The sequence below is a fragment of the Bacillus sp. FSL K6-2861 genome, from assembly GCF_038630725.1.
GTDB lineage: Bacteria > Bacillota > Bacilli > Bacillales > Bacillaceae > Bacillus > Bacillus velezensis.
Window position 1 is genome coordinate 172,501 of sequence record NZ_CP152037.1, and the last position, 57,671, is coordinate 230,171.

Here is a 57,671-nt window from a genome sequence, read left to right on the forward strand (position 1 = left end):
GAACGCAGTTTGTGCGGGATATTCATCTAAGCTCCAGCCGACGGCGATCGGAAGGAGTGAACCTCCTAATCCGTTTGAAGCGAGCAGAATACTGGTAGTTGTTTCTGTCTTTCCAGGATAAAAATGATTCGTGATGATTAGGGCTATTGCAAACATGCCTGCCATGAACAGCCCTAAAAAGAAGCAAAGGACAAAACCGAGCCATATGTTTTTGCTTAATGCTAATACGGTAAGTGCAGCCAGACCGCCAATGCTTATGAGACGGAGATAACGGTGATATGTCAGCTTTTCTGATACCGGGCCTGTTAATAACCTACCGATAATCATCCCCGTCCAATACACTGTAACTGTTATCGTTGCCAAAGAGTTGGGGATATCCCATTTCTCAGCGAAGATGGAGGGGATAAAATGTACAATGGAAACTTCACTGCCGCCGTAAAAGAAGAAGTAAGCACCCGCCAAGGCAATAAACAGCAATCCGTGTGACCGATAACCGGTGCTTTCTTTTTTAGTGTCATCGGAAGAGACCTCTTTGCGGATGAGAAGCTGATCAATACTGCCGAAACTCATCTGCTTCCATGCGATTAAGAGTGCAAAACTGGATAACCCTAATACTAAAAAAGCAATTGTCCACATGTGGTTGTTGATAAGAAAGCCTGAGAGCAGAGGCATGAACAGCGCACCTAATCCGTAGGCCACTTCCATCTTGCTCATGGCCACAGCCTGTCTTTCTTTAATAGCGGTGAGGATAATCGTGCCTACACAGGATTCCACCAATCCGGCGCCAAGCCCTGCGATGCTGACGAGAAGAAAGAGCAGCGGCCAGGGCGGCAGGAAGGTGATGAACATTTCACAGCTGATGAGTGCCAGGCCAAAGATAACGACGTTTTTGCGCCCAAGCTTTTTCACCATGTAAGGCATTCCGATGACACCGATGAGAAAGCCCATGAACTGAGAGAATACCAATACTCCGCCATTACTGTAGCTTTGTGAATAATGTGTGAGTAACTCAGGCAGTACGGCTCCCAGAATAACAAGTGTAAAAGCAATCGATCCATAAGAAAAACAGCTTATCCACAGCAGACGAGTTTTCATCATTTTATCTCCTTATTGGTAAAATCATATTTCTCTCTACTCGTATGACATGATGTTTTTACAAAAAATCCAAGTATTGTTACTATATCACATAACTTTTTCTCGTACATCCATTATGGTAACGTTAACAAATTGTTAACATTTTTTACAAGAAAGAACGTTGACATTATTTTCAATAATTTATACGATAAAAAGCGAAATTCTAATAATTTCATAGGGGTGGTATTTGTGGGAACGAAGGAAATCACGAATCCAGACAGCTTGTATTACAGTGTTGACGATGTAGTAATGGAGCGCGGAGAAGGGATTTACCTGTACGATCAAGAGGGAAATGAGTACATTGATTGCGCCTCTGCCACGTTTAACTTGAATTTAGGATACGGTAACAAAGAGGTCATTGATACGGTTAAAGAACAAGCCGATAAGCTCATCCATGTAACATCATCTTTTCAAACAGACGCCGTAAATAAACTGGCAGAAAAACTAGTAGAAATCGCCCCCGATAATCTCACAAAAGTACACCCTAAAGTCAGCAGCGGTTCCGGTGCAAATGAAGGAGCTATTAAAATGGCTCAGTATTACTCCGGAAAAACCGATGTCATCTCCTTATTTCGAAGCCACCTCGGACAAACGTATATGACTTCCGCTTTGTCCGGCAACTCATTCAGAAAAGAACCTTTTCCGCCGCAAATTTCTTTTGGCCTGCAAGTCCCCGATCCCTATTGCAGCCGCTGTTTTTATAATCAGAAACCTGATTCATGCGGTATGCTGTGCGTAGAAAGAATTAATGATTTTATTGAGTATGCGAGCAATGGGAAAATTGCCGCCATGATTATTGAACCGATATCCGGAAACGGTGGAAACGTCGTTCCGCCTAAAGAGTATTTTAAACAGCTGAGAAAGCTTTGTGATGAACATGATATCGCTCTGATTTTTGATGAAATTCAGACCGGGTTCGGACGGACGGGTAAAATGTTTGCCGCGGACCACTTCGATGTGAAACCTAATATGATGACGGTAGCAAAAGGGCTCGGGGGCACAGGCTTTCAAGTCGCCGCCACTCTGACGGAGGACAAGTATACCGGGCTTCCGGGGTATACGCACTCCTTCACATACGGCTCAAATGTGATGGCCGCCGCTGCCGCTTGTAAAACCATAGATATCATGCAGCGTCCGGGATTTTTGGAAAATGTAACGACGGTCGGTCATTATATTAAGGATCGCTTAGAAACGATGAAAGAGGATTTCGCTTTTATTTCTGAGGTAAGAGGCGTCGGTCTTATGATCGGTGTGGAGATTGTTAAAGAGAACAATGAACCGGATGTGGAGCTGACCAATTATATTGCAAAACGGGCAATGGATTACGGGCTGATTCTCCGGACATCCCGTTACGGATTCGGAAATGTATTTAAAATCCGTCCGCCTTTAACCATAACACTTAGTGAAGCCGAAGTGCTCTGCTACAGACTTCGCAAGCTATTGGAGGAAATCAAGTGAGAGACTATATCATTGAGCTTGGACAATTTGTTTATCAAAAGGTGAAAAATCAAAAAGGCACGCTGAAAAACCGGCTCGTAAACGGCTATTCTCCGGGAGGCGACGCCCAATTTAACATAGACGCCGCTGCTGAGGAGGCGGTGCTGGATTATATTCAAGAAAAGGGCCATCCGGTTGCTTTTTACACGGAGGATGGCGGCCTGAAGCTGATTGGAGAAGATCCGCAATATATTTTAATTGTAGATCCGATAGACGGAACGCGCCCGGCCGCCGCGGGGCTTGAAATGTCGTGTATTTCGATTGCGCTTGCTTCATATAGGCCAAACGCAAAGATTAAGGATATCGAATTTGCTTTTTTACTTGAATTGAAATCAGGCGCTTATATGTACGGTGATATATACAGCGATGCCATTCATTTTGAAGGGTATCATGGAGAATTGCCGAATTTGAGCGGAGTGCGGGATATTAAAAATATGTTTTGGAGCCTTGAATTTAACGGGCATCCGGCGCAGCTGATGACGGACGCATACGGCCATCTGATTGATCAGTCGGCCAATAACGGCGGGGTTTTTGTTTTCAACAGCGCTTCTTATTCGATTTCACGAATTATTACGGGGCAGATGGATGCTTATGTGGATATCGGCAATCGTCTGCTGAAAGATGATCCGAAGCTGCTTTCAGATTTTCAGCAGGTCGGGAACGGAGAGGTGCTGCATTTATTTCCTTATGATATTGCCGCAAGCGTCTTTTTGGCGAAGAAAGCGGGAGTGATTATTACGGATGCATACGGCCGGTCCTTGGACGAAACACTTCTGACAGATTTAAGTTATCAGAATCAGCAATCGTGTATTGCGGCATCAACGAAGGAGCTTCATCAAACATTGTTAGACCAAATCCGCTGGGGCAGAAAGGAAGAGAAATATGAAGGCGTTGGTCTGGACTCCTAATGACAAGCTTGAATATCAAGAAGTGGACGAGCCTCAAATTCGGAAATCCAATGATGTGAAAGTGAAAATTTTCGGCACCGGTATCTGCGGAACGGACTTAAATGTGCTGAAAGGAAAAATGAATGCAACCCATCATATGATTATGGGGCATGAATCGGTGGGAGCGGTCGTGGAAATCGGACCGGACGTGACAAATGTAAAAGTCGGAGACCGGGTCGTGATAGATCCTACGCAGTTTTGCGGGAAATGTCATTATTGCCGGAGAGGGCTGACGTGTTATTGCGAAACCTTCGAGGATTGGCAGCTCGGAATCGGGGCGCACGGAACGTTTGCGGAATATTACGTGGGGGAAGACAGGTTCATGTACAGAATTCCGGATTCAATGGAATGGGAGCGGGCCACATTGGTTGAGCCTCTCTCCTGTGTGCTGAATGTTGTGGACAAGGCTTCGATTCAGCCGGAGGACTCGGTCTTGGTTTTGGGGTCGGGACCGATCGGACTGCTTGTGCAAATGATGGTGAAAAAACTGGCGCGATTGACGGTTGCGACTGAAATAGGCAGTTTCCGAAGCGAGGCGGCGAGCCGGATATCGGATTATGTCTACCACCCTGAAGCATTAACCGTGGATGAAGTGAAACGGATTAATCAAGGAAGAAAATTTGATGTGATTTTTGACGCAATCGGCAATCAGCTTGATTGGGCTTATCCTTTTATTGAAAAGGGAGGCAGAATCGTGCCGATGGGCTTTGATGATACGTATGAGATGACGGTCAGGCCGTACCAGCTGCTGTCAAACGGCGTGACGATTGTAGGCACAGGTGAAGCCCGCCAGATCATGGAAGCCGCGTTAGCATGCGCGTCCGACCTTCCGCAGCTCTATGATCTTATTACGGAAAAGACGGAACTGAAGAATTATGAAGAAGCCATTGATCATCTCATGGGCATCGACCCGGTGACAAAAGAAAGAAAGGATATCAGCGCAATAAAAACGATTCTTGTGTCTGATCCGGAACTTTTATAAAAGCGGAAACGGCTCCAGTGAGGGCCGTTTTCTTTTCTTATTTATACGGCTTGCACATTTCTTTAAAGTTTAATATGATACTCTTTGTTAACAATTCCTTTCCTCAACGACATTATACTCTGAGCGTGTCCTCTTTTTCCCCGTAAGATTGCCTCATATTCCCCAGATGAAAATCAATGTTTCCAACTGATAGGGTGCGGATTTTTATAGTGAAAAGGAGTCGTTATCATTTGAAAGATTATACGTTACAGCAGCAATGGTTCGGGAATGTCCGTAAAGACATTCTGGCCGGTATTCTGGTTGCCCTCGCTCTGATCCCCGAGGCGATCGGATTTTCAATTATTGCAGGTGTCGATCCGATGGTCGGCCTTTATGCATCATTTTGTATCGCGATTATTATTTCTATCTTCGGCGGCAGACCGGGAATGATATCAGCCGCTACGGGTTCAATGGCGGTTGTCATGGTGACATTGGTGGCTGATTACGGGCTGCAGTATTTGTTTGCGGCAACCATTTTGACAGGTATTATTCAATTTATTCTTGGTGTCAGTAAGATAGCGAAATTGATGAAATTTATTCCGCGTTCGGTCATGATCGGATTTGTGAATGCTTTGGCGATCTTGATTTTTTCTGCGCAGCTGCCCCAGTTCAAAGGAGCCTCATGGGTCATGTACGCCATGCTTGCCGGATCACTGGCTATCATATATCTATTGCCGAAGGTTACGACGGCTGTGCCGTCTCCGCTGGTGGCGATTATTGTCATGACGATCATTGCGGTGGTCTTCCATGCGGATGTCCGCACGGTCGGTGATATGGGCGGGATTACAAGTTCACTTCCGCATTTCTTGATACCGGATGTTCCGTGGACGTTTGAGACATTGCGGATTATTTTCCCGTATTCTCTGGCGCTTGCTTTCGTCGGATTGCTCGAGTCATTGCTGACAGCCCAGATCATTGATGAAATGACGGATACGGATAGTGATAAGAACAAAGAAAGCCGCGGACAAGGCATCGCCAATATTGTGAACGGATTTTTCGGAGGCATGGCCGGATGCGCCATGATCGGCCAGTCTGTCATTAATACGAAAGCCGGCGGACGCGGCCGGTTATCGGCTTTTACGGCCGGAGCGTTTTTAATGTTTTTAATTGCCGTATTAAGCGGTATCGTCGTGAAAATTCCGATGGCTGCGCTGGTGGCCGTGATGGTTATGGTGTCCATCGGCACGTTCGACTGGTCATCGATTAAAGGTTTACGGAAAGCGCCCCTTACTGATTCGATCGTTATGGTTATTACCGTCGTGACGGTCGTCCTGACAAATGATTTATCAAAGGGTGTCTTCGCGGGTGTGCTGCTAAGCGCGATCTTTTTTACGGCGAAAATTTCTAAGCTGAAGATTGTGTCACATTCCGAACAGAAAGATGTCAGAACTTATAAGGTAACGGGACAGATCTTTTTTGCTTCCGTGTCTGAACTGATGAATGCCATCGTTTATGATGAAGGCGTGAAGCGGATTGTCATTGATTTGACCGATGCCCACGTGTGGGATGATTCGGGAGCGGCGGCTCTTGAGAAAATTGTCGCCAAATGTAAAGAATACGGAATTGAGGCTGAATTAAAGGGATTAAATCAGAAAAGCCGAGATTTAATGAAACAAATGGCATAGAATTTGTGAAGTCCGGATGAATATATCCGGGCTTTTTTTCGGTTAAATTTGTGGGTTTGCATTGTTATAATGAATGAGATTTGAAAACCGTATATAGGAGACTTGCATATGATGTGGCTACAGAAGTTGAACCAAGTGTTGGGGAGAATCATGCCGCTTTTGACTCCGTCAAGTGTGGCGGCGGGTGTGCTGTTATCTCAGCATATCAGCTGGATGGCCGGCGCTGTGCCGTGGATATTTGCATTTATTACATTTACGGGCAGTCTGAGTGCCAATTTTCATTCGCTGAAGCGCAGTATCGAGAAGCCGCTCCCGATGATCATGGCATTGTTTGTTCTGCATATTTTCATGCCTGTTTTTGCATGGGGAAGCGGCCATCTGATTTTCAGCGGTGACCCTTTAACTGTGACGGGGCTGATTATGGGTGTGGTGATTCCGACCGGAATTACGAGTTTGATTTGGGCTGCGATGTATAAGGGGAATGTCGGATTGACGCTGTCTATTATCCTGGTTGATACCGTGCTTTCTCCTTTTATCGTACCGTTAAGCCTGTCTGTCCTGGCCGGGGCGAATGTTCAGATGGATGTGTGGGGAATGATGAAAGGGCTGGCGGAGATGGTGGTGATTCCATCCATCGCAGGGATGATAGTCAACCAGTTTTCCCCGCCGGTAAGGACTCAGGCAATAAGCCGGTCGCTGTCTCCTTTTTCAAAAATCTGTCTGATGATTGTCATTGCCATTAACAGTTCGGAAATCGCGCCGTATGTCACGCACGTGGATATCAAATTTGCGGGCATCGCAGGCATGGTATTTTTTATTGCCATGACGGGTTATGCCGTGGCATGGCTGATCGGAAGGCTGATGAAGCGGAGCCAGGATGAAATTGTGTCTCTGATTTATACGGGGGGCATGCGCAATATCAGCGCCGGAGCCGTTCTCGCCGTTTCTTTTTTTCCGTCTCAAGTGGCGGTTCCGGTTGTCATCGGGATGCTTTTTCAGCAAATCCTTGCTGCTTTGTTCGGCTATTTGCTGAGACGCTTTGAACTTAAGCCGGTCGTGATGAAGTATGAAAAAAACCGCTCAGCTACGTGAGCGGTTTTTTCCGTACAGCCAGCTTAGTGCTGCATTGAATTGTCGTTTGAATGCTTCTTGATGGTGCACGGCGCCTTCTTCAACAGTGAAAGAGAGCTGAGATTGAGAAAAGCCTTTTTGCCTCAGGCTTTCATGCACGTCTTTATTTTGTCGGATCATGTTGTTTTGGATGTTGTTTTTATGCTCAGCTTCGCGGCTGCCGACAGACATATAGATACGCCGCCGTGCCGGACGCAAAGATGCGGAGCGGACATAATCTGCTGATTTTTCATACCAGAAGGAACCGGAAATACAACCGATTCTGCCGAATGTTTCAGGCTTTTGGAGCATCGCGTATATCGAAAACAGTCCGCCTAATGACGCGCCGATCAGTCCTCTCGTTTCCGGATGTGCAGAAATGTGATGCATATCTTCAACAGTAGGAATGATGACATTTGTCAGCTCCTCGAGAAAGAGCCTCCCTTTGCCGCCGAAATCATGAAACGCAGGGGTCAGGGAAGGCGCGGGCCACGGCGTGTACTCATCGAGCCTGTCAGCCGGTTTGATGCCGATGAAAATCAATTCGGGAAGTGTTCCGTTCGCAAATTGGGATTCAAGTTTATCCCTCTGTTCTAAAAACAAAGAACCCCCATCCAGTACGTACACACAGGGTAAAGCCCCTGTTTGAACCGAATAGGGGGGAGGAAGATACACAGTGCATTCCTTTCCGTTTATCCGGTGTTCTGTAAGGGTGCCTCTCATGCATCCAGCCCCTTCTTTTGCTTAAACAGAAGAAAAAAGAAATAAGGAACGCCGAGAATCGCAAGAATAATTCCCGCCGGCACTTCTGAAGGCTGAAAGAACAATTTGCCCGCAAAGTCGGCGGATATGACGAGGAGCATACCGACCAATCCGCTGACCGGTAATGAGTATCTGTGCTCAATCCCGGCGAGCCTGCGGGAAATATGGGGCGCGATCAGTCCGACAAATGCCATGCTGCCCGCTGCGGTTACACATGCGCTGATCAAAGCGATGCAGGCAATGAGTAAAATCGTTTTTTCTTTATTGGTTGAAACACCGAGGCTTTTCACCGTGTCCTCATCGAAACGAATGGTATCCAGCAATGACGTTTTCGCCATAAGCAGAGGAATGAACACGATCAGCCACGGAAGGATCGCCGTAATGGTCATCCAGTTTGCCGACCAGATGCTGCCGTTTTTCCAAACCATCGCCATCTCATAATCCTGCGGGTCCATTTTTAATGAAAGAAATAAAGACAGCGCGCTGAATCCGGAATTCATGGCGATCCCAACGAGAATAATTCTGCCCGATTCCAGATGCCCCCGGTGCCAGGCGAAAATATAGATCAGCACGGCCGCCATCAATCCTCCGATGAGGCCGAAGACAGGCATACCCATCGCAGAGGCAAGTGCCGTCGCTTCAGATTGTCCCTGAAACAGAAGCATAAACGTGACGATTCCGGCTCCGGCTCCTGCATTAATGCCCAAAATACCGGGATCGGCAAGACCGTTTTTGGTAATGGCCTGAATAACGGCTCCGGCTATCCCCAATCCGAGCCCGATGGCAGCAGCCATGACAATGCGCGGCAGCCTCAGCTGAAACAGCAAAATGTCATATTGCGGATTCGGATGGATGCGGAAAAGGGTACTGAGCAGTTCACCCGGCTTTGCGGAAAAAGAACCGCTTGTCATGCTGAAATAGCTTACGAGCAATATGAGAGCAATCAGAATGATATAAATTCCGGCCATTTTACGCACCACGCTGATCCCCTCCTTTTCTTTTAATCAAATAAAGAAAGAAAGGAACACCGATGATAGAAGTGACAACTTCAATAGGCGTCTCAAACGGATAATTGATGAATCGGCTGGCAAGGTCGCAAAGGGTCAGGAAGACGCCGCCGATGATGCACGCGCATGGGATCAGCCTGCTGTAGTCCGATCCGACGAGAAAACGTGTGATGTGCGGAACGACCAAACCGACAAAGGCAATTTTTCCGGCGAGTGCCACCGAGCTTCCGGTCAATATGACAACGGCCGCCATCGCCATGAGTTTGATGGTTCTTTTCTGCTGTCCCAGACTTTTTGAAATGTCGTCTCCTAATGATACGGCAGTGACCTTTTTGCTGAGAATCATGGCCGTGATGATTCCGATCGCAAAAAACGGGACGGCCAGTTTCAAAAAATCAGGGTTCATTTGATGCAGTCTCGCACTGTACCAAAAACTGAGATCCTGCGAAATTTGAAAATAAATCGAAAGCGCAGCCGACAGACTGCTGAGAAGCATACTGGTCACCGTTCCGATGATGGCAAGCTGCACCGGGGTAAAACCGCCGGGAAGAATGGAGGCCAGCCCGAAAACAAGAGCGGCGCCGAATGCGGAACCGATAAACGAATATATGATCATTTCAATGGATGTCGATTGAGGGAGCAATACCATGCAAAGGGTGATGATAAAAGCGGAGCCGTCCGACACACCCATGATCGAAGGCGAGGCCAGATAGTTCCGTGTGATTCCCTGCATGAGCGCTCCGGAAACAGCAAGGGCGGCGCCGATAAACATAGCGCCGGCAGCCCTCGGGATTCTTGAATGCCATATGATCTGATGGTCGGTATTCTCCGGATTAAAGTGCAGCAATGCGGAGAACACGGTATGGATGTCAAGCTGCTTTGCGCCGTATAAAACGGAAAGCAGCAGTGACAGAACAATGGCAATCGGTGAAGCAATGATAATCATGTGTGTCCGCCGTTTTGCATACATGTGAAAAACCTACTCTTTATTAGTCTTGAGTCAATTTGTCAGCCGCAACCTGTAAGAAGCTGATTTTACTCCATGCGGTTCCGCCTTGGGCTAACGGATCAATCGTATTGACGTATACATGGTCTTTTTTGACTGCCTTCAGGCTCTTCCAGATCGGATTTTTCTCTAAGTCTTTCAAAGCGTCCGGCTTATCTGCGTTTTCGTCATCAGAGAATTGTACGAAGATATGGTCAGGGTTCATTTCGCTTAATTTTTCAAGAGAAATCAGTTCCTGCGCTTTCGCCGCTTTGACTTCGTCCGGCGCCTTCAGGCCTAAATCACCGTAAAGCGTGGAGTTGAAATATACTTGTTCAGGATAAATATAAATATTGCCTTGTCTGATTCTGATGACCAGCGCGTTTGACTGTTTCGCTTTGCTGTTGATCTTTGTTTTTGTCTTTTTCAGGTCCTGTTCGTAATCTGCGATGATTTTTTTCGCTTTTTTCTCTTTATCTGTAAGCTGGGCGAGCAGCATCATGTTTTCTTTCCAGTTTGATGAGATATGAGAGACAGGGATCGTTTCAGCGGTGCCGCTCAATTTTTTCAACGTTTTTTCCGGGAATTTGGTTGATGCCAGAATGACGTCCGGCTGCAGCTCAAGAATTTTTTCCATATTCGGCTGCATTTTTTCTCCCGTAGATACGGATTTATCTGTAATATCTTTAAACAGTTCCGGGAATTTGCCGGAGAAAGAAATTGCCCCTGCCGGATGAACGTCAAGCAATTTGGCGTCTTCCATTGATTCTACGCTGCCTGTAATGGCGATTTTGTCAGTCGGCGCTTTGACTTCATATGTTTTTCCGAGATATTCGATTTTCTTTTTATCTGAAGAAGCGTCCTTTCCTTTACTTGCTGTATCAGATGTTTCTGAGCTTCCGCAAGCCGCGGCCGTGAAAGCCAAAAGCAAAATCATGAAAGCGAATGCCAATTTCTTCATCTATTGTTCCTCCTGTTCAATTGATAACTATTATCAATTGGAATTATAGAGAATGAACAGGGATAAGACCATGGATAATTTCCGGCATTACCATGGACGATCTTCGGAAAAAATGGAAATGCTTTGCTCGATCATCCGCTGATGTCCGCTTGGAGAATATTCAATCCACGGGTCAGATGAAATGGGAAACACGCGTTTATTGCTGACGGCTCTAAGGTTCTGCCATATCCCGGTCTGCTGAATCCGCTGAAAATAACGAAGCGTTTCCGGTTCTTTACAAGTGAAAAGCATGATGCAGTCAGCCTGGCAATCCGCCAGCATGTCCAAGGAAATCTTTTCGTCAGGAGCAAAAGATTCCGGTTTTGCGGAGGCAAAGCCTAAATCACCGAAGAAGACATCCTCAATGCTGTTGTTATGGGCGATGTACATATTTTCTTTATATACACGGACAAATAAGAACCGCTGATGCCGCACGTGTTTAAGAGCATCTTTCGCTGAATGGGCGAGACTTTGATAAGCTTTAAGCCAGTGCCGCGCTTCCTGCTCTTCATTCAAATATGCGGCTGTGCGAAGAAACTGGTCTCTCCAATTCTCTTGAGCCGGAAGGTAAAAAACGTCAGTGATGTCATTCAGGCGCTGTTTTTCTTCTTCACTGACAGAATCAAGACTGAAAATGATGTCCGGGGCAGCTTGGGAAAGCGTGTGCAGGTTCTCTTCCCAATTTGCATTATAGCGGTAAGCACTCAGGTGAACCGGAATATCGGAAGAGAATTGTTTGTAATAATAGGCCGTCCATTTCGGGTGCAGCGCCGCAGCATAAGGCACGTGATGCAGAGGAATCAGATGCCCCATCGTTTCTTTTCCGTACGCGGCCATTTTTGTGCGCCTTTTTTTCATATAGCTTGTGGGTGAGCTGCCGGTATGTTTTTTAAAGATGCGGCTGAAATAAAATTCATCTTGGTAGCCGATTTGATGAGCGATTTCCCGCAGTTTGCAGTTTGCCTTGGCCATCAGTTTTTTCGCATTGGTTATGCGGATGTCTGTGATATATTCAGTTACGCTCTGCCCGTATAGTTTTTTAAAGGTTTCACTGTAATGCTTGGGACTGATTCCCGCCATATGAGCGAGCTGGGTGAGCGTGATTTTTGTGTCGGACTGAGCATGTATGAATTGTTTTGTCTGTTCGATCGCCGCTTTCGTATTATTTTGATGGCATACTTTTGCGGCATAAAGGTCGTACATCAGCTGCTGAAAGTCGGCTGTATATTTCATTTTCTGCAATCCATCCGCCGATCGCGCATTTTCAGAAAGTGACTGAAGCCGGCTTGTCAAATGATCAACCGTTTGTAAATTCATTTGCTGAAGTCCGTGGAAGATGTCTTCCCCGTTATCCGGAAGCATCGCTTCATCATCTGATGAATAGGAGAAAACACGGAGTCTGACGATATACAAATGGATGCCGCCTGACGGTATAGGGGCAATATTGAATGTCTCATCACAAGGACAGATGTAGAGCGTTTCCTTCTGCAGCGGAAAGCTGTCTGTTCCGATATCAATTTGTCCCTCGCCTTTCACATGAAAGATCAATACGGGGGAATCAGTGAGCTGATGCTCTGACAGAAGGTCGGCTGTTTTTTTTACGGAGATGATATCAATGGGCTGAAAGAATAATGTGTTTTTCATGAGAAACCACCTTTTAGGAAACATTCATTTAAATGATAACTGTTATCATTTAAATTGTACCAAATAAATGAATGTTTTCCTATAAAAAGCGGAAATGTGAAATGCGTCAAAATGTTACACGTGTAACACGAATGTTGTCAGTATATGAGGTATTGTTTTCTTAGAGTTTTGAATTGGTCCAGCCGGCGTTGATATGTGCCGGTGATGTCTTCAATGGAAGTGCCTTTTTCTATTTTTTTGCGTACCCAGCCGTTACCGATCAACTTGTCAAAAGAGCCTGTCGGCAAGAATGAAAAGTCATTCGGATATAAGTCATGCATGGTTTTCAGAATGGAAAGCCCTGTTTTTGCCGCTTCAAATGTGTTTCTGTTTGTTACGTAGACTTGTACGCCGTGGCACAGCTTGCCCTGGTGCTTGGAGAAGCTGGGGATAAATGATGCGGCTCTGAAGGTGACGCCCGGAAGCTTGAGACTGTTCAGGCGTTCTTCGAGCTCGGTGCTTTTCATATAAGGCGCGCCGATCAGTTCAAACGGCTTTGTCGTGCCCCTTCCTTCGGATACGTTTGTACCTTCGATTAGTCCTGTCGCCGAATATGCGAATATGCTATCCGGGGTCGGGATATTAGGCGAAGGGAGGACGAACGGCAGACCGGTATCTTCAATCGTCATCGTCCGCTTCCAGCGCTTCATTTTTACGACGGTGAGGTCGGCGCCAATATGAAACTCTTTATTGAATAAAAGAGCAAGCTCACCGATCGTCATGCCGTGCTTCAGCGGGATCGGATACAGTCCGACAAATGAAGCGTAATCCGGTTCAAGAACCGGGCCGTCCGGATTTCGTCCGCCTTGCGGATTCGGCCGGTCCAATACATAAAAAGGTATGCCTTTTTCTTTTGCCGCTTCCATGGCATAGGCCATTGTATAAATGTAGGTGTAGTATCGCGTTCCGACATCCTGAATATCGAAAATCAGTACATCTGTATCTTTCAGCATGTCAGGCGTCGGTTTCCTCGTTTCCCCGTATAGGCTGTAGACGGGAAGCCCTGTTTTTTCGTCTATATAGGATGTGACTTTGTCTCCGGCCTGAGCATCGCCGCGGACACCGTGCTCCGGTCCGAATAATGCCGTCAAGTGGATGTCTGGCGCCTCATGCAGCACGTCAACGCTGCTTTTCAATGACGCGTTCACACCGGTCGGGTTGGTGATCAGCCCGACCCTTTTTCCCTTCAGTTCCTGTTTATAATCTTTCAGCAGGCGGTCGATGCCTGTTTGGATGCTTGGTTTCTTGGCGGTATGAAGGTTTCTGTCAGAAGCCGCCGAGACTGCCGTCATAGCACTGATGACGACTAATCCGGCAAGAAGCGCAGCCGTATGTGTTTTCATAATCAGCCCTCCTGTTTAAAGCGGTTTTCCGGTCTTCAGATTGATACCGAAACCATAAGGATACAGTGTCGTTCCCGGATGCGTGACGGAAGGAATGTCAGCGGGCAGCCTGCCTTGCGGTGTTGTCTGTCCGAATATCGCTTCAACGCCTGCCGGAATGTTTGGCTGGAGAAATTGTCCGTCTGTATATCCTTTAAAGCCGTAGACTGCGATAAGGGCTTCAGCTTCTTCAAAGTTCGCAGCGTCATATGGATTACGCAGGCTCATCAGCACAAAGGGTTTTTGGTTCGATTGTGCGGCTTTCATGACGGCCCGCGGAAATGCAGTCGTCCACTTGCCGGGATCTGTGACGGAATCGTCAATCACGCCGTCGTTTACGACAGGATCATTTTTCACAACATATGAGCCTGTAATCACGTAATCAGCGTCAGATATCTGCTTTTTGTGTTCATCATGAAATGTACGCTCGGCGAAGTTCATTTTACTGATGGTTACCGGCCGGATTTTTTTCTTTTTGATGAGCTGCCGAATGGTTTGTTCCATTGACGCTGTTTGATCTTCATATGGAGCGGCAATGAGAACGCGGCTGTTCTTTTTCGGTTTGAATGGGAGGGTGCGGTTTTTGTTTTGTAAGACGGTGACGGACCTTTCCGCGATTTGTTTTTCAGCTTTCAGGTGATTTTTGCTGCCGACGGTTTTCTTTGCTTTTGCAATCTTCTTTTTCAGATTTGTCTCTTTCGGTGCGGGATATATCCCTCGTTTTATTTTCAGGGAAATGATGCGTTCCGCCGATTTGTTAATTTGCTGCAGCGGAATATCCCCTTTTTGTACCGCCTTTTTTAAAGCGGAATGAACCCGGGCAAAGCGGTTTTCCGTTTGCAGCGATGTCACTTGGGCCGGCATCAGGGCAATATCGACGCCTGCTTTTACGGCCATGACGACCGCCTCTTCCTGGCCGAAATGATCGGCAATGGCTTTCATATTTAATGCATCCGTGACGATGACGCCGTTAAAGCCCATTTCCTCACGGAGAAGATGAGTCATCACTTTTTTCGAGAGCGTGGCGGGTACGAGGATGTCTGAACCGTCCAGCTTGCTTTTATAGGTTGTATCGTCAAACGCGGGAAATTGCACATGGGCTGTCATGATCATATCAGCTCCGGCCTGAATGGCCTTCCGGAACGGATAAAGTTCAATCTGACGCAGCCTTTCTTGATTGTGGGTGACAAGCGGAAGGCCGTAGTGGCTGTCGACATCCGTGTCGCCGTGTCCCGGGAAATGTTTGACGGCGGCAGCGACATCCTGCTTTTGCTGAGCCTTCATTGAGGCAAGACCGAGTGAAGCTGTCAGATCTCGGTCTGAACTGAAGGACCTGACGCCGATGACAGGATTTCCGGGATTATTATTGATATCGAGAACGGGAGCGAAGTTCGTATTAATGCCCAGTGCTTTCAGTTCTTTCCCGATAATGGCGCCGGTCTGGGACGCGTAGGCTGTTTTTCTAGCGGCTCCGAGCGCCATATTGCCTGGGAAATGAGTGCCCTCACCAAGTCTAGTTACGATGCCGCCCTCCTGATCAATGCTTAATAATAGCGGAATGTCAGGGCTCGCCTTTTGAAAGGCATCTGTCAGGCGTACCGTTTGTTCAGTGTTTTTTACATTTTCTGAAAATAAAATAACGCCGCCGAACCGGTACTTTTGAATAAGCCCTGCGACTTCTTTATTCATTTGGGTAAGAGCCTCAGGTGATGACTGCCCCTTTTTTTGCCAATTGCGAAAATCAGGCATGAGCATCTGCCCTAATTTTTCATCTAATGTCATACGGGATACCGCTTGTTCCGCCTGTGACGGAATGTCCGGTTTTGTCGATACATGATGCGTGCCGAAAACAATGAACAACAGTAATACAGCTGAGATAACAAGTTTCATGATGGTGCCCTCCTGCCGTCATAGTTTGGACAAAAGACATGGGTTGTCATTCAATGGCTTCATAAATCGTTTTTATGATGCTGCCGTAGCTTCCGGTCGGAAAAAGATCCCCTTCAAAAACATTCGGGTTTTCACCGGGACTGACGACGGGGGAATGCTTTTTATTGGTCAAAAGTGCGATCCCCAGCTTATAAGCGGGATCAATAAGCGTGACTGTGCCGGTCCATCCCGTATGGCCGTATGCCTGCCTGCTTGCATAAGGGCCGAACATCCACTCCATATTCGGGCTGCCGTTTTTCCGCCAGCCGAGAGTGAAAGTCGGATCAGAGGATGCCGCCGTTGTGAACAAATCGGCCGTTCTTTTATTGAAGAGAGAAACGTGTTTATAACTGCCGCCGTTCAGCATGACTTGAAGAAGGACGGCCATGTCATCAGCTCTGGAAAACAGCCCGGCGTGGCCGGACACCCCTCCCATTGAGTAAAATGCTTTTTCATCGTGAACTTCCCCCTGCAGCGTATACGTCCTGATGTGAGGAAAATGGATGACTCCGTCACGTGTGTTGCCTAAACGTTCAGTAGCTGCGAATGATTTTTCTTTAAAGCCTTTTTGCAGCGGATTGAACAGTGTGTGCGTCAGTTTCAGCGGTTTGTACAGTTCTTGTTCCGCATAGGCATCAAGGGTTTTTCCGGTTATGTTTTCAATGATGCAGCCGAGAAGCATGTAACCGATATCGCTGTATACGTGTTTTGTTCCCGGTTTGTATGCAAGCGGGATTTGAGTGAGAAAACGGATCGTTTTATCCCGTTCTTGTGAATACAAAGGGCCTGCGGTGTCCAGCTGATAGAAATAAAAGCTTGCCGGCAGACCGGATTGATGCTGGAGCACATCGATGACGCGAATGCGGTCTTTTTCTTGAATCGGATCGCTTTTTCTGTCTTTGAAATCAGGAAGGTAAGACGAGACTTTTTGATACACATCAAGCTTTCCCTGGCTGACGAGTCGCTGTAATGCAAAATTCGCCGCGTACATTTTTGTATTGGAAGCTAGATCAAACATGGTTGATGTTTTCATTTTTTTCGGACGGGATAAAAGGGTGTTCCCGTCATATTTTTTGCTGTAGCCGTATGCTTTCTTTTTGATCACCCGTCCGTCCTTTACGACGACGAGGACGGCTCCGGGGAATCCTGCTGCAATGTCTTTTTCAATCATTTGATCAACCTTTCTGAGCTTTGCTGCGTCGTATAATTTGGATTGGGCTTCGGCTTTGTGCTGCGGCAGAAAAGAGAGGCTGATGACCATTGTGAGTATGGCGGCTGTCAGTGTTTTCATATTCTGATCCCTCCCGGTTTATTCAAATTCAGCAGCCATGTCATCCTTAAATCCGAACGCATAAGTGAAGACAAAGCCCGCCGCGTAAGAGATGAAGAGACCGATGATATACAAAACGATTTGAGCCGGCTGTACGAGAAACGAGAGCGGAAGGCCGGAGACACCGATTGAAAAAGTAGCCACCTGAAAATGGGCTTGAAAGGCGCCGCCGATTCCCGCCCCTAAACACGCCGTCAAAAACGGCCGGCCGAGCGGGAGCGTGACGCCGAAGATGAGCGGCTCTCCGATTCCGAGCAGACCGGATGGAAGTCCTCCGCCGATCGCTCTTTTCAATGAGGCTTTTTTTGTTTTCATAAAGATGGCGAAGGCCGCCCCTACTTGACCCGCGCCTCCCATCGCGAGAATCGGAAGAAGCGGGTCATCTCCGATTGATCGGATTAATTCCAAATGTACGGGAGTCAAGCCCTGATGCAGGCCGGTGACGACAAGCGGCAGGAAGGCGGCTCCCAGTACAAACCCTGAGAGCACTCCCCCGACATTCAGCAGCGACAATAAACCTGATGTAATCAGATCAGAAATAAAACCGCCTGCAGGGATAAAAACGACATATGTCACCAGCCCGGTGATAAGTAAAGACAATGTAGGCGTGACGATAATGTCGATGGATTGATGGACGTACTTTCTGATAAACCGTTCGGTATAAGCGATAAAAACCGCAGCGAAAAGAACGCCGATTAATCCTCCCCTGCCAGGGAGCAGATTCTCTCCGAACAAACTGATATTGGCGATCTCAGGGTTAAGGATCAATATGCCCGCAAGGCCGCCCATCGCAGGTGTCCCGCCGAATTCCTTCGCCGCATTGATGCCGACAAGGACGCCGAGGTAAGCGAATAAGCCTGAACCGATAACCGTTAAAATAAGTGCGATTTGGGATTCTTTCGGGAGCCAGCCGGCCTGAATGACGGCTTTCGTAATACCGGTGATTAAACCTGATGCAATGAGTGCGGGAATAAGGGGAATGAAGATGCTTGATATTTTTCTCAGAAACAGTGTGATGGGTGTGGTGTTTTTTCTGTTGAGATCGGCTTTTTTCCGTGAGGCGGCTTCTTTTAAATCAATGTTTTTTCCGGATGACATAAGTTTTGCGAAAGCGTCGGCGACATGATTGACGACACCCGTGCCGAGAATGATTTGCAGTGTTTCGGCTTCGACGACGCCTATTACCCCGTCAAGCCGTTTCAGCGCTTCAATATCCGTTTTGTCCCGATCTAAAGGTGTAATCCTCAGGCGTGTCATACAGTGGGTAAAGCCTGAAATATTCGATGAACCGCCGCAATTGTCCAGGATGTCTTTGGCCAGTGACTGATAAAATGCCTCTTTGCTCATGGAGATCCTCCTTTTTCCGTGCGATTTTTCCCGGGGAGCTGTGCCTGAAACGCGTCCTAAAAGCGCCTGCGCCGATCATGAAAACGGCGCGGGCTCATAAAAGCACATTATTTTTCACCAAAGAACGATCAGCGTTCTTTTTCTTTTGAAACGTGCTGTTCAATGGCTTTGTCAATGAAGCCGTCTGCTTCTTTGAGCAGTGCCTTCGCTTGTGTTTCGTCTGAATTCGTCTTCAGCATGACGATTGCCGTTTTGACATGGCTGCCTGCGGCCTCAAGCGTTTCTTTTGCCTTGTCGTACGGAACGCCCGTGATGCTTTGGATAATGCCGATTGCGCGTTCTTTCAATTTTTCGTTGCTGACATGAACGTCCACCATTAAATTTTCGTACACTTTGCCGCTTTTGATCATCACGGCCGTGGAAATCATGTTCAGAATCATTTTATGTGCCGTCGCCGCTTTCATTCGTGTTGACCCTGTAATCACTTCGGGGCCGACGACGACTTCAATGCTGTGATCGGCATAAGTGCTGATCAATGAGTGTTTATTGCATGTGAGCGCGACGGTTTTGGCGCCGATTGTTTTTGCGTATTTCAGCGCACCGGCCGCATACGGCGTGCGCCCGCTTGCCGCGATGGCGATCACGGTGTCTTCTGCGGTAAGCCCGATCGTTTTGAGATCGAGAGCGCCGGTTTCCTCGCTGTCTTCGATACCTTCAGCCGCTTGCAAAAAGGCGTCTGCTCCTCCGGCCATCAGACCGATGACGGTGTCGGGACTTACGCTGTATGTAGGCGGGCATTCAACCGCATCCAGTACACCGAGTCTGCCGCTTGTGCCCGCTCCCGCATAAATCAGCCTGCCGTTTCGCCGTAATGATTGATGGGCGAATTGAACGGCAATCTGAATATCGGGCAGCACCTGCTGAACGGCTTCAGCCACTTTGAAATCCTCTTCGTTAATGATGCGGAGAATTTCCATCGTGTCTGCTTGATGGATTGAAGCGGTCTGCGGATTTCTGGTTTCTGTGGTCAATCTGTGAATGTTAAGCCGGTCTGTCATGATTGTACCCTCCCAAGTCGTTAATACTTGAAGTATATGGGCTTCTGAATAGATGTTTCAAGAAAAATCGGCAGGGATGAGATGGATAATCAAGCGCTTTCACAAAAAATGATGCAGAATGTGCTGTTCACCGATGGGGCCGATCCTGCGACGACCTTTATCAATAAAACCGGAAGACCGGTACAGGTTCTTTGCACGATGATTGCGATGGTTTACAGCAAGCACGATTTCATCACACCAAGGAAAGTAATTTGCGACAAAAGCGGGGAGCTGCAGCATCGCTTGTTTGGCATAACCTTTTCCCTGATGCGGCGCATGTAAGGACAGCGCACTCAGCAAAATGGCAGACACATTATTCGAATACGGGGCAATGGTTTCTTTTGAGGTATGTAAAATAAAAAAACCGACGGGGCGGTCTTCATTTAAAATGACTGTCGGGTAGCGATCCCGGATGACAAGAGCCTGCGGCAGTACATCTATCGGCAGAGCTGTGAACTTTTTATCTTCTTCACTCAGCACAAACCCGTTCAGTCCGTCTGCATGCTCCGGTTTATAAAAGGACAGGGCTACATCCATGATATCTACTCTCCTTTTTTATAATTGATCCAATTCATCTTCTGATAGAACACGGCAGCCTGCCCGTTTTAAAAGAGCGGAAGTGATGCCGTCTCCGATTATTTTTTTCCCTGAGAAAGTGCCGTCATAGATAAAGCTGCTGCCGCAGGACGGACTGTTTTCTTTAAGGATGACCGTTGCGGCGCCTATTTCTTTTGCGTATGCTAACGTTTTTTCCGCGCCATCCATATATAAAGCCGTAACGTCTTCGCCTGATGCCGTTACGATTCTTGCTGTTCCGTTCAGCACGTCTTCGCCCGTGCCGCCGATGATTTCCGCCGGTTCGCGGGGAGTGGTGAAGCCGCCCAAAAGTTCGGGGCAGACCATAACAGCTTTCTTTTCTTCTACGAGTCTGCGGATTTTTTCCGAAGCGGCGTGAGAGCCGTTATACCTGCATTCGATACCGCCGAGACAAGAGCTGACTAAGATCATCTGTGTCCATTCCCTTCAATATTTTGATACTTTCATCATAAATGAAATAAGAGAGGAGGGATGAGTTTTTCAGTTAAAAAACGGGTAAAAAAGTTTGAAAATAAAAAAAATAATTTTTCTCTTTACAAATGGGGTACAACCTGTATATAATAACTTTTGTCAGCTCGACGCGGACACAACGGCCCGTTGGTCAAGCGGTTAAGACACCGCCCTTTCACGGCGGTAACACGGGTTCGAATCCCGTACGGGTCATATGGAGGATTAGCTCAGCTGGGAGAGCATCTGCCTTACAAGCAGAGGGTCGGCGGTTCGAGCCCGTCATCCTCCACCATATTTGCCGGCCTAGCTCAATTGGTAGAGCAACTGACTTGTAATCAGTAGGTTGGGGGTTCAAGTCCTCTGGCCGGCACTGTTTTTCAAAAAAATACGGAGGGGTAGCGAAGTGGCTAAACGCGGCGGACTGTAAATCCGCTCCCTCAGGGTTCGGCAGTTCGAATCTGCCCCCCTCCACCATTTTTGGGCTATAGCCAAGCGGTAAGGCAACGGACTTTGACTCCGTCATGCGTTGGTTCGAATCCAGCTAGCCCAGTCTCAGACACCTTTGGCATAAAGGTGTCTTTTTTTTATCAGCATTTTGTTTCGATTTCTGATTGTTCATCAGATATACTATTTTTAAGCTGCTGTTAAGGCAGTATATTCTGTATTTTCCATCTACACCCTGCCTGAAATTTGGTAAAATAAATGTAATAAAAAAATGAAACCTTTTAAAACAATCAACGTATAGATACAGACCGGTGAAGGGCAGAGGTAAGATAAAACATGGAAAACCTGATTAAAAAAAGAATCAAGCAAGTCAAAAAAGGCGATCAAAATGCGTTTGCAGAAATCGTTGACCTTTATAAAGATAAGATTTACCAGCTTTGCTACCGCATGCTCGGCAATGTTCACGAAGCGGAAGATATTGCGCAGGAAGCTTTTATCAGAGCGTATGTCAATATCGACAGTTTCGATATCAACAGAAAGTTTTCAACGTGGCTTTACAGAATTGCGACCAACCTGACCATTGACCGCATCCGCAAGAAAAAGCCTGATTACTATCTGGACGCAGAAGTAGCGGGAGCAGAAGGGCTGACGATGTATTCGCAGATCGCCGCGGACGGGGTTCTCCCTGAAGACGCCGTATTGTCATTGGAGCTGTCGGACACAATTCAGAAAAAGATTTTAAAGCTGCCTGACAAGTACAGAACGGTTATTGTATTAAAGTATATTGACGAACTCTCTTTAATTGAAATCGGGGAGATTCTGAATATCCCTGTCGGCACCGTCAAGACAAGGATACACAGAGGCAGAGAGGCTCTTAGAAAACAATTAAGGGATCTTTAAGTGGGGTGATGAAATGAGCTGTCCTGAACAGATTGTGCAGCTTATGCATAAGCATCTTGATGGAGATATCCTTCCTGAAGATGAAAACGTATTAAAACAACATTTGCAGTCATGCGGGAATTGCAAACGGCATTTTCATGAAATGGAGAAATCCGTAGCACTCGTCCGAAGCACATCGCATGTCACGGCCCCTGCTGATTTTACTGCCAAAGTTATGGCGAATCTTCCAAAAGAGAAAAAACGCGCTTCTGTAAAACGATGGATCAAAACTCATCCGATGATTGCAGCCGCAGCAGTTTTTGTGATTTTAATGGGCGGCGGTTTTTTCAACAGCTGGCATAATGACCACAATTTCAGTGTGTCCAAACAGCCGAACCTTGTCGTGCAGAATCACACGGTCACCGTCCCTGAAGGCGAGACCGTAAAGGGCGATGTCACAGTAAAAAACGGCAAGCTGTTCATTGAAGGAAAAGTCGACGGCAATGTGACCGTCGTCAACGGAGAAAAATACATGGCCTCAGCCGGACAAGTCACCGGGCAGATTGAAGAGATTAACCAATTGTTTGACTGGGTCTGGTACGAACTGAAATCGGCGGGCCAGGGCGTCGTGAGCGCTTTGGACCCGAGTGAAGATGAGTAAAGCGTATAATCGCTTTACTCTTTTTTTGTGCATCGCCGCTCTGGCTCATTTCACTTGAGAAATCAAAATGTGGTATAATGAGCACGCTATATGATGTACATATTGCTCATGCAGCACAATTCATAACAGAAAAACGAAATGACTGAATTCTTGGAGGACGAGGAAATGGCTTTTGAGGACATCCCATTTTTGCAATACCTCGGCAATGCCGTTGATATTCTCCTTGTTTGGTATGTGATATATAAATTAATCATGGTCATACGCGGGACGAAGGCGGTTCAGCTTTTAAAAGGAATCGTCGTCATCGTATTGGTCCGGATGGCCAGTTCATATTTGGGACTCAGCACGCTTCAGTGGCTGATGGACCAAGCGATAACATGGGGATTTTTAGCGATCATCATTATATTCCAGCCTGAGCTGAGACGGGCGCTTGAACAGCTCGGACGGGGCCGGTTCTTTTCCAGGAGCGGAACCCCCGTGGAGGAAGCGCAGCATAAGACAATTGAAGCGATTACAAAATCGATCAGCTACATGGCGAAACGCCGCATCGGCGCACTCATCGCCATTGAGCGCGATACGGGAATGGGCGATTATATTGAGACGGGCATCCCGCTAAATGCGCAGGTCAGCTCGGAGCTTTTGATTAATATCTTCATACCGAATACACCGCTGCATGATGGAGCGGTCATTATGAAAAATAACGAGATTGCGGCGGCTGCCTGTTATCTGCCGCTTTCTGAAAGCCCGTTTATTTCAAAGGAGCTGGGGACGCGTCACAGAGCGGCTGTCGGCATCAGTGAAGTGACGGACAGCTTAACCATTATTGTATCTGAAGAGACGGGCGCCATCAGTGTGGCCAAAAACGGAGACCTTCACAGAGAATTGACGGAAGAAGCACTGAAAGAAATGCTTGAAGCCGAGTTTAAGAAGAACGCCAGAGATACTTCTTCTAACCGCTGGTACTGGAGGGGCAAGAAAAATGGATAAATTCTTAAACAACCGCTGGGCTGTAAAGATCATTGCATTGCTCTTTGCGCTGCTGCTTTACGTTGCGGTTAACAACAACCAGGCGCCGACTCCGAAAAAGCCGGGGGAATCCTTTTTTCCGACATCAACGACTGACGAGGCTACGCTTACTGATATTCCTGTAAAAGCATACTATGATGAAGCGAACTATGTCGTCACCGGCGTGCCCCAGACCGTAAATGTCACGATTAAAGGCTCGACAAGCGCGGTGAAAAAGGCGAGACAGACAAAGAATTTTGAGATATACGCCGATATGAATAAGCTGAAGACCGGGACTCATAAGGTCGAATTGAAGGCGAAAAACGTATCGGACGGACTGACGATCTCCATTAACCCGTCAGTCACGACGGTTACGATTCAGGAAAAAACGGCTGAGAGTTTTCCCGTGGAAGTTGAATACTACAATAAAAGCAAAATGAAAAAGGGATACACCCCTCAGCAGCCGATTATCAGCCCGAAAAACGTGCAGATTACAGGTTCGAAAAATGTGATTGATAACATTTCACTTGTCAAAGCATCCGTGAACCTAGAAAATGCAAATGAGACCATTGAAAAGGAAGTGAAGGTGACCGTCTATGACAAAGACGGCAACGCACTTCCTGTTGATGTTGAACCGTCAGTCATTAAAGTGACGGTTCCCGTAGCCAGTCCGAGCAAAAAGCTTCCTTTCAAAATCGAAAGGAAGGGAAGTCTTCCGGACGGGGTGAGCGTTGCGAGCATTGACTCGAATCCGAGTGAGGTGACGGTTTACGGCCCGCAGGATGTGCTGGATTCACTTGAATTTATTGACGGCGTATCTCTTGATTTAGGCAAAATTGATAAAGATACCGATATCAATGCCGATATCCCGCTTCCTAAGGGCGTCACTAAGGTATCACCGGAAAAAATCACGCTTCATGTTACAGTGGACAGTGAAGACAAAAAGGATTTTGACAATGTCGGAATCAAGACGGTCGGACTGGGAGGCTCACAGCAGATTGAGTTTCTCGATCCTGAATCGCAGGCGATAAATATTACGGCCAAAGGCTCTCCCGCCAACATTAAGGCGCTGAAAAAGTCGGACATTGAACTGTATGCCAATGTCTCGGACTTGGATGACGGAGAGCACTCTGTAAAGCTTGAAGTAAACGGCCCGCAAAACGTCACATGGTCCCTGTCAAAAGACACGGTTAAGATCAAGCTGACTTCTAAGAAAAACTCAAGTTCAAATAAAAATAACGGCGGTTCCGCTGATTCCGGCAATAAGAACGGCACAAGCGGAGACGCAGACAAAGACAAGAACAAGAACCGGGAAGACGACACTGACAGCGATCAGAATAAAAGTCAAAACCAGGATCAAAATCAAGACCAGGATGAAGACGGATCAAGCGCTGATTCTTCTTCAACAGAATGAAAAAGGAGCGATACAAAATGGGCAAGTATTTTGGAACAGATGGTGTAAGAGGTGTTGCCAACAGCGAGCTTACGCCAGAGCTGGCCTTTAAAGTTGGGCGTTTTGGCGGTTATGTCCTGACCAAAGATAAGCAGCGCCCGAAAGTGCTGATCGGCCGTGATACACGTATCTCCGGACATATGCTGGAGGGAGCCCTTGTCGCCGGACTTTTATCGATCGGAGCTGAAGTGATGCGCCTCGGCGTTATTTCTACGCCGGGGGTATCCTATTTAACGAAAGCCATGGATGCTGAGGCGGGCGTCATGATCTCCGCTTCTCACAACCCCGTACAGGATAACGGAATTAAATTTTTCGGAGGGGACGGCTTTAAGCTTTCTGATGAGCAGGAGGCCGAGATTGAACGTCTTATGGATGAACCGGAAGATAAGCTGCCGAGACCGACAGGCGCGGACCTCGGGCTTGTGAACGATTATTTTGAAGGCGTTCAAAAGTATCTGCAATTTTTAAAGCAGACGGCGGACGAAGATTTCACAGGCATTCATGTAGCGCTTGACTGTGCCCATGGTGCGACATCATCCATTGCGACGCACCTTTTTGCCGATCTCGATGCTGACGTATCTACAATGGGGACGTCTCCGAACGGATTAAACATTAATGATGGCGTCGGGTCTACACACCCGGAAGCGCTGAGTGCTTTCGTCAAAGAAAAAAACGCCGATATCGGCCTTGCGTTTGACGGAGACGGCGACCGCCTCATTGCCGTTGATGAAAAAGGAAACATCGTCGACGGTGATCAGATTATGTACATATGCGCGAAGTATTTGAAATCAGAAGGCCGTCTGAAGGATGATACCGTCGTATCGACTGTGATGAGCAACCTCGGTTTCTACAAAGCGCTTGAAAAAGAAGAAATCAAAAGCGTTCAAACGGCAGTCGGCGACCGCTATGTCGTAGAAGCGATGAAAAAAGACGGCTATAATGTCGGCGGCGAGCAGTCAGGGCACCTTATTTTCCTTGATTACAACACTACCGGCGACGGTCTTTTGTCCGCGATCATGCTTGTGAATACGCTGAAGGCGTCCGGCAAAACCCTTTCAGAACTTGCGGATGAAATGAAAAAATTCCCGCAGCTCTTAGTGAACGTGAAAGTGACGGATAAATATAAGGTAGAAGAAAACGCTAAGGTGAAGGCCGTTATTTCTGAAGTGGAAAAAGAAATGAACGGAGACGGCCGGATTTTAGTGCGCCCGTCAGGCACCGAACCGCTCGTCCGCGTGATGGCTGAAGCGAGAACAAAAGAGCTTTGTGACGAATATGTCACAAAAATCGTGGATGTCGTGCGGACAGAAATGGGAGCGGAGTAGCGAAGTTTATAAGCAGAGAGCGAACAAGACAAGTGCGATCAGCATAATATGATAGTAAACATGATGCCGGGGCGGCAAAAAATAATTGACCGTCCTTGGCACATGCTGTAAAATCAAGCTTGTTCAGCCTTTGTTTTTCACTTGCAGGAAAGGCGGGATTGTTTGCATCTTTTATAATTACAGCGCCCGAACTAAGCGCCCGAAAAACGGCTTAGTTGACGAGGATGGAGGTTATCGAATTTTCGGCGGATGCCTCCCGGCTGATTCATTTAGATCACAGCCGTAAGGATTTCTTCAAACCGGAGGGGCGACTCTCCGAACAAAGAGAAATCACATGATCTTCCAAAAAAACATGTGGGAGGGGACGATTGAAAGTCCCCTTGTAATTTGACTTTCTTCGTCTCCTTTTGCACCTTTAGGAGGAAGAAAATATGTGTGGAATTGTAGGTTACATCGGTCAGCTTGATGCGAAAGAGATTTTGTTAAAAGGATTAGAGAAGCTTGAGTACCGCGGCTATGACTCTGCCGGTATCGCTGTGGCGAATGAGCAGGGCGTGCATGTGTACAAAGAAAAAGGCCGCATCGCCGACCTTCGTGAAGTGGTAGATCACTCGGTTGAATCTCAAGCGGGAATCGGCCATACACGCTGGGCGACTCACGGCGAACCAAGCTTCCTGAACGCTCATCCGCATCAAAGCGCACTCGGCCGCTTTACACTTGTTCACAACGGTGTGATCGAGAACTATGTTCAGCTGAAGCGCGAATATCTTGAAAACGTTGAACTGAAAAGCGACACGGACACTGAAGTAGTCGTTCAAATGATCGAGCAATTTGTGGCGGGAGGACTTAACACAGAAGAAGCGTTCCGCAAAACACTGACTCTGTTAAAAGGCTCTTACGCAATTGCATTATTTGACGGTGAAAACACAGACACCATTTACGTTGCAAAAAACAAAAGCCCTCTGTTAATCGGCCTTGGAGATACGTTTAACGTCGTGGCATCTGACGCGATGGCTATGCTTCAAGTAACGAATGAATACGTTGAGCTTTTGGACAAAGAAATGGTGATCGTGACAAAAGACGAAGCCGTGATTAAAAACCTTGACGGTGAAGTCATGACACGTGCGTCTTATATCGCTGAGCTTGACGCCAGTGATATCGAAAAAGGCACATACCCTCACTACATGTTAAAAGAAACGGATGAGCAGCCGCTTGTTATGCGCAAAATCATCCAAACGTATCAGGACGAAAACGGCAGACTGGCCGTGGCCGGCGATGTCGCTGACGCCGTGGCGGAAGCGGACCGCATTTATATCGTGGCTTGCGGAACGAGCTACCATGCCGGTCTTGTCGGGAAACAATATATTGAAATGTGGGCAAACGTACCGGTTGAAGTGCATGTAGCGAGTGAATTCTCTTACAACATGCCGCTTCTGTCTAAGAAGCCGCTCTTTATCTTCCTTTCTCAAAGCGGAGAAACAGCGGACAGCCGCGCCGTGCTTGTTCAAGTCAAAGCGCTGGGTCACAAAGCGCTGACGATCACAAACGTTCCGGGATCAACGCTTTCCCGTGAAGCGGATTACACATTGCTTCTGCACGCAGGCCCTGAGATCGCGGTGGCATCAACAAAAGCGTATACGGCTCAGATTGCCGTCCTCGCGATCCTTGCGTCCGTTGCAGCAGAACGCAACGGTGTTGATATCGGTTTTGATTTAGTCAAAGAATTAGGTATCGCGGCAAACGCCATGGAAGCCCTCTGCGACCAGAAGGACGAAATGGAAATGATCGCGCGTGAGTACCTGACTGTTTCAAGAAACGCTTTCTTCATCGGCCGCGGCCTCGACTACTTCGTATGTGTCGAAGGCGCCCTGAAGCTGAAAGAGATTTCTTACATCCAGGCGGAAGGCTTCGCCGGCGGCGAGCTGAAGCATGGAACAATCGCTCTGATTGAAGAAGGAACACCAGTCTTTGCGCTGGCGACACAAGAGCACGTCAACCTGAGCATCCGCGGAAACGTGAAGGAAGTCGCAGCCCGCGGCGCCAACACTTGCATCATCTCGCTGAAAGGCTTAGAAGACGCAGACGACAGATTCATCCTGCCGGAAGTCAACCCTGCGCTTGCTCCGCTGGTTTCTGTTGTGCCATTGCAGCTGATCGCTTACTATGCGGCACTGCACCGCGGCTGTGATGTTGATAAACCGCGCAACCTTGCGAAGAGTGTTACGGTGGAATAATATATTTAACCCCTTTGGTTATTAGCCAGAGGGGTTTTTTAATGCGGAAATGAGAAATGCATACTCTTTGCGATTGTAAAGAAATCCCCTTTTATATATTGAAAAGGATTAACACCTGCTTTATAATACGAGATGCATTCCGGTTAAAATCCATAAATGTAATCATTAGTAAATTATTTTTGTGCATGCCTCATCAGAAAGTAATCACCTCCAGCAATTTTCATCATGAATATCCATTATATAAACGTAATCAATCGATTACACATCCAAATTATGATTAAAAAAGACTTTAAAATCCCTTTTGTATTTGCCGACTCCTGATCCATTATGAATACCTCGACTGGATATGAAAATAACAACATTTTTGCAATAATCCGGTTCAATTCTTAAAAAAGTCCTGACAACAATGATAGGAGTGGAATGATGTCAAACCTTTTAGAAATCAGAAACATCAGCAAATCTTTTGGCCATAAAGCTGTTTTAAAGGATGTTACATTCAATGTGCCTGCCGGATCAATTGTCGGTTTTATCGGTGATAACGGCGCAGGCAAGTCAACAACATTTAAAACGATATTAGGATTAATCTCTCAGGATAGAGGTAAAGTGAAAATCTTTGGTAAAGAGAATCTGGATAAACATATAAAGTTCAAAGAAGATATTGGGGTCGTATTTGATGCGATGAATCTTCCTGCGCACCTTACGATAAAGCAGCTGAATCATGTATTTAAGAAACTATTCGGTGCTTGGGACCAAGATCATTTTTACCGGTTGGTTCATTCTTTCTCTTTGCCTATGGACAAAAAAGTGAATACATTCTCGCGCGGCATGTCAATGAAGTTATCCGTAGCTGTTGCTTTGTCGCATAATGCAAAATTATTACTCCTGGATGAAGCAACGGGAGGGCTTGATCCCTCTTCAAGAGATGATCTGTTAAATGAATTAAAAAGCTTTGTGGATAAAAGCAACGGCGGTATTTTACTTTCATCGCACATTATGACTGATGTCGAGAAGATAGCCAGCCATATCGTTATTATGAAAGATGGAGAAATTTTATTAAATGAAGAGAAAGATAAGGTTCTTGAAAGCTATACCGTTATAGACGTTGATGAAGGTCAATTGGCTGAGCTTGACGAAGAAATCGTTCTAGCAAAAAGGAATCATGGATCTTATTGGAGTGTGCTTGTATCGGATCAACAGAAGTTGCCGAATGGCGTATCGGCCAACACCATTTCCATAGAAGAAATCAGCGTCTTTTTAACGAGGAGTGAAAACATTGAGAGGTCTGTTACTGACTAACTATTACTTGGTTTATCGGAGTTTCTTTGCATACACGGGGTTGGCCATATTGGTATCAGCAGTCATTTTTTATTTTGGGGATGCTTCAATGCATCGTTTTGTTGCTATGCTGATTATTTTGTTTGTCGTCATGCCCGCACTTGAGGTTATAAAGTATGAGAGCAAGTCTGGCTATGACAGGTATGTCCTGACTTTACCGGTCAGCAGAACAAATATTGTTCAAAGTCACTATTTCTTTTATCTTTTGATTGTTGTGATCGGAGCCGTACTATCTTATGGTGTTTTCTTTGTATACAGCCTGGGATCTGATGAACCGATTGACAGCATATTTAATATTGTCTCTTTTGGAACGTTCATCGTTCTCTTTGCCGGTGCAATCGTTTATCCTCTTCTCTACATGATAGGCCCGGAAAAATCCGATGCTATCGTGATTGGAGGTGCAATGGGGGGACTTTTTGCTACCTTTGGATTGCAAAGTGTCGTTGGGTATGTAGCAGAACAAGTACCGCTGTCATTTTTGCACATAAATCCTTCTTTATATGTTCCGATTATATATCTCATGATCGGCGTTATCTTATATATCATTTCATTTTTCATTGCCGCAGCTATATATCATAAAAAAGAATTTTAGCAACTGATCAAGTTATAACAGGATACGGCATGGCACGGGCTCATAAATTCACTTTAACTCCAAGCAGACAGCCGCCCGCACAATGGGCGGCTGTTCTTCTAATTAAAACTGCGTTGTCACATCGTACTCATAATCAATCTTCAATTTTACATTTTTCATAGTCGATTTTGCTGTTGCGAGTGTGTTGTATTTAAAATTCCAGATGCTTGAGACTGAGAGGTTATCATCCAGTGTGATACCGTAATTTCCTTGAGTGGAGCTGTTTGCAAGTGCACGGTGCCACACTTTATTTTCTTCCGACATGATGTAGTGGCTTGTATTTCCTTGGCTTGGTGTTTGGGTTGCGGTGGTGTTGATTCTTTTCACTGTGGCGTCTCTTGGAATGCTTGTCTGTTTGGTTAAGTCGAGTCTAAGAACAGTTGAATCTGATCCATTCGGACTGAGGCCTGTGTTCCCTTTATTTTCAGCTGTACCGCTGAATGAGAAGGTCTCACTGCCGGATTTGATTCGGTCGTAAATAGAGAGTGTAAAGTACATATCGTCAGTGTAGGAGCCGCGGGACACTTTCACGTAGAACGTCTCGTTATTTTCTTTCGCATCTGTATTCGCATAGATAAAAGGTAGCGCCGTATCAGGATTTATCACTTCTGTGCCTTTACTGATCAGTACTTTATTTTTATTATAAATTTCAATGTCCATTCCCTTGTATTCACTTCTTGTTGAACTCCTGACATAAAGTCTTTCTCCCTTATTTGCCGTGAAAGTGAAATACGAATCTTTTTCCCCTTTTGGCAATATGGCAGTATCAATATTTTTATATTTCCAGTAGCCTACCGGATTGGCAGTTTCAAATGAATGATTTCCTGTAATGGCGCTTATTTGTAACGAGTTCTTTTGAGACGCAGAGGCTGAAGGTGAAGATGCAAACAATGCGCCTGATAAAACGATGACACTGACAAATAGAATCAATATACACTTCTTCATGGAAAAATCCCCCTTTTTGACTACATCATACATAAAAACATTAGCTATGTAAACATTTGTTATTTAAGGTTAAAATCAACTGGGAAACAGCCGATACAAACACTAGAACATCATCTCAAGCGGAGGTTAAAAACATGCGCCTAAACGCTCGATATATAAAAAATCAAGTAATGGTTCAGCAAGTGCTTCAGCGGTATTCTTCCAAAACAAATGTGAAAGATGCGGCAAAAGGATCGGACAGCTTATTGATTCAGACAGGCGGGAGCCGCGATCTGAGCCAGGTGAATTATTCAAGGAGCGGTGTCACTGAGAAAGGGAGCAGCCTGTCCCGTTTATATCAATCTGCAAATCAGAAAACGATTACGGATAATGGGAATGAGACGGTAATAGACGCTAATAATCCATATGAGTCTGAGAGTGATATTGCGAGCAAGATTCTTGATGAGAAATACAGCCGTATCAATGAAATCAATAAACGAAAACCAGATCCTTTGCATTATATTAAGGACAAATACCAGCGTGCCGATTCACCTTATTTCAGAAGTGATTTATCAGAATCGGAGCGTCAGGCCGCTTATCATAATGAAACGGAATGGCTGTTTAAGGGGAAAGCCCAGAGCTATGATTTCCGTGATGCGGCGTTTCGGGGTGAAACGCTCAACGGAGAGATTCAAGTCGAAAATGAAAAGGTGTTTCAGCGCGGGCAGGTGAATCAGCAGATTGAGATGCTTTTCCATCGGAATCATATTCAGATTCCGGAGGGTGCGAATCTTACATTTACGATATCACCGATTGATTATCTGTTGAAAGTGAGCGGGACTGACGATAAAGAGCTCACTCAGCAGATTGAAGCTGTCTTAAACTCCGGGGAAAACAGCAAAGAGCTGTTTGCGCACATCATTCGCAGCCGGAGTGATGACTCCTCGCAGTTTACGCCGGAAACATATGAGAAATATCAAGTCGTTCGGGAAATGTACGAGGTGACCGGCTATCATCTGAAAGACTTGCAGATCGTGGACGGAAAGTACGTCACAGAAGACGGACGCGACCTTTTAGACGTCTATAAGGAAGCGCTGCAGCAAGATCCTTTGTTGAGACATACGGCGGCAGAAGCGGCCGCCCATTACGGACAGGGGCTCACGAAGCTTGCGAGAACGGGTTATGACGCCATTCCTGATTTGGTTCTGTCCATTGAGTATAAAAACGGATCTCTGCGTGACGCCGGCCAAAGCAGGCAATACGGATCTGGGGATACAGATTGGCTTTCTGAATGGAAACGGGAGCTGGGTGTGCGTATATAAAATGAGAAAAAAGCTGACAAATGATGCCGTCAGCTTTTCTTTATGCGTTTACTTAAAACTCCTCATACTCCGCCGGATCTTGGCCGTTTATGCGTCCGTCGGGGCGGGTAAGCGAGTCGATGATGTTCATGTCGTTTTCATCAAGGGAGAAATCAAAAACGGAGATGTTTTCAAGCTGGCGCTCGGGCGATGCTGATTTTGGAATCGGGATGGCGCCCAGCTGGATATGCCAGCGTAAAATGACTTGAGAAATGGTTTTGCCGTATTTGTCCGCAATCCGTCCGAGTTTTTGATCGTTCAATACTTCGCCGGCGCGGGATAACGGACTCCATGATTCTGTCACGATGCCCTGTTCTTCGTGCCATTGGCGCTGCTGCTGCTGATTAAAAGCGGGATGCAGTTCAATTTGGTTGATGCCAGGCTTTACGCCGGTTTCACGTTCGAGCCGTTCGATATGCTCAGGCAGGAAATTGCAGACGCCGATGGATCGGATCAGGCCCCATTTTTTCGCATCAATCAGTGCCTGCCATGCTTCCGTGTAGCGGTCTTGTTTCGGGTTCGGCCAATGGACGAGATACAGGTCATAGTAGTCCAGACCGGCGCGGTATAAAGATTCTTGTATGGTTTGTACAGCTTTGTCATAGTCATGGTAGCGTCCGGGCAGCTTGGACGTCACGTATAGCTGTTCTCTCGGAACAGAGCTTCTCTTGATGGCTTCTCCGACCGTCCCTTCATTTTCATAGTTATAAGCGGTGTCAATCAGACGGTAGCCGATATCAATGGCGCTGGTAATGGCATGAACGCCGTTGTTTCCGTTAAGAGCGTATGTACCGAAGCCGATCGCGGGAATGCTTGTCCCATCCAGCAGTTTCTTTTGCGGAATTGCTCCAGTCATCATTAAATCCCTCCTTGTTTTCTACTTTACCATTATTCTTACAAATGAAACATAATAATGGAAGGGAATGAGATGATCCGCACATGAAAAAAGCTGACGGAGAACCGCCAGCTTTAAATTTGAAACATCCATGCTACGACGGGGCCGAAGACCGACCCTAACACGGCGCAGAGCGTCATGGAAACAGAACTCATGGAGACCGTTAATTCTCCGTACTCCATTGCTTTTGAGGTGCCGAGCGCATGGGAAGCGCTCCCGAATGCAATTCCTTTCCCGAGTGAGCTGCGAATGCGGATCCACTTGAGAAGCAGCGGTCCTAAGATAACGCCGGAAAACCCTGCGATCATGACGAACACGACTGTCATGGAAGGGACACCGCCGATACCGGACGCAATCTGTATGGCGACAGGCGTCGTAATTGATTTTGGGATAATTGACAAAATCAAACTCCGGCTGATGCCGAACAGCTCTGCAAATAGCAGGCCGCTGACCATTCCGGAGAATAAACCGGCCAACACGCCGCCGATGATCGGAAACATATACTTGATTAACACCCGGCGCTGCTTATAAAGCGGGTATGCCAAAGCCACCACGGCGGGTCCGAGCAGTGAATTGATCCATTGTCCGCCGATCATATAGTCTTTATACGAAATATGAAAAACAAGCAGCACGGCAATAATGAAAATCGTAGTCGTCAAAACCGGTATGAGAAAGGGATATGGAAAGCGCACATATAATTTCACCATAGCCAGATAGGCGGCGGCCGTGAACAAAATTATAAGGATTGCGATACATGCTTGCTGCACTTCTTTTTCTCCTTTCTCTGATTGGCTTTGTGCTCTAACAGCTGGCTGGCGTACCCTGCGGCGATCATTGTGACGATGGTGCTCAGCACGATGATCAGAAACAGAGCAGCCCCGCTGGCGGAAAACAGTGACGGGTAATTGATGACGCCCGTCATGGCCGGAATGAATAACAGCGGAAGAAAAGACAGCAAAAATCCGGCTCCGTCTTCAATCATTTTGACGGGAATGATCTTAACCGATAAACATATGATCAGCAGGATCAAACCGATGATACTTCCGGGAATGGGCAGGTGAAAGAACTGCTGAACGGCTCCCCCGATAAAGGAAAATGCGAATAAAATAATGATTTGCAGTATGATGCGTATGACTTTCACGACAATGCTGTTCTTTGGAGAAGAGCAGCTTCCCCCTTTCTTGATGCTTCGATATGTTTCTTTACTTTTTGCGTATATATTTGTACTATACAAATATATGTATGCAAAATCTTTCTATATGTTTTCTGAGTAAATGTGCATATGTTTGTATTATACAACTAATATTGCTGTTGTCAATTGTAAGGAGTGAGGCTGTTTGTCAAAACAAGATCCGATTGAATTAATTGAATATGAGCTCACCACTTTTATCAGGAGAGCTGTTTATCTTGATAACTCCGACCGTAAAATCGGACATCTGGAAAGGGCTGCGTATTTGTTATTACGGCAGCTGGATGAATTCGGGCCGGCGCGTGTGAAGGAATTGGCCGAATCATTTAAGCTGGATATTTCCACATTGTCACGCCAGGCCGCGGCCTTGGAGTCGAAAGAGCTGATCCAGCGTTTTTCCGATCCTTCTGACGGGCGGGTCAGTCTATTTGCGATTACGAAGCTTGGCAAACAGAGGTTAAAAGCTGATAAAAAGATGCGTCTTGAGCGGTATCATCGTATGCTTGACGATTGGTCCGGCGATGAAAAAGAAATGTTCGGCCGGCTTTTGCTGCGGCTGAATGAGGCATTTATCGATTAATGCATGATTTTTGCCGAGTTAAGCAGGATTATGGCGTATACAAGGGAGAATGGAAGAGGGTAAGGCTTTACGCCATTCTGCTTAGCAAAAATAATATTGAATAGGGGGCGGAACATGTTTCTCCAGGGGACATCCTGTTTCTCGGAGGCTGCGGCATTTATTATCTCAATATTCATAATTCAATAAAAATGAAAGCGCTTTATTTTTGGTTTGTTGATTTAGGGTGCAAGGTGTTTACCTGAAAAAAACAATTGTATTTTCCACGAAAATTTATTATGATGGAATAAGGAAATTGGAGATTATATAACAATAGAAAGATAGAATATTTCTAATATTGCGGGAAATGAAGAGTGAGTTAGGTTCAACAGGTGCACCTTCTGCTTCATTATTTCACATATATCAGAGCTGTTAAGAGGAGGAAGCGAAGTGGCAAACAAAGAATTAAAGAGAGGCTTAGGCGCGCGTCATATACAGATGATTGCGCTGGGCGGCACGATCGGTGTCGGTTTATTCATGGGGTCATCCAGCACGATCGGATGGACCGGGCCGTCTGTCCTGCTGGCTTATGCGATCTCGGGTATCTTTATCTTTTTTATCATGCGTGCGATGGGCGAAATGCTCTATGTAGAGCCGAGTACAGGGTCGTTTGCGACGTTCGGCCATAAGTATATACATCCGTTAGCCGGCTATATGACGGCGTGGAGCAACTGGTTTCAATGGGTGATCGTCGGGATGTCTGAAATTATCGCCGTCGGTTCGTATATGAAATATTGGTTTCCTGATCTGCCGGCATGGATTCCCGGCATTATCGCCATGGCCATTCTCGGTGCGGCGAATTTAATTTCGGTAAAATCTTTCGGTGAGTTTGAATTTTGGTTTGCCATGATCAAAATCGTCACCATTATTCTGATGATTGTGGCCGGAATCGGGATTATTTTCTTCGGTTTCGGTAACGGAGGGCATGCGATCGGATTATCTAATTTATGGTCGCACGGCGGTTTCTTTACGAATGGTTTTTCAGGATTTTTCTTTGCCTTGTCTTTGGTCGTTGCGGCCTATCAAGGGGTCGAACTGATCGGGATTACGGCAGGGGAAGCGAAGAACCCGCAAAAAACGCTGCGAAGTGCGATTCAGAGTATTATTTGGCGGATTTTAATTTTCTACATCGGTGCGATTTTCGTAATCGTTACCGTATATCCGTGGAATGAGCTTCACTCACTCGGCAGTCCGTTTGTTTCGACATTTGCGAAAGTCGGGATTACGGCGGCGGCCGGTTTGATTAACTTTGTTGTGATTACCGCTGCGATGTCCGGATGCAACAGCGGGATATTCAGTGCGGGACGCATGCTTTATACATTGGGCGTGAACGGACAGGCCCCGAAATTCTTTAAGAAAGTTTCTTCGAGCGGTGTGCCGATATTCGGTACGTTTGCCGTATTAATCGGACTTGTGATCGGTGTCGTGCTGAACTACATCGCGCCTCCGAAAATTTTTGTCTATGTGTACAGCGCGAGTGTGCTGCCGGGAATGATTCCGTGGTTCGTCATTTTAATCAGCCATCTCGGTTTCAGAAGAGCGAAGGGCGCTGAGCTTGATAAGCATCCGTTTAAAATGCCTTTTGCGCCGTTTACAAACTATTTGACGATCGCTTTCTTACTCATGGTATTGATCGGCATGTGGTTTAACAAAGATACGCGGATTTCTTTGGTTGTCGGGGTGATTTTCCTGGCGATTGTGACGGTCAGCTATTATGCGTTCGGTATCGGCAAGCGCATGCCTGGTGAAAAATCGAAAATAGAAGACGCTGTATAATTCAAAAAGACACCTCTCTTACAGGGGTGTCTTTTTCGGCTTGTCCGCGAGTGGTATACTGGTTAAAAAAAGCAGAACCGGGGGAAACATCGATGAGTCATTACCGTACGTTATTATTTGATATAGACAATACGCTGCTGGATTTTACCGCTTCAGAAACCGATGCTCTTCAAAAATTGTTTCAAGGTTCAAAGCTGGAGCTGACGGCAGAGGTGGAAGCCCGTTATAAATCGTTAAATCAAGGGCTGTGGAAGGCGTTTGAAGAGGGGGAAATGACCCGCGATGAAGTGGTCAATACACGGTTTGCCCTTTTGTTTAAAGAATACGGCCTCGAAGCCGACGGCGTGCTGATGAATCAGGCGTACCGCCAATACTTAGAAGAAGGGCACCAGATGATAGACGGAGCTTATGAGCTGATTGAACGGCTGAGTCCTTTATTTGATTTATACATCGTGACGAACGGCGTCTCAAGATCACAATATAAGCGGCTGGGCGACTCCGGTCTGTATCCGTTCTTTAAAGATGTGTTTGTATCTGAGGACACGGGTTTTCAAAAGCCGATGAAGGAATACTTTGATTACGTGTTTGCGAGAATTCCCGGTTTTTCTGCCGAGGGCGGACTTATTATCGGCGATTCACTGAGCGCGGACATAAAAGGCGGTCAGATGGCGGGAATGGATACGTGCTGGTTTAATCCCGGAAAGAAAGCAAATGAGTCCGGAATCATCCCGACGTACGAGATTCATTCGCTTGATGAGCTGTATGATGTGCTGAACGTGGAGGTTGTCGCTTTATGATTTCTCAATATATATATAATATAATTTATATCAAGTTGTCTCAGGAAGGATTATTATGAAAAATCTTTCTTCAATTAGTACAAGAGTGCTCATAGAAAAAACCATTATTTGTTTTTCCTTATATTCTATTATCAGTTCTATTTTTAAAACGCCAACTTTCACGGCTTCGGAATCCGCTTACCTGCTGATAATCACCATTTTTTTAGTCGTCAACGATCATATCAGATTAAAATACCTAAGCGGTCAGTATTCTTTTAGATATTATGCATCTTTTTTAGTAAGTAACCTTTTATCAGGCATTTTATTGTTTAAAATTAACTGTCTCGGTTCTCAAATATATAATATTTTCTTACTGATCGAGATTATTGTAACAACTCGTAAACTGCCCTGGACTGTAGTAAGCCTGCATTTTATTATTTTTTTTACAGCTCTTAAAGCAGCAGGGACCAGCGGGAAAGATATATTGATGTCCTATTTAGTGATCATGGCTATTATTTATCTGTTTAGAAACGTACTGCTCGAAAAAGCAAAAATACAAACATTAAATAAAGAATTACAAAGTGTAAACACTAAACTTAAGAATTATTCTCAAAAGATTCAAGAGTTAACTATTTCTAAAGAGCGGACAAGAATTGCACAAGAGCTTCATGATTCCCTAGGGCATTATTTGATCGCATTAACAATGAATCTTGAATTCGCCGATAAAATAGTCAGTAAAAATCCCAGCGAGGCTAAACAAGTCATCAATAAGTCACATGATTTATCGAAGGAGTGTATTATTAACCTGAGAGAAGCTGTCGCTTTGCTCAATGACCCTGCTCCTCAAAAAGGGCTTCTGAAATCGATCAATGAGATTTTTGAAAATTTTCAGCAAACAAATGAAATAAAATTCGAGCTTGATATGGACAATAAAGTAGAGTCAGCTGATCCTGATATCAAGAATTGTCTCTATAAAACAGTACAAGAGTCTATAACGAACGGGATAAAACATGGAAATGCTACGTTTTTTTCAATAAGAATACGTAAGTCTTTTGAAAAAATCTCTATATCGATAACTGATAACGGAACAGGATGTTCTGAAATTAATAAGTCAAATGGAATAAAAGGAATAGAGAAAAGATTTGCTGCACTTGGAGGAGAGGTTGATTTTCATTCAGGGCTAGATTCAGGATTTACTGTGGAAGCCGTAATCCCCGAGATAGCAGATCTTTAATCCGAATGTGAGGAGGTATTGATATGGATATTATCATTGTGGATGATCAGCAAATTGTCAGGGAAGGGCTTAAAATGATTCTGAGTCTGCACGAGGAAATTAATATTGTAGGCGAAGCTTCTAATGGTGAACATTTATTAGATTTGCTAAAACAGATAAGGCCTGAAATCATTTTAATGGATATAAGAATGCCCATAATGGACGGCATTGAAGCAACAAAGCTAGTTAAAGAGAGATATCCGGATATTAAAGTGATTATCCTGACAACCTTTAATGATAGTGAATACATTTTTACTGGACTGAAAAGCGGTGCTGATGGTTACATACTGAAAGATTCTGATTCACAAGAAATTATTGATTCCATCAAAACAGCATGTGAAGGCAATATTCTGTTAAATCCTAAGGTAACGCTAAAAGTTGTAAAGGCTCTAAATTCGGTAGAACATAATAAAGAGCTTGTTCAAGAAAATAATGAAAAGGAACAGCTGGTGCAATTGCTTACTCCCAGAGAAAAAGAAGTCGCTAAACAGATTATGGAAGGGAAAAGCAACAAAGCTATAAGCGAAGCACTTTTTATTACTGAAGGCACAGTCAAAAATTATGTATCAAGAATACTGGAAAAACTTCAAATGAACAATCGAACGGAGCTTAGCTTATATTTACAAAAGCATATGTGATTCAACTTTTTTCCTTCAATCAGAAAGGAATTTCATCAAATTCCTTTCCTCCATTTTCTTCTGAATATATCCGGACTTACACCTTCCGTATATGACTAAAGTAACAATGCGATTCCTAACTAAAGTAATAAGGTAAATGAGTACTATAGTAAATTCTAAAAATATTCCATTCAGGTTAAAATAAAAGAACCGAAATACCACGAGGGGTGTTTTAATTATGCTCGAATTAAAAAAACTTACCAAAAAATATGATGACTTTACGGCAGTTAATAATATTTCGCTGACTGTAGAAGATGGAGAAGTATTCGGACTATTGGGTCCTAACGGTGCCGGCAAATCAACAATGGTTTCTATGATTAGCACTGTTCTTGCACCTACCAGCGGGACAATTAAAGTAGATAATAAATCACTTAAGGAAAAACCTATTGAGATAAAAAAAATAATGGGGGTTGTTCCACAGGATTTAGCTTTATATGAAACGTTAAGCGCCAAAGATAACTTGAACTTCTTCGGAAGCCTTTACGGGCTGAAAGGGAAAAAGCTAAAAGAAAGAACTGATGAGGTTCTGGAGATTATTGAACTGACAGATAAAAAAAATCAAAATGTATCAGAGTTTTCCGGGGGAATGAAACGCCGGGTCAACATAGGTGTGGCGTTAATGAATAATCCTAAATTATTAATTCTTGATGAGCCTACAGTAGGAATTGATCCGCAATCAAGAAATCATATTCTTGAAACAGTAAAAAGGCTGAATAAAGAAAAAGGAATGACTGTTATTTATACCAGCCACTACATGGAAGAAGTAGAGTATCTTTGCGAGAAGGTGGCAATTGTTGATCATGGATCTCTTATTGCTTTAGGAACGAAAGAAGAACTCAAGGAAAACTTAAATGCTTGTGACACTTTAACCGTTACTTTTAAGGGTGCTGATGAAGAGGCACTCAGCCGGATAAACAGCATTACAGGAATTGATAAAGTGACGGTAGATCATAAACAAATTTCAATGCTTGTATCGACGAAGGAAAGAAACATCATTGAAATTGTAGATGATATCAAAAATCTGGGGATCGACCTCACTAGCTTTAAGTACGAGGAAGTAAATTTGGAAAGCATTTTCCTTCAAATTACAGGGAAAAACCTAAGAGATTAGTAGGAGGAGGCTATCTTGAGAAAATTATTCAACTTATTTTTTCTTGATTTTAAGCTGTTAACAAAAAATAAGTCATTTTATTTAAAGCTGATGCTGTTTCCATCACTGCTAATCCTCATATTGGGCAGTGTGTTCAGTAATTCAGATTCAAAAATCGAAGCATTTGATGTAGCTTTTTACTCAGCAGATTCAGGGGAGAGTGTTTCTTTAGGTGATGTCTTAAAGGATAAAGTTTTTAAGAAAGGCGATCTCAAAGATATCATTCATTTAAAAGAAGCTGAGAGCTACAATGACGGTGAAAAATTAGTTAAAGAAGGAAAGGCTGCAGCTTTTATCTATGTACCGGAACACTTTACGAAAGCCGTTATGAACAACGGGAAAACAAATATCGATTTAATTGGAGATAATAACAAGACCATAGATAAAAATATTGTTCAGGCTGTTTTGGAGGGCTTTACGAAAAGCGTGAAAACAATGAGCGCTGAGCAACAAGAAGTAATAAAACATATCAGCTCCGGCGGCAGCGTACCACAAGAAAAAATAGAAAAAATGATGAACGATTTGGCCGATAATGACGGGATCTCCGCTGATATCCCAAAAGCAGCGACAAATAAAAATGCGGTTCCTGTCGATTCCATGCAGTATTATTCAATTGCAATGGTTGTCATGTTTTCCATTATGACGGCTTTTGTGCTTGTTCACAGCATTGTTGATGAGCGGCAGAATAATACGCTGTTCAGAATTAAATCTACACCGACTTTAAATATTCAGTATGTGCTTGGAAAGTTGACAGGTATTATTTTTGCGATCTTAATGCAGATGACTGCTGTTATTCTGATAAGCTGGGTCGTATTCCGAATGAACTGGGGCAACTTGTTTGATATTTTTGTTATTACGGTAGTATACGCATTTGCTATAGGCAGCATTGTATTGTTTTGGGGTTTTACCGCTAAGGACCACGTGGCGGTGTCCAGTATGGCTTCTCCGGTTCTTTATATTTTTAGTTTTTTGGGAGGCAGTTTTATTTCTAAGAACGGACTGCCTGATAGCTTGAGGGTTGTTCAAGAGATCATACCGAACGGTAAGGCAATAAACTCTTATTTAAAAGTCAAACAGAATATTGGTCTTAGCGGCATGTATATTGATTTGCTTGAGCTAATTGGTATTGGTCTCATCTTTGTCTTTATTAATATTATGGTATTCAACCGGAAGAAGGTGGCGTAGTAGTGCAATTGATTGCCATGATTAAACATCAGCTGAAACTGATGCTCCGAAATAGATTAGCAATTTTTGCAACGATTTCGGTGCCGTTAATCCTTACATTTTTGTTCTCTTTTTCTCAAGATACGGATAGCAAAGAGAACTTGTATATAGCCAATGCTGATAAAAGTAACTATGCTGCAAAGCTCATTGAAATGATAAAAGAGCATAAAAATATTAAAGTTATAAAGCTAACGGAAAATGAATTAAAGAAAAAAGTCGATGATCAGGATATTCCTTTTGGGGTCGTTATTGAAAAAGGTTTTGGAAAGGATTTGACGGACAATCACAAGATAAAAATGAAAATCATCCAAAACTACGAGAACGGCAGCGGAACATTGTTAGAGCAGCTGGTCACAAATGAGGCGGGAACTCTTAAAAAGGTAGTTAAAGATTCGCAATATATGTCTGCACAGTTGCATACGGACTCAAAAGATATAGAAAAGAACATTTTCAAGAAATTGAAAAACAATTCAGGAATAGAAGTGAATGACAAAACATTAAGTCAGGGTGAACATACTCAGGATAATGCGACCGTGAGATTAATTGGTTTTCTTGTAATGTTTATTTGGTTTGTTGTTATTCAAGGGTTAAGAACACTTATTGATGAAAAAGAGAATAATACTTTCAGCAGATTACTAAGTACGCCTATAAACTATACAAAATATGTTTTATCCAAAATGGCTGCTACTTATATTTCCGGAATCATTCATATAATCGTTATTATACTTGCGGGAAAATATTTACTCAAGATCAGCATAGGTCATAACATCTTTGCCATCGCTGTTATGCTCGCTGTTTATTTATTTGCATTGACCTGCATTACGATGATTATGGTTCCATTTATGAGAAGCCAAAAGCAGTTTACTTCTGCCGCATCGATCATAATTGCAGTAAGCGGGATGATAGGCGGTTCCTTTTTCTCATTGGAAATTGCTCCAAAATATATGCAGGTTATTTCTAAATTTACACCCGAAGCATGGGCAATACAGTCTTTAAACAACATTATCTTTAGTAAGAGTACCTTAGGAACTGAATGGCTTCCGATCGTAATTTTTGCAAGTGTCGGCTTATTAAGTATTATTGTATCTTTCATCTTAATAAGCAGGGAGATTAAAAAAAAGAAAAATTAAATCAACAATAATCTGATAAAATTAACAGATCAAAAAGGACGTGAGGGAATTGGGTATGGAAGAACTATTTGGAATGGCTGAATTAATTATAGGTGTACTCATGAATGTATTTATCGGTAAAATCGGGCAAGTTGCTTTTGGAAAAGATAACAGAACAACAAGGATCATTTTAAGAGTAATAGGAATCTTCCTCATCATCAACGGAGTTTCAAGAGCATTTCATATATAAAATGAGATAGTAAAAAACATCCTTTTCAGGGTGTTTTTTTATCGGGTTATTACAAAATTTCTGAGGTGAATTATGAAAAAAATATTTTGTCTTCCGTATGCAGGGGGATCAAGTGCAATATACTATAAATGGAGAAGGTTAATGAGTGACTCTTTAACAATACATCCTATTGAGTTAAAAGGAAGAGGTACAAGAATTAACGAAGATTTTTATGAACATATAGATGAGGCTGTTAATGATATATATGATCTGATAAAGGATCAAATCAGGGAGTGTGATTATGCTTTATTCGGCCACAGTATGGGAGGCCGATTAGTTTATAAGTTATATAGTAAAATTGCTGAAATGCAGCAGAAGAAGCCAAATCACATATTTTTCTCCGGCTGCGGCATTCCTAAAACGAAGAAAGCAGAGGGGATGATTCATGCTTTGCCGGATAGTTTATTTTTGCAAAGAATCATGGATATGGGCGGGACTTCGGAAGAACTGTTACATAACAAGGAATTACAACAATTATATCTTCCTATTTTAAGAAGTGATTTCAAAATGTTGGAAGAGGATGTTATTTCTGAAAATAAGACTGTTATGGACTGTGATATAACAGTGTTGCATGGTAATAATGACAAGACGATAAGCTCAGATTTAATATGTAATTGGGGACATTATACTTTAGGGAAATGCAATTTTTATACGTTTGAAGGAAATCACTTTTTTATTCATCAATTTTCGAATGAAATAACGGACATTATAAATAAAACCTTGAGATGAATTTTTGATTAAAAAATCGGGAGTGTTACTTTGTCCCGGTTTTTTTTTATGTTAATACGAAAAATAAAAACTGGGTTAATGTGCTTAGGTGTTTTTCCCCCCCTAATTGACAACTCTTAAACATTTGTATAATATTTCTTAAAGATGGCTAGTTCTTCTTCATTATCCTTTTTTTAAAAAAAGTGTTTGTACGGGTCTATATCATTAAAAAATGGTTTTTGCTGCCGATAAATAAACTGTCAGACTACAACGACAATTATTGGTGAGCGGTATTGCCTGTGATGCAGTTTAACATAAAAATCCACCGAAAGCCTCTGCTGTTTTAATTCAGTGAATGATTTGAATTTTGATATCAAGTGAAGGAGTTTTTGTTATGACAAAAAGTATAAAGGGAGATAAAGACAGTATTGGTGAGTTAAAAACTGAAGAGCATTTTTTAGTGGCAAGTAAACCTTCTAAAGAAAAAAGAATGAAAAATCTTACATATAAATTGTCACAGCAATTAAGCGATAAGCTGAATGTATACTGCAATGGATCGGATGAACGTCTGCATATCGTATTAACAGCGGCACTGACTTTGTTAATAAATCAATATACAGTAAGACAAAATATTGTAATCAAAACTCCTGTTTTCAAAAAGAACAGAACGATTGATTGTGAGCAAGAAATTTTGACTCTTAAAAATGCTGTTCATGGTGAAGACCTATTAAAAGAGATCATACATAAAGTCGAATTCACCGTAGAACAGGCATTGGAAAGCCCCCAAAATAATTCTCGAACAAGTGATAAAATGACTGGCCTTCCTTTTGATGTCATGATAGTCCTTGAAAATATTCAAGAATACATACTTAATCAAGAAAATCCCGCTATTCATATCCTATTTTCGTTTATGAACCAGAAACAATACATAGAGACAGTCATACGCTATAACGAATGCCTCTATTCTCAAAATATGATAAAAGATTTGTCACTGCGATTTCAGATGATCCTTGAAGCTATGATAACTCCTGAAAATATCAGAGTGAAAGATATGAGATTCCTGAAAGAAAAAAATAAGCAAAAGAAAATCTTTGGCTGGGAAGACAATTATTCGAAAATTGGAACAATTTCGGAGGTGTTTGAGCAGCAGGCTGATGAATATTCGGATAAGACTGCTTTGGTACTAGAAAACTCTTCAATGTGTTACGCAGAACTTAATCACCGTGCGAACCAGCTGGCACGGTATCTTCAGGAGTGCGGAGTAAAACGGGGAGACCTTGTCGGAATTGCTTTAGAACGCTCTTTTGATTTGTATATTAGTATTCTGGCAATATTAAAGTCAGGCGGTGCTTATGTGCCGTTAGACCCTCAATATCCGAAGCAAAGACTATCATTCTTAATCGAAGATTCAGGTGTAGAGTTGCTGATTACAAACGAAAGCATTCAGTCACAACTCCCGCCTCACGGGGACGGCGTAATCTGTTTGGATGGTATGAAAGAAGAAATTGAAAAGATGGATGGATCTAATATTGGCATAAAAGGTTCCTTGGATGACCTGGCTTATGTCATGTATACGTCAGGCTCAACGGGACTGCCTAAAGGAGTAAGTATTGTTAACCGCGGTGTGATTCGGCTGGTGAAGGAGACTGATTATGCGGTATTTGATGAGAATCAAACGTTTCTGCAATTAGCTTCTGCTGCTTTTGACGCTTCTACCTTCGAGATCTGGGGCTGTTTATTGAATGGGGGATGTCTGGCTATAATGCCTCCGGGAATACCGACGGCTGATGATATTGCAGAAGCTGTGAAAAAATATAACATTACGACTCTTTGGCTGACGGCCGGTTTATTTTCTCTAGTAGTTGATCAGCAGTTAGAATCATTAAAAGGACTTCAGCAATTATTAGTAGGCGGAGATGTGGTTTCCGTTCCGCATGTTCAAAAAGTATTAGCGCTTGGAAAGGTACAAGTAATTAACGGATATGGGCCGACAGAGGGAACGACCTTTACCTGTTGTTTCCCGGTCCCTCATGATTGGAAAGGCAGTATGCTTCCTATAGGGAGGCCTATTTCTGGTACAGAAATATTCATTTTAGATTCGCAATTAAAACCGGTAGCGCCGGGAATTCCTGGTGAGCTGTTTATTGGCGGAGATGGGCTGGCGCGTGAGTATTGGCGACGGCCTGATTTAACGAAGGAACGGTTTATATCACACCCTTTCAATAATGATCCTTCAGCACGTCTTTATAAAACAGGAGACTTAGTGCGTTATTTAGAAAATGGCGATGTGGAGTTTATTGGACGGCGGGACGAGCAAGTCAAAATCCGCGGTTTTAGAATCGAGCTTGGGGAGATAGAAGCCCGATTGATCAATCATACAGAAATTAAAGAAGCGGCAGTAACAGTAAATCATAATGGTGATGAAGATTTATATATCTGTGCTTATTACACTTCAAATCATAAAATCGCAAAGATTGAATTGCAGCACTTTCTGAGAGACTTTCTTCCGGAATATATGATTCCATCGTACTTTAAACAAATGGATAACATGCCTTTGACGGTAAATGGGAAAATTGACAGACGGGCACTTCCTAGACCTGATATATCTCAAATGTCCGAAACAAAATATGAAGCGCCGACAAATGAAACGGAGAAAAAACTTTCGGAGATTTGGGAAGCTGTACTTGGCAGGGAACGCGTCGGTATAGATGAAAATTTCTTTGAAACCGGCGGTCATTCACTAAAGGCTTCTATGTTAATTTCCCGCATCAGAAAAACTTTCGGCACGGATATAAAGGTGAAGGAGCTTTTTGAGCAGCCTACCATTAAACAGCTGAGCCGTCTTATTCAAAAGCGGGATAAACAGAATTATCCGGTCATCAGTAAAGCGAGGAAGCAGTCTTATTATCAAGCATCATCTGCTCAGAAAAGAATGTTTGCCCTTTGGGAGACGGATAAAGACAGTATCGTTTATAACTTGCCGATTATGATCGAACTAAATGGAAAATTAGATGTAAAAAAAGCCGAATCAGTTTTACAAGAGATTATTGGCAGACACGAAGCGTTACGGACAAGTTTCGATGTTGTAAGCGGCGATGTGGTTCAGATTATTCACGATACATGGGAGCTCGAATTTGATTATCAGAAGCTGCCGTCTGATGGGATACGACCATATGTGAAGCAGTTTATCAGACCCTTTCATTTGGACAAAGCACCGTTAATCAGAGCCGGACTCATAACGTATGAAGACCGGAATCTGCTGCTGCTGGATGTTCATCATATCGCGGCGGACGGTGTATCGGTTGGAATAATCCGCAAAGAATTCAATGCGCTGTATGCGGGTCATAGACTAAAACAGCCGCCGCTGCAATATAAAGATTATTCAGAATGGCAAGTAAGCTCAGGAACAAAAGAGGCGTTAAAGGAACAAGAGGAGTACTGGCTTAAGCGGTTAAGCGGAGATCTGCCGATTCTCAATCTGCAGACTGATTATGAGCGGCCGAGAGTCAAAAGCTTTGAAGGAAGCCGAATCAGCTTTACGGCCGATGAAAGGTTAACATCAAGCTTAAAGTCGGTGGCGAAAGAAACAGGAACAACTTTGTACATGGTGCTGCTGGCGGTATATAATGTCATGCTTTCAAAATACAGCGGTCAGCAGGATGTGATCATCGGAACAGCAGAGTCCGGAAGGTCAGACACCGAACTGGAGAATACAGTGGGGATGTTCGTCAATACCGTCGCCATAAGAAATTTTCCTGAGGAACATAAAACATTCAGAGCGTTTTTAGAAGAGGTCAAACATCATACGTTAAAAGATTTTGAGAATACAGATTACCAATTTGAAAATATTGTTCAAAAACTCGGGGTAAAAAGAGATTCGAGCCGGAACCCGCTGTTTGATGTCATGTTTACTTTTGAGAGTAAGGATTACGGATTCGGAGGAAATGAAGAGACAGCAGAATCAAATTTACTAGTATCTGAGGTCAATATATCAAGATTTGATTTAACGTTAACTGCAATGGAAACCGATGAAGGCGTTAACTTCCAATTGGAATATTGCAATCATTTATTCAGGAGAGACACAGTCGAAAGAATGGGTGCTCATTATACCCGGCTTTTACAACAGGTTGTATCAGAACCGGACACGGCAATCTGCAGACTGAATATGATAACGGATGATGAGAAACATAAACTGCTTTATGTATTCAATGATACAGCAGCCGACTTCCCGCATAATAAAACAATCCATCAATTGTTTGAAGAACAAGCGGAAAAGACACCGGAAAGAATAGCGGCAGTGTATGAAAATAATAAAGTAACTTATAAAGAACTTAACGAAAGATCAAATAGTCTGGCGAGAACACTAATGAAAATGGGGGTGAAAAAAGAGTCAATAGTAGGTATTGTTGCTGACAAATCATTAGAGATGGTGTTAGGCATATTGGGTGTGCTGAAGGCGGGAGGCGCATTTTTGCCAATTGATCCGGGATATCCTTCTGAGAGAATCAAATACATGATTGAAGACAGCGGTTCTGACATTTTATTAGTGCAGAATAGTCAGGCTGACAATATTCCGTTTGACGGGAAGGTTATTGATTTAACAGATAGTTCTCTTTACTCCGGAGATCGGCATAACCTGCCAATGGTGAGTTCCGCAGAACATCTTGCTTATGTCATTTATACTTCTGGAACGACTGGAAAACCAAAGGGTGTAACGATCCGGCATATCGGAATCAGTAATCTCAAAAGTGTCTTTGAACATGATATGAATATCAATTACCGGGATAAAATTATTCAATTTGCAAGTTTTTCATTTGACGCATCAGTGTGGGAAATCAGTATGGCACTGTTGACCGGAGCGGAACTACACATCCTTTCAAGTCAAGTCATCAATAATTATACATTATTTGAAGAGTATATTAACCGGCATGACATTACTGTAGCCACTTTGCCGCCTGTATACATCAATCATATAAATATAAACGGATTATCAGCTTTAAGGCTCTTAATTACTGCTGGTTCTCAGATATCTACAAAATCCTTGAACCGGATCGTGAATAAAATAGACTATATTAATGCCTACGGTCCAACTGAAACGACAATCTGCTCTACAATGTGGAGATACTCAGAAGCTGAGAGGGCGATGGCAAAGACCATTCCTATCGGTAAGCCGATCAGAAATCTGAAAGCCTTCATAATTGATCACCACAACAATCTTGTGCCTATTGGTTTAGCGGGAGAATTGTGTGTGTCGGGTGACAGCTTAGCAAGAGGATATCTCAATAAAGAGAAATTGACGCGTGAGAAGTTTATTGATCATCCATTTGAGTCCGGAACTAAAATGTACCGAACAGGAGACTTGGCAAGGTGGCTTCCTGACGGAAACATAGAATTTTTGGGGAGAATTGATAATCAAGTCAAAATCAGAGGCTTCCGGATTGAAACTGATGAAATAGAAAGCCAGCTTCTGAAAATAAGCGGGATAAAAGAAGCAGTTGTTATAGATAAGTGCGACCTTCAAGGTGACAAATACCTTTCTGCATTTGTAACCGCAGAATATAAAATGTCCGGAGCAGCTTTGAGGGAGCAATTGGGTGACATTTTGCCACAATATATGATTCCCGGTGTCATCATCCAGGTTGAACAGCTGCCTCTCACACCAAATGGGAAAATTGACAGGAAAGCACTTGCTGAAATAGAAGAGCCTAAACATATAAAGGGGCACCTTGAAGCACCCCGTTCCGAAGTCGAACAGATTCTGGTAAATGTTTGGTCGGAAGTTCTGAAAATTGATGATATTGGTATTAATGATAATTACTATGAGCTGGGCGGAGACTCAATAAAATCTATACTGATTGTATCAAGGCTTCAAAAATACAGTCTCAGTCTAGAGGTAAAAGATCTTTTGCAGTATCCGCAAATAAAAAACCTCAGTAAACACGTGAAATTATATAAAGCTCAAACAGATCAGAGCCCGGTTAGCGGGAGAACTGAACTGGCACCGATACAAAAGTGGTTTATAGAGAAAGACTTTGAGGACATTCACCACTTTAATCAGGCATTCATGTTTCAAATGAAAGAAAAAATTAATGAACACGCTCTGGCAAAGACATTTGAATTATTAGTAAAGCATCATGATGCTTTGAGGTTGATATATACAGCTGAAAATGACGAAATAAAACAAGAAGTCAGAGATGTCCAAGCCGCCCGGGATACTTTTACTCTGGACATATATGATCTGCTTGCTGATACGGATTACAAAAATACAATAGAAAAACTTGCCGATCAGTTACAAAGCGGAATGGATCTTGAAAAAGGGCTTTTAATGAAACTTGGTTTATTTCGAACAATGAGGGGCGATTATCTACTTATTGCTATACATCATATGGTGATTGACGGAGTCTCTTGGAGAATTCTGCTTGAAGATATGGAGCAGGTCTACAACAATCTGCAAAAAGGAGAGCCGGCCGTTCTTCCGCCGAAAACGGCATCCTTTCAAGAATGGACACGTAAATTGGCGGAATATGCAAACGGAAGTGAGATAAGAAAGGAACTTCGGTATTGGGAGAATATCGAAAAAATGAAGATTAAAGAAATTCCGAGAGATTTCAATAAAGCTGACAGTGTATTTAAGGAAAGCCGCACCATTACTGTCAGTCTTACAAAGCAGTTAACTGATAAGCTCCAGAGGAATACAAATGCAGCTTATAACACACAGATTAATGACATCTTGCTTTGTTCACTGGGAATGGCAGTAAAAGAATGGGCGGGACTTGACAAGGTTTTAATCGGTCTGGAAGGCCACGGAAGAGAGAACATATTAGAAAACATTTCAATAGAAAGAACCATCGGCTGGTTCACCTCACTATTTCCGATCGTGTTGGATATGGAGCACAGTGATGATCTGCCTTATTGCATAAAAAATACGAAAGAGTATTTAAGAAGAATACCTCATAAAGGTATTGGTTACGGAATTATTAAATACTTGACGGCACCGGAACATAAAAAAGACATCAGTTTTACGATAAAGCCCGAGATCGGGTTTAACTATCTGGGAGAAATCTCTCAAAAAAAGCGGGCTGTTTTTCAGCATGCAGATATATCATCTGGTACAAGTGTTTCTTTATCTAATAAAAAATTGAATGCCATCGAAATCAACAGCTTTATTATGGACGGTCAACTGCAGTTGGAATTTAACTATAGTACGAAAGAGTTTAAAGAAGAAACAATTAAAACATTAACCGAATCCTATATAAACCGGTTAATCGATATTATTCAGCATTGCGGAATGAAAAAAATTCCTGAAAAAACACCCTTTGACTATGGAGATCTGGATTTATCCATCGGAGATTTGGAGCTGATTTTATCAAGCGGAAAAGAGATAGAGAAAATCCACTCCCTGACTCCTATGCAGAGCGGGATGCTTTATCATGCATTGCTTGATCCGTTTTCACAAGCCTATTTTGAGCAGCTTACATTTTCTTTATCCGGTCAGCTTGATATTGGCAGATTAAATACAGCTTTTAATATGCTGATCGAGAAGTATGAAATTTTAAGAACATGCTTTTTTCATGAAGGACTAAGTAAGTTTAAACAGGCTGTTCTAAGAGAGAGAAAAGTTAAAATTGAATTTGAAGATATCAGCACTTTCTCGGAATATCAAAAGAAAGTACGGCTTAAAGATGTTCAGTTTAAAGACAGGGGAACGAGATTCGATTTGACGAATGATTGCTTAATAAGAGTAACCGTATTAAAAACTGATGAGAAAGAATATAAACTGCTGTTCAGTTTTCACCATATTATTATGGATGGCTGGTGTATGAGTTTAATAATGAATGATATAAAAACTATTTATACGTCATTAAAAGAAGGAAGAGAGACAGTGCTTCAGCATACCGAGCCTTACAGCACCTACTTAGAATGGCTGGATAATCAGGACAAAAGTGCCGCATTAGAATATTGGGGGGATTATCTAAATGAATATGAGCAGCAAGCCGGTATTCCAAAGTTCTGCTGATGAGGGTGGTTTCAAAAATAGGAAGAAAACATTCATTATTGATGAAACATGTACTTCGATGTTGAAAGCTGCAGCTGATCAATATCACATTACTTTAAGTGCATTGATTCAGACTGCATGGGGAGTTCTTTTGCAGAAGTATAACAACGTGAATGATGTTGTGTTTGGTGCGGTTATTTCCGGAAGACAATGCAGAGTGCAAGGCATAGAAAAAATGGTGGGGTTATTTATCAATGCGGTTCCTCTGAGAGTAAAAGGCGATGGTGATACGGTATTTATAGCATTAGCCCAAAAGCTCAACAGTGACTTTATCAAAGCGAATACATCATACGGTTACAGTTCTTTAGCGGATATACAAGCTCTTACAAAGATGAAAGAGAAACTGATCAACCATATGTTGGTTTATGAAAATTACCCTGTTGATGACTATGGCAAGGCGGTCGATGATACAACTGATGCTTTAAGGATTACAGATATGGAAGTGTTTGAACAGACGAACTATGACTTTGGGCTGGTTATTATTCCAGGCAGCCAAATCAAAGCAGAGATGACGTATAACAATAATGTTTATCGTGAAGATATCATTAATCGTATAGGTGTTAATTTCTGTCATGTATTAAAGCAAGTGGCAACTGATCCTACGCGTGTCCTGAAAGACATCAGCGCTGTAAATGAAGAAGAGCGCGGAATGCTCCAGGAGTTTAATAAGCAGTCCTCTAATTATACGGTGAATAAAACGATACAAGACCTTTTTGAAGAACGAGCGGAAAAGACACCTGACCAAACAGCGGCTGTCTATGCAGGAAAGCATATCACTTATAAAGAGCTAAACGAAAAGGCAAATCAAGTCGCAACATTATTAATGGAAAAAGGGGCAGGAAAAAACAGCATTACGGCTATGATGATCCGTCCTTCAGAATATTCAATGATTGGAATGCTGGGAATTTTAAAAACCGGAAGTGCGTTTCTGCCTATTGATGATGAATCACCGGTCAGTCGGATAAATCATATTTTAAAAGATAGCAAAGCTGATATCCTCATTACAGATTTGTGGTTTTTAACTGATAAAAACATTGCGGCGGAATGTTTGGATATTACGGATAAATCGATTTATACCAGCCGAAATACATCAAACCCTGATGTTCAGTATGATCTCGAGGACGAGGTATATGTTATATATACCTCGGGTACTTCGGGAAAACCGAAGGGGGTGAAGGTGAAAAATAAATCATTAGTTAATTATTCATTATGGGTATGTGATCAAATAAACATAAATTCTGACAGCAGGTCGTTAGTGACGTCAAAATATAGTTTTGACTTATGCTATACCAGCATCTTTCCAGTTTTATCCGGTGGCGGACAAGTCCACTTTGTTGATAAAGAAGTGTATCTTCACTCTCTATCATTAATAGAATATATTTATAAAAATAGTATTACATATCTTAAAATGACACCCACTTTATTTTCAACATTGATGGAGGATGTTGACATGCTGGCGTCTTGTCCTGATTTAAAAGTTATCATACTGGGCGGCGAAAGCATAAACATCGGCAACGTCAAAAAGCTCGCTGAAAAATGCAGATGGATGAAGTTTATTAACCACTACGGGCCGACCGAAAGCACTGTTGGCTGTATTGCACATAGCATTGATCCAGATCATATTCAAAACTGTGAAATATACAATAAAATAGGAAGACCAATTCACGGCATTAATATCTATATTGTGGACCGTTCAGATCAACTGGTCCCTGTGGGAGCACCCGGTGAGATTTGTATCAGCGGGGTAGGTTTAGCATCGGGATATGTCAATAATGAAGAATTAACGAATAAAAAATTTATTGATAATCCTTTTCATCGCGGAACAAAAATGTACAAAACAGGAGACCTTGGCAGATGGATGCCGGATGGAAATATAGAATTTTTAGGCCGGATTGACAACCAGATCAAAATCAGGGGTTTTAGAGTTGAAATCGGAGAGATCGAAAACCAACTATTACAGCTGGAAGGTATAAAAGAAGCGGCGGTTGTTTATATAGAGGAGAAATATCTTTCTGCATATATTACTGGGGACATTGAGATAGAAGGCTCGTTCGTACAGGAGAAATTGGCACAGGCTCTTCCGAAGTATATGATTCCGAGTTTCATAATACAACTGAAAGAGCTGCCTCTTACAGCTAACGGAAAAATCAATCGAAAAGAGCTGCCTCTTCCTGACTTGCAACGGTTGTCAGTACCTCAATACGAAGCTCCGGCAAATGAAACGGAAGAAAAACTAGCTGAAATTTGGAAAGAAATGCTTGGGCATAAACGGATCAGTATAAATGAAGATTTCTTCGAACTGGGCGGACATTCTTTAACAGCTGCGTTCACTATTTCCCGCATCAGAAAAACTTTCGGCACGGATATAAAGGTGAAGGAGCTTTTTGAGCAGCCTACCATCAAACAGCTGAGCCGTCTTATTCAAAAGCGGGATAAACAGAATTATCCGGTCATCAGTAAAGCGAGGAAGCAGTCTTATTATCAAGCATCATCTGCTCAGAAAAGAATGTTTGCCCTTTGGGAGACGGATAAAGACAGTATCGTTTATAACTTGCCGATTATGATCGAACTAAATGGAAAATTAGATGTAAAAAAAGCCGAATCAGTTTTACAAGAGATTATTGGCAGACACGAAGCGTTACGGACAAGTTTCGATGTTGTAAACGGCGATGTGGTTCAGATTATTCACGATACATGGGAGCTCGAATTTGATTATCAGAAGCTGCCGTCTGATGGGATACGACCATATGTGAATCAGTTTATCAGACCCTTTCATTTGGACAAAGCACCGTTAATCAGAGGCGGACTCATAACGTATGAAGACCGGAATCTGCTGCTGCTGGATGTTCATCATATCGCGGCGGACGGTGTATCGGTTGGAATAATCCGCAAAGAATTCAATGCGCTGTATGCGGGTCATAAACTAAAACAGCCGCCGCTGCAATATAAAGATTATTCAGAATGGCAAGTAAGCTCAGGAACAAAAGAGGCGTTAAAGGAACAAGAGGAGTACTGGCTTAAGCGGTTAAGCGGAGATCTGCCGATTCTCAATCTGCAGACTGATTATGAGCGGCCGAGAGTCAAAAGCTTTGAAGGAAGCCGAATCAGCTTTACGGCCGATGAAAGGTTAACATCAAGCTTAAAGTCGGTGGCGAAAGAAACAGGAACAACTTTGTACATGGTGCTGCTGGCGGTATATAATGTCATGCTTTCAAAATACAGCGGTCAGCAGGATGTGATCATCGGAACAGCAGAGTCCGGAAGGTCAGACACCGAACTGGAGAATACAGTGGGGATGTTCGTCAATACCGTCGCCATAAGAAATTTTCCTGAGGAACATAAAACATTCAGAGCGTTTTTAGAAGAGGTCAAACATCATACGTTAAAAGATTTTGAGAATACAGATTACCAATTTGAAAATATTGTTCAAAAACTCGGGGTAAAAAGAGATTCGAGCCGGAACCCGCTGTTTGATGTCATGTTTGTACTTGAAAATGCAGATTACGGTATTGAAAATCACTTGGATCCAAATCCGGAAGAGTATATTCAAACCGAGATCAATATTTCAAAATTCGATTTAACGCTAACCGCGACGGAAATTGATAAAGGAATCAAATTCCATTTGGAATACTCCAGTCAATTATTTGTAAAAGAAACAGCTGAGAGAATGGGTGCCCATTTTACGAAGCTTTTACAAAGTGCAGCTGCCGGCCTAGATCAACCTTTAATGAAACTGGATATGATTCCTGAACAGGAGAAGCACACATTGCTCCATGTATTCAATGACACGGCAGCTGAATTTCCGCGGAATAAAACGATTCATCAATTATTTGAAGAGCAGGCAGAAAAAACACCTGAACGTATTGCGGCTGTCCAAGAAGATACGCTATTAACCTATAAAGAACTAAACGAGAAATCAAACAGCCTGGCTAATCTTTTGAGACAAAAAGGAATTAGAGAAAACAGCATTGTCGGAATCATGACAGAGAGATCTCTTGAGATGATCATCGGAATTATCGGGGTGCTGAAAGCAGGGGGAGCGTATTTGCCGATAGATCCTGAATATCCTGATGAAAGAGTAAATTACATGCTGAAAGACAGTGATGCAAACATTCTCCTAATTCAAAACGGATTGTCAGGTGGTATTACATTCAATAAAGAAATTTTATCATTAAGCGATCCTGCTCTATATATGCATAACAGAAGTAATCTGCCGAATGTCAGTTGCCCGGAAGACCTTGCCTACATGATTTATACTTCAGGGACTACAGGGCTGCCGAAGGGCGTCATGGTAAAACATAAAGGCGTGGTAAATTATATTCATTGGGCAAATAAGATATATGTAAATGATGAAGATATTGATTTTCCTCTGTATTCTTCTATTTCTTTTGACTTAACGGTTACTTCAATTTATACACCGCTTATTTCAGGAAATAAAATTATTATTTATGAGGGACCGGACAAGGCTCTTCTGATCAGAAGAATTATAGAAGAAAATAAAGCGGATATTATTAAGCTAACGCCGACGCATTTGAGATTGCTGGAGAATGTAGATTTAAGTACGTCAAAGATAAAAAAAATAATCGTCGGCGGGGAAGAGCTGAAAACCGGGCTTGCAAAAAAGATACACGGTGCATTTAACGGTCATGTCAGAATCTACAATGAATACGGCCCGACAGAGGCTACAGTCGGGTGTATGATTCATCAATATCATATTGAAAGAGACAATGGCAATGCAGTATCAATAGGCAAACCTGCGGATAATACTAAGCTTTATA

43 protein-coding genes and 5 tRNA genes (2 of these 48 only partly in view) are annotated in these 57,671 nt (G+C 43.6%); 31 read left to right on the top strand and 17 right to left on the bottom strand.

From position 1 onward, the window contains the following. On the bottom strand, nt 1-1,095 hold the 5' portion of the coding sequence (locus NYE62_RS01005; RefSeq protein WP_186314455.1) for an MFS transporter. Its footprint begins 117 nt before the window's first position; 1,095 of the gene's 1,212 nt are visible here — the first part of the coding sequence; the start codon lies at nt 1,093-1,095; its stop codon lies off the left edge, out of view. Between the two features lie 228 nt (nt 1,096-1,323). Between NYE62_RS01005 and NYE62_RS01010 the strand changes: the two genes are divergently transcribed. The 5 genes from NYE62_RS01010 to NYE62_RS01030 all read left to right on the top strand — a co-directional run bounded on the left by NYE62_RS01010 (nt 1,324) and on the right by NYE62_RS01030 (nt 7,316). Continuing rightward, nucleotides 1,324-2,592, top strand: coding sequence for an aspartate aminotransferase family protein (locus NYE62_RS01010; protein WP_144665060.1), 1,269 nt, complete (start codon nt 1,324-1,326; stop codon nt 2,590-2,592). Continuing rightward, entirely contained in the window at nt 2,589-3,539 is a 951-nt protein-coding gene (locus tag NYE62_RS01015) for an inositol monophosphatase family protein (protein ID WP_047935126.1), read from the top strand. Before NYE62_RS01010 ends, NYE62_RS01015 begins: the two co-directional genes overlap by 4 nt. Then, nucleotides 3,514-4,560: an alcohol dehydrogenase catalytic domain-containing protein gene (locus NYE62_RS01020; protein ID WP_038456747.1), complete on the top strand. Its 1,047-nt coding sequence runs from the start codon at nt 3,514-3,516 to the stop codon at nt 4,558-4,560. Before NYE62_RS01015 ends, NYE62_RS01020 begins: the two co-directional genes overlap by 26 nt. A gap of 230 nt (nt 4,561-4,790) precedes the next feature. Continuing rightward, a complete protein-coding gene (locus NYE62_RS01025; RefSeq protein ID WP_095061746.1) occupies nt 4,791-6,224 on the top strand; it encodes a SulP family inorganic anion transporter in 1,434 nt (477 codons plus the stop codon). A 150-nt stretch (nt 6,225-6,374) separates the two neighbouring features. After that, nucleotides 6,375-7,316, top strand: a complete 942-nt coding sequence (locus NYE62_RS01030) for a bile acid:sodium symporter family protein (protein ID WP_094031904.1) — start codon at nt 6,375-6,377, stop codon at nt 7,314-7,316. Here the strand turns inward: NYE62_RS01030 and NYE62_RS01035 are convergent. The 12 genes from NYE62_RS01035 to NYE62_RS01090 form a co-directional block, all read right to left on the bottom strand. Then, nucleotides 7,305-8,057 carry an alpha/beta hydrolase-fold protein gene (locus tag NYE62_RS01035; protein ID WP_144665059.1) on the bottom strand — a complete coding sequence of 251 codons (753 nt, stop codon included), beginning with the start codon at nt 8,055-8,057 and terminating at the stop codon, nt 7,305-7,307. The genes NYE62_RS01030 and NYE62_RS01035 overlap by 12 nt on opposite strands. After that, a complete protein-coding gene (gene feuC / locus NYE62_RS01040; RefSeq protein ID WP_032870282.1) occupies nt 8,054-9,064 on the bottom strand; it encodes an iron ABC transporter permease FeuC in 1,011 nt (336 codons plus the stop codon). Before feuC ends, NYE62_RS01035 begins: the two co-directional genes overlap by 4 nt. 1 nt (nt 9,065) lies before the next feature. Beyond that, a complete protein-coding gene (locus NYE62_RS01045; RefSeq protein ID WP_007408022.1) occupies nt 9,066-10,073 on the bottom strand; it encodes an iron ABC transporter permease in 1,008 nt (335 codons plus the stop codon). 19 nt (nt 10,074-10,092) lie between these two features. Next, complete coding sequence (locus NYE62_RS01050) at nt 10,093-11,049, bottom strand: ABC transporter substrate-binding protein (protein WP_003156778.1); 957 nt, start codon at nt 11,047-11,049, stop codon at nt 10,093-10,095. An 87-nt stretch (nt 11,050-11,136) separates the two neighbouring features. Continuing rightward, nucleotides 11,137-12,732, bottom strand: coding sequence for a helix-turn-helix domain-containing protein (locus NYE62_RS01055; RefSeq protein ID WP_144665057.1), 1,596 nt, complete (start codon nt 12,730-12,732; stop codon nt 11,137-11,139). A gap of 137 nt (nt 12,733-12,869) precedes the next feature. Then, on the bottom strand, nt 12,870-14,114 hold the full coding sequence (locus tag NYE62_RS01060; protein WP_144665056.1) for a DUF1343 domain-containing protein: 1,245 nt from the start codon (nt 14,112-14,114) through the stop codon (nt 12,870-12,872). A 15-nt stretch (nt 14,115-14,129) separates the two neighbouring features. Further along, a complete protein-coding gene (locus tag NYE62_RS01065) occupies nt 14,130-16,043 on the bottom strand; it encodes a glycoside hydrolase family 3 protein (RefSeq protein WP_251257359.1) in 1,914 nt (637 codons plus the stop codon). Nucleotides 16,044-16,089: 46 nt separating this feature from the next. Beyond that, the gene (pbp4b, locus tag NYE62_RS01070) at nt 16,090-17,373 is read right to left on the bottom strand and encodes a penicillin binding protein PBP4B (protein WP_342497180.1); all 1,284 of its coding nucleotides are present in this window, start codon (nt 17,371-17,373) and stop codon (nt 16,090-16,092) included. Nucleotides 17,374-17,391: 18 nt separating this feature from the next. Beyond that, the gene (locus NYE62_RS01075) at nt 17,392-18,759 is read right to left on the bottom strand and encodes a PTS transporter subunit EIIC (RefSeq protein WP_061861099.1); all 1,368 of its coding nucleotides are present in this window, start codon (nt 18,757-18,759) and stop codon (nt 17,392-17,394) included. 128 nt (nt 18,760-18,887) lie between these two features. Continuing rightward, the gene (gene murQ, locus NYE62_RS01080; RefSeq protein WP_144464812.1) at nt 18,888-19,817 is read right to left on the bottom strand and encodes an N-acetylmuramic acid 6-phosphate etherase; all 930 of its coding nucleotides are present in this window, start codon (nt 19,815-19,817) and stop codon (nt 18,888-18,890) included. Between the two features lie 99 nt (nt 19,818-19,916). Further along, nucleotides 19,917-20,393, bottom strand: coding sequence for a GNAT family N-acetyltransferase (locus NYE62_RS01085; protein ID WP_064107795.1), 477 nt, complete (start codon nt 20,391-20,393; stop codon nt 19,917-19,919). Nucleotides 20,394-20,411: 18 nt separating this feature from the next. Continuing rightward, nucleotides 20,412-20,864: a DUF523 domain-containing protein gene (locus NYE62_RS01090; protein ID WP_007408014.1), complete on the bottom strand. Its 453-nt coding sequence runs from the start codon at nt 20,862-20,864 to the stop codon at nt 20,412-20,414. A gap of 180 nt (nt 20,865-21,044) precedes the next feature. Between NYE62_RS01090 and NYE62_RS01095 the strand changes: the two genes are divergently transcribed. The 13 genes from NYE62_RS01095 (at nt 21,045) to NYE62_RS01155 (ending at nt 30,831) form a co-directional block, all read left to right on the top strand. Further along, a tRNA-Glu gene (locus NYE62_RS01095) sits at nt 21,045-21,116 on the top strand. Between the two features lie 3 nt (nt 21,117-21,119). Further along, nucleotides 21,120-21,195 (top strand) — tRNA-Val (locus NYE62_RS01100). 5 nt (nt 21,196-21,200) lie between these two features. Beyond that, a tRNA-Thr gene (locus NYE62_RS01105) sits at nt 21,201-21,273 on the top strand. 19 nt (nt 21,274-21,292) lie between these two features. Next, nucleotides 21,293-21,377: transfer RNA gene (locus tag NYE62_RS01110), tRNA-Tyr, on the top strand. A gap of 4 nt (nt 21,378-21,381) precedes the next feature. Beyond that, nucleotides 21,382-21,453 (top strand) — tRNA-Gln (locus NYE62_RS01115). A 230-nt stretch (nt 21,454-21,683) separates the two neighbouring features. Beyond that, complete coding sequence (gene sigW, locus NYE62_RS01120; protein WP_003156766.1) at nt 21,684-22,247, top strand: RNA polymerase sigma factor SigW; 564 nt, start codon at nt 21,684-21,686, stop codon at nt 22,245-22,247. Nucleotides 22,248-22,260: 13 nt separating this feature from the next. After that, nucleotides 22,261-22,887 (top strand): anti-sigma-W factor RsiW, encoded by a 627-nt coding sequence (gene rsiW, locus NYE62_RS01125; RefSeq protein ID WP_011996220.1) that lies wholly within the window; start codon nt 22,261-22,263, stop codon nt 22,885-22,887. Nucleotides 22,888-23,052: 165 nt separating this feature from the next. After that, nucleotides 23,053-23,874 (top strand): diadenylate cyclase CdaA, encoded by an 822-nt coding sequence (gene cdaA, locus NYE62_RS01130; protein ID WP_003156763.1) that lies wholly within the window; start codon nt 23,053-23,055, stop codon nt 23,872-23,874. Beyond that, nucleotides 23,867-25,306, top strand: a complete 1,440-nt coding sequence (locus NYE62_RS01135) for a YbbR-like domain-containing protein (RefSeq protein WP_144665052.1) — start codon at nt 23,867-23,869, stop codon at nt 25,304-25,306. The genes cdaA and NYE62_RS01135 overlap by 8 nt, the downstream gene beginning before the upstream one ends. A gap of 17 nt (nt 25,307-25,323) precedes the next feature. Then, a complete protein-coding gene (glmM, locus tag NYE62_RS01140) occupies nt 25,324-26,670 on the top strand; it encodes a phosphoglucosamine mutase (protein WP_007408011.1) in 1,347 nt (448 codons plus the stop codon). A 431-nt stretch (nt 26,671-27,101) separates the two neighbouring features. Continuing rightward, nucleotides 27,102-28,904 carry a glutamine--fructose-6-phosphate transaminase (isomerizing) gene (gene glmS / locus NYE62_RS01145; protein ID WP_039252922.1) on the top strand — a complete coding sequence of 601 codons (1,803 nt, stop codon included), beginning with the start codon at nt 27,102-27,104 and terminating at the stop codon, nt 28,902-28,904. Between the two features lie 423 nt (nt 28,905-29,327). After that, nucleotides 29,328-30,200, top strand: coding sequence for an ATP-binding cassette domain-containing protein (locus NYE62_RS01150; RefSeq protein ID WP_020955242.1), 873 nt, complete (start codon nt 29,328-29,330; stop codon nt 30,198-30,200). Continuing rightward, nucleotides 30,178-30,831: an ABC-2 transporter permease gene (locus NYE62_RS01155; RefSeq protein ID WP_015239060.1), complete on the top strand. Its 654-nt coding sequence runs from the start codon at nt 30,178-30,180 to the stop codon at nt 30,829-30,831. The genes NYE62_RS01150 and NYE62_RS01155 overlap by 23 nt, the downstream gene beginning before the upstream one ends. A gap of 102 nt (nt 30,832-30,933) precedes the next feature. Here NYE62_RS01155 and NYE62_RS01160 read toward each other — a convergent pair whose 3' ends face one another. Next, a complete protein-coding gene (locus NYE62_RS01160) occupies nt 30,934-31,815 on the bottom strand; it encodes a hypothetical protein (RefSeq protein WP_144464818.1) in 882 nt (293 codons plus the stop codon). Nucleotides 31,816-31,949: 134 nt separating this feature from the next. Between NYE62_RS01160 and NYE62_RS01165 the strand changes: the two genes are divergently transcribed. After that, nucleotides 31,950-33,116 (top strand): DUF4885 family protein, encoded by a 1,167-nt coding sequence (locus tag NYE62_RS01165; protein WP_144665051.1) that lies wholly within the window; start codon nt 31,950-31,952, stop codon nt 33,114-33,116. A gap of 52 nt (nt 33,117-33,168) precedes the next feature. On the opposite strand, the gene NYE62_RS01170 is transcribed toward NYE62_RS01165, so the two are convergent. The 3 genes from NYE62_RS01170 to NYE62_RS01180 form a co-directional block, all read right to left on the bottom strand. Next, complete coding sequence (locus tag NYE62_RS01170) at nt 33,169-34,014, bottom strand: aldo/keto reductase (protein ID WP_144665050.1); 846 nt, start codon at nt 34,012-34,014, stop codon at nt 33,169-33,171. Between the two features lie 110 nt (nt 34,015-34,124). Further along, nucleotides 34,125-34,817, bottom strand: a complete 693-nt coding sequence (locus tag NYE62_RS01175) for an LrgB family protein (protein WP_007408978.1) — start codon at nt 34,815-34,817, stop codon at nt 34,125-34,127. Beyond that, nucleotides 34,787-35,191, bottom strand: coding sequence for a CidA/LrgA family holin-like protein (locus tag NYE62_RS01180; RefSeq protein ID WP_003156751.1), 405 nt, complete (start codon nt 35,189-35,191; stop codon nt 34,787-34,789). The genes NYE62_RS01175 and NYE62_RS01180 overlap by 31 nt, the downstream gene beginning before the upstream one ends. 196 nt (nt 35,192-35,387) lie before the next feature. Between NYE62_RS01180 and NYE62_RS01185 the strand changes: the two genes are divergently transcribed. From NYE62_RS01185 to NYE62_RS01240, 12 genes are all read left to right on the top strand, one after another. Then, nucleotides 35,388-35,819 carry a MarR family transcriptional regulator gene (locus tag NYE62_RS01185; RefSeq protein WP_003156749.1) on the top strand — a complete coding sequence of 144 codons (432 nt, stop codon included), beginning with the start codon at nt 35,388-35,390 and terminating at the stop codon, nt 35,817-35,819. Between the two features lie 426 nt (nt 35,820-36,245). Further along, nucleotides 36,246-37,631, top strand: coding sequence for an amino acid permease (locus NYE62_RS01190; RefSeq protein WP_342497181.1), 1,386 nt, complete (start codon nt 36,246-36,248; stop codon nt 37,629-37,631). A 92-nt stretch (nt 37,632-37,723) separates the two neighbouring features. Then, nucleotides 37,724-38,428 carry a YjjG family noncanonical pyrimidine nucleotidase gene (locus NYE62_RS01195; RefSeq protein ID WP_064115775.1) on the top strand — a complete coding sequence of 235 codons (705 nt, stop codon included), beginning with the start codon at nt 37,724-37,726 and terminating at the stop codon, nt 38,426-38,428. A 55-nt stretch (nt 38,429-38,483) separates the two neighbouring features. Next, a complete protein-coding gene (locus tag NYE62_RS01200) occupies nt 38,484-39,641 on the top strand; it encodes a sensor histidine kinase (protein ID WP_033575106.1) in 1,158 nt (385 codons plus the stop codon). 23 nt (nt 39,642-39,664) lie between these two features. After that, nucleotides 39,665-40,318 (top strand): response regulator transcription factor, encoded by a 654-nt coding sequence (locus NYE62_RS01205; RefSeq protein WP_033575107.1) that lies wholly within the window; start codon nt 39,665-39,667, stop codon nt 40,316-40,318. 217 nt (nt 40,319-40,535) lie between these two features. After that, entirely contained in the window at nt 40,536-41,468 is a 933-nt protein-coding gene (locus NYE62_RS01210) for an ABC transporter ATP-binding protein (protein WP_024084826.1), read from the top strand. A gap of 15 nt (nt 41,469-41,483) precedes the next feature. Next, nucleotides 41,484-42,692 (top strand): ABC transporter permease, encoded by a 1,209-nt coding sequence (locus NYE62_RS01215; protein ID WP_095352444.1) that lies wholly within the window; start codon nt 41,484-41,486, stop codon nt 42,690-42,692. Nucleotides 42,693-42,694: 2 nt separating this feature from the next. Beyond that, nucleotides 42,695-43,861 (top strand): ABC transporter permease, encoded by a 1,167-nt coding sequence (locus NYE62_RS01220; protein WP_033575109.1) that lies wholly within the window; start codon nt 42,695-42,697, stop codon nt 43,859-43,861. A 49-nt stretch (nt 43,862-43,910) separates the two neighbouring features. After that, nucleotides 43,911-44,090, top strand: coding sequence for a hypothetical protein (locus NYE62_RS01225; RefSeq protein WP_024084829.1), 180 nt, complete (start codon nt 43,911-43,913; stop codon nt 44,088-44,090). 72 nt (nt 44,091-44,162) lie between these two features. Next, complete coding sequence (locus tag NYE62_RS01230) at nt 44,163-44,858, top strand: thioesterase domain-containing protein (RefSeq protein ID WP_050515833.1); 696 nt, start codon at nt 44,163-44,165, stop codon at nt 44,856-44,858. 373 nt (nt 44,859-45,231) lie between these two features. Beyond that, entirely contained in the window at nt 45,232-52,854 is a 7,623-nt protein-coding gene (locus NYE62_RS01235; RefSeq protein ID WP_342497182.1) for an amino acid adenylation domain-containing protein, read from the top strand. After that, nucleotides 52,814-57,671 carry the start of an amino acid adenylation domain-containing protein gene (locus tag NYE62_RS01240; protein ID WP_342497183.1) on the top strand. It continues 5,900 nt past the right edge of the window, so 4,858 of the gene's 10,758 nt are visible here — the first part of the coding sequence; the start codon lies at nt 52,814-52,816; its stop codon lies off the right edge, out of view. The genes NYE62_RS01235 and NYE62_RS01240 overlap by 41 nt, the downstream gene beginning before the upstream one ends.

Excerpts from the sequence above, each read along its gene's own strand:
- NYE62_RS01020 (WP_038456747.1), top strand. The coding sequence starts at position 3,514 with ATGAAGGCGTTGGTCTGGACTCCTAATGACAAGCTTGAATATCAAGAA.
- NYE62_RS01030 (WP_094031904.1), top strand. The coding sequence starts at position 6,375 with ATGCCGCTTTTGACTCCGTCAAGTGTGGCGGCGGGTGTGCTGTTATCT.
- NYE62_RS01035 (WP_144665059.1), bottom strand. The coding sequence starts at position 8,057 with ATGAGAGGCACCCTTACAGAACACCGGATAAACGGAAAGGAATGCACT.
- feuC (WP_032870282.1), bottom strand. The coding sequence starts at position 9,064 with ATGGCCGGAATTTATATCATTCTGATTGCTCTCATATTGCTCGTAAGC.
- NYE62_RS01045 (WP_007408022.1), bottom strand. The coding sequence starts at position 10,073 with ATGTATGCAAAACGGCGGACACACATGATTATCATTGCTTCACCGATT.
- NYE62_RS01050 (WP_003156778.1), bottom strand. The coding sequence starts at position 11,049 with ATGAAGAAATTGGCATTCGCTTTCATGATTTTGCTTTTGGCTTTCACG.
- NYE62_RS01055 (WP_144665057.1), bottom strand. The coding sequence starts at position 12,732 with ATGAAAAACACATTATTCTTTCAGCCCATTGATATCATCTCCGTAAAA.
- NYE62_RS01060 (WP_144665056.1), bottom strand. The coding sequence starts at position 14,114 with ATGAAAACACATACGGCTGCGCTTCTTGCCGGATTAGTCGTCATCAGT.
- NYE62_RS01065 (WP_251257359.1), bottom strand. The coding sequence starts at position 16,043 with ATGAAACTTGTTATCTCAGCTGTATTACTGTTGTTCATTGTTTTCGGC.
- pbp4b (WP_342497180.1), bottom strand. The coding sequence starts at position 17,373 with ATGAAAACACTGACAGCCGCCATACTCACAATGGTCATCAGCCTCTCT.
- NYE62_RS01075 (WP_061861099.1), bottom strand. The coding sequence starts at position 18,759 with ATGAGCAAAGAGGCATTTTATCAGTCACTGGCCAAAGACATCCTGGAC.
- murQ (WP_144464812.1), bottom strand. The coding sequence starts at position 19,817 with ATGACAGACCGGCTTAACATTCACAGATTGACCACAGAAACCAGAAAT.
- NYE62_RS01085 (WP_064107795.1), bottom strand. The coding sequence starts at position 20,393 with ATGGATGTAGCCCTGTCCTTTTATAAACCGGAGCATGCAGACGGACTG.
- NYE62_RS01090 (WP_007408014.1), bottom strand. The coding sequence starts at position 20,864 with ATGATCTTAGTCAGCTCTTGTCTCGGCGGTATCGAATGCAGGTATAAC.
- sigW (WP_003156766.1), top strand. The coding sequence starts at position 21,684 with ATGGAAAACCTGATTAAAAAAAGAATCAAGCAAGTCAAAAAAGGCGAT.
- rsiW (WP_011996220.1), top strand. The coding sequence starts at position 22,261 with ATGAGCTGTCCTGAACAGATTGTGCAGCTTATGCATAAGCATCTTGAT.
- cdaA (WP_003156763.1), top strand. The coding sequence starts at position 23,053 with ATGGCTTTTGAGGACATCCCATTTTTGCAATACCTCGGCAATGCCGTT.
- NYE62_RS01135 (WP_144665052.1), top strand. The coding sequence starts at position 23,867 with ATGGATAAATTCTTAAACAACCGCTGGGCTGTAAAGATCATTGCATTG.
- glmM (WP_007408011.1), top strand. The coding sequence starts at position 25,324 with ATGGGCAAGTATTTTGGAACAGATGGTGTAAGAGGTGTTGCCAACAGC.
- glmS (WP_039252922.1), top strand. The coding sequence starts at position 27,102 with ATGTGTGGAATTGTAGGTTACATCGGTCAGCTTGATGCGAAAGAGATT.
- NYE62_RS01150 (WP_020955242.1), top strand. The coding sequence starts at position 29,328 with ATGTCAAACCTTTTAGAAATCAGAAACATCAGCAAATCTTTTGGCCAT.
- NYE62_RS01160 (WP_144464818.1), bottom strand. The coding sequence starts at position 31,815 with ATGAAGAAGTGTATATTGATTCTATTTGTCAGTGTCATCGTTTTATCA.
- NYE62_RS01165 (WP_144665051.1), top strand. The coding sequence starts at position 31,950 with ATGCGCCTAAACGCTCGATATATAAAAAATCAAGTAATGGTTCAGCAA.
- NYE62_RS01170 (WP_144665050.1), bottom strand. The coding sequence starts at position 34,014 with ATGATGACTGGAGCAATTCCGCAAAAGAAACTGCTGGATGGGACAAGC.
- NYE62_RS01195 (WP_064115775.1), top strand. The coding sequence starts at position 37,724 with ATGAGTCATTACCGTACGTTATTATTTGATATAGACAATACGCTGCTG.
- NYE62_RS01200 (WP_033575106.1), top strand. The coding sequence starts at position 38,484 with ATGAAAAATCTTTCTTCAATTAGTACAAGAGTGCTCATAGAAAAAACC.
- NYE62_RS01205 (WP_033575107.1), top strand. The coding sequence starts at position 39,665 with ATGGATATTATCATTGTGGATGATCAGCAAATTGTCAGGGAAGGGCTT.
- NYE62_RS01210 (WP_024084826.1), top strand. The coding sequence starts at position 40,536 with ATGCTCGAATTAAAAAAACTTACCAAAAAATATGATGACTTTACGGCA.
- NYE62_RS01230 (WP_050515833.1), top strand. The coding sequence starts at position 44,163 with ATGAAAAAAATATTTTGTCTTCCGTATGCAGGGGGATCAAGTGCAATA.
- NYE62_RS01235 (WP_342497182.1), top strand. The coding sequence starts at position 45,232 with ATGACAAAAAGTATAAAGGGAGATAAAGACAGTATTGGTGAGTTAAAA.